The organism is Psychrobacter immobilis, from assembly GCF_904846175.1.
Lineage (GTDB): Bacteria > Pseudomonadota > Gammaproteobacteria > Pseudomonadales > Moraxellaceae > Psychrobacter > Psychrobacter immobilis_E.
This window is the reverse complement of sequence record NZ_CAJGZM010000002.1, coordinates 57,672-115,342: the sequence shown is the minus strand read 5'-3', so window position 1 is coordinate 115,342 and position 57,671 is coordinate 57,672. Positions and strand designations below refer to the sequence as shown.

Sequence of the window (57,671 nt, the reverse complement as noted above, 5' to 3'; positions counted from 1 at the left end):
CATTACAACGATATAAAAAATTGAAAGACCAAAGGAAAATAAATGCTAAATAAGCAATACAGCACAACCATTAACTTACCACGTGGCACCCTTGATCTAACCTATCAAACTAATGTGGCTACAGACAACAATAACGTAGAAAAGTCTGACAGCTATCAACTAGAAGACTTGCTCGATTTCGCTCAGCGTATTAACCCAAAACGCGCGTTTTTGTTTGTGTCAAAAGTTTTAGGTCGTCATATTCCAGTCGCGCCTAGCACCATGCGTCATGCTTTTACTGATTTATCAAGCCTAGTACCAGATGATTTGCCTGAGCCAATCTTGGTCATCGGCATGGCAGAGACGGCCGTTGGCTTATCTGCAGGTGTGCATCAAGCGCTACAAACTCGCTATCCCAATGCGCTGCTATTAAACTCTACGCGTCATGCGCAACATGGCAGCGATAATAATCATGCTTTGCTAACCACATTTAGCGAAGACCACAGTCATGCTAGCCAGCATTTGATTTATCAAAGTGCAGACAACAGCACTCAAGCGCAACTACTTGCCAGCAAAACGTTGATTATGGTCGATGACGAAGCGTCAACGGGCAACACTTGCGTCAATGTCGTTACAGCCTTACGCAATGCGAGGCTTGACCAGTTACAGCAAGTACATCTGACCACTTTGGTAGATTGGTCCCTAAATCAGCATCAGGGTGCAGCTGACTCGGATGACGTTGTGTCTGACCAAATCGCTAAACGCCTCCCTAATATTGAGTTTCAACGTCATCACTTGTTATCTGGTGCATGGACATGGACAGATGCGCCTAATCCTGAACCGATAACGATGCCATCGGTCGATACCACTGAGGCTGGCAGTCATACGTTAGGTGATACTGGCAACTGGGGACGCTTCCCAACCCTAGACAGCACCGATGGCTTTGCTAATTACCTTTTGAAGTTTCAAACCGCATTCAAGGTATTTAATAAGCAAGAGCAGTTTGAGAAAGAGCAGTTTGATAAAAAGCATTTACCACAGCGGATTTTAGTATTGGGCAGTAATGAGTTTGTCTGGTTACCGTTTTTATTGGCGGAATGGCTGGAGACGCAAACTCAAAACTCTACGGTTAACTTTAGTGCGTTAACGCGCTCGCCGATTGCCCTTGGTGGTGCGATTACCACGATGCTAAGTTTTAGCGATAACTATGGGCTTGGTATGGCCAACTTTGCTTATAATGTTGAGCCTAGCGATTGGGATTTGATTGTATTATGTGTAGAGACATCAGCGGATAGCGTTGATGACATGTGGAAAGATTTGGATAATGTCTTGGTGGTGAGTCCGACGCTTTAAGCTGTTTTACAAAAGTTAGCTTACAAAGGCTATCTTATAAAAGCTGTCCTATTAAGACTATCCTTTAAATCCTACTTTTATTTTCACATTTAACCCTTACGCACGCTTTTATGGCAAATAATATGACTACCCTATTTTTTCAAACCAACCCCGATATCGTTAAACCCTACGCGCTGATGGATTTGGACGATACGCTTTTTCAAACCCAACGTAAAATCGATGCATGGAATTTGCCGACGGCTGAACCAGAAAACTTAGTTTGCGCGACCGTTAATAAACAAGGTAAGCCACTAAGTTTTATGAGTCAGCGCCAAGCTGCGTTCTTTAATTGGCTGCTGCTTAGTACAGAGCTGATAGTGGTCACCGCACGCGACCGCAGTGAAATCAAACGCGTTAAGCTGCCTTTTGACAGTTGGCAAGTCTTAACTCATGGTGCCATTATTCTTGATAAAGACGGTACGTTACAAGCGCAGTGGCAACAGCGTATGCATAGTCAGCTTGCACCACTGCAAGATAAATTGCAGCAGCTAAGCCAATTATTTGCCAGTCATAGTAAAAATGACAGCAGCCAGCTGGTTTTTACACCGCATATTGATCACTTTAATAATGGTACTGTGAATGAAGAATTGACCATTTATTTGGCTATTAAGCATGCGCAAAAGGACCATCAAGCGTTAGTAGATCTAGCTAAAAAGTTGCCAACGTTAATACGTGACTTTGAGCAAGATTTTTATGTGCACGTGAATGCGAATAATCTGGCGATATTGCCACACGCGGTTCATAAGCGTCATGCAGTACAGTTTTTATTAGATAATCATTTAGACAATCAGCGTCCAAGCTTTGGCTTTGGTGATAGCTTGGCCGATTTACCATTTTTGCAATTGCTTGATTGGTATGGCATGCCCAATCATGGTCAGTTGCACGATAGCTTTATCTCTCAGTAATTCTAAACACTCAATAACTTTTAATCCTCAATTATTCTCAGCTTTTAATCGCTTTAAAATCTAAATAACTATAATAATAACCACTATTTATAGAAGTAGAAAACATCTTATGACCAATCATATGACGGACCCTAATATTCAAAAACTGGAGACATATGGCTCAGGCAGCTATCTTGCCAGCGATGTGACCGTACTGCTCGATATCGTCGATAAAGCGTCAGTTGCCGATGTACCGGTTAGCCAAAAAGAAGCGCTGATTCAAAGCGGTCAGCGTCATTATTCAGACATGTTGACGTTAGAGCAAGCACCAACTGCCATACACGAGCAATTGTATCAGCAAGCATTAGAGCAAGGTACAACGAGAACCGCGACTGATATTACTAACTTGGCTTATACGCTGCATCATACTTTTCAGCAAACTATGGTTACTGGACGTCCATTAGTATTAATCAGCTTAGTACGTGCAGGTTTGCCCATTGGCGTATTATTGCAGCGCGCTCTAGCAGATGCCAACAGCAGCTATGCGTTGCCAAGCGTGCATTATGGTATCAGTATCATTCGCGATCGCGGCCTTGATGCAGTCGCTTTACAGATGATATTAGACACTCATCCAAACAGTGACATCGTATTTGTCGATGGCTGGACGGGCAAAGGAGCCATTTATCAAGAGCTGGCTCGTAGCTTAGAAGTCTTTAGTAACCCTAATCATCCAAATTTTGCCAATATTTTTCATCAAGGTGAAAATGTTATTCCCTTATTAACCCTTGCTGATCCGGCTGGCGTTGCTTGGCTAGCAGCTAGTGAGGATGACTGGCTGATTCCTTCAGGTTTATTGAACAGCACCATATCGGGACTGATATCACGCAGTTTATATACTGAGCCACAATCGGGGCTACATCGTAGTGTCTTTTATGATAGCTTGGTTGAGGTAGATCATAGCCTAGCCTTTGTTGATCATATTGATACTGCACGGCGGGCATTGTCTACGCCTCTCCAATACTTGCAAACGTTTAAGCAACCACGTTATCAGACCGCGGATTTAATCGATATGCTGGCAGCAGAATATGATATTAGCAATCGCAACCGCATTAAGCCGACCATTGCAGAGGCGACACGGGCGATATTACGCCGTGATCCTGAACGCATCTTGCTTGCCACCGCCGATCACCCTGATACGGTATTATTGCGGCATTTATGTAGCGAGCGTGATATCAATATCACGGTATTAGGTGCTAAAATACTCCCCTATCAAGCGATTACGTTGATCAAGCAGCGCGCAACAGATCGTTCATGATTTATTGATGCCTTGATGTATTGATGTATTGCGAAAGAAATATATCCGTATTGCACTAGCAGCGCTGTTTTTATCATACGTCCTTATGCTATGACCTTCCCTCTATAAACCATTCATTTATCACTATTTACGATGCCAACTATGTCCGATATACCGCACAACGAGTCCAACCTTTATAATAACGATCAGTCTTACGCCCACCTGATTACTGAGCGTCATGCGATGCTTAAGCCGCATACTCATCACCCGTATCAATTGGGTGCCAGCCTTTACATGCCTGCGACGCGGCAAGATATTTGGCAAGTCATTACGCGCGAAAAATTATCGACGATTAACAGTATTATTATCTGCTTAGAAGATGCGGTCAGCCATAGCGATGTTGAGCTAGCGCTCATACGACTGCAAACGCTGCTACATACGTGGGCAGCGCATGTCGATAGTATCAATGACCCAGCAAAAAAACATGGCATTCAATCAAAAGAGCAAACCGATCAGCCAACCAGACCTTTAGTATTTATACGTCCGCGTCATCCAGCGATGTTAGAGCAGCTGGCAGATTTTGCTCATATTGATTTGGTCGACGGTTTTGTGATGCCAAAAGTCGATATGTATAGCTTGTCTAATTGGCGTATGGCGTCTCAGAATTTAAGCACTGAGCATTTATTGATGCCGACGCTTGAGACGGCAGCGCTGTTTAACCCGCATCACAATCAAGAATTGGCGATTGCATTTAAAGAAGCTTTTAGCCAGCCCGTTTTTGCCTTGCGTATCGGTGGTAACGACTTATTTGCAGCGCTACGTTTGCGCCGTCCTAAAAATAGCATCGTCTATGATACCCCGATTGGTACGCTCGCCTATCAGCTGCTTGGCTGCTTTGTACCGCATGGTTTTTATCTTACAGCTCCGGTATTTGAATACTTAGAGCAGCCAACGCTGTTTATGAAAGAGCTAATGCGTGATGTAAACTTGGGACTGGTCGGCAAAACAGTCATTCATCCCAGTCAGATTGCTTTGGTACAGCAAGCGTATTGCGTGCCGCTAAGTACCTTGGATGAAGCGCAGGCAATCTTACATAGCGAGGCAAAAGCGGTATTTAAATATAACGATACGATGCTCGAGCCTGCCACACACCGTGCATGGGCAACAGAAATCGTCAATCGCGCTGAGGTCTTTGGCACCCTTGATGATATTAATACTGACTATACGACCCGGTTATAAATAAAGACATCAACCTTATTGCTTTAGAGTATGTTTTTTAAAACTGCCGCTTTAAAGTTAATCTGTTCATCTAAGTTTCAATAAAAAAGCCGTTATCCTATTTAAGATAACGGCTTTTTTTCGTTTAAATACTTTATTAATTGCTATGTCTGATTCAAGACTGGTTCCAGTTTAGCTCAAAGTTAGACACAGTTTGCTAAAAAGGTATTAATCACCTTATTCACTTGCTCAGGTTCTTCTACCGTCGCCGTATGCCCAGCGCCTTTGATAACCGCAAGCTTCGAGCCTTTAATCGCAAAATGCATCCGCTCAGCTTTTGCATAAGGTGTTGCCGTATCTTCATCGCCAACGATAATCAGTGTCGGCGTGGTAATTTCCCCTAGCTGATCATAAGTGGCTGAGCGCTCAATAACGCCTGTAGTTGCCTTAACCACTCCGCCCTTACGATTACTTTGTAGCATCGCTAGCCACTCTCTACGGTCAGCCTTACGCGACTTATCTGTCAAAAAGCTGCTGCCAAACATAATAGGCATTACCTTTTGACTGACCCGCTTCATACCCAACCAACGAATGGCTTTCATCAGCTTACGATATTGTGGCACGTTTTTAGGATCTTCAGGATCGGCTGATGTTTCAAGTAGCGTCAGCGATAGCAGTAGCTCTGGACGTTTTAGCGCGATACGCTGAGCGACAAAACCACCCATGGATAACCCTAAAAAATGGCATTTATCAATATCCAGCGCTTCCAATAATGCTAGCGTGTCTTCGGTCAGTGTCTCCATATCATAGCCAGATTTGGTGATTTCAGACTGACCTTGTCCCCGAAAATCAAATGCAATACAGCGGCAGCCAGATTTGAAATATTCCACCTGCTTGTCGAACATGCGCGTATTCCATAGCAAACCATGGGCGAATACCATGACAGGTTTTTGCTTATCCTCGGGCGCACTGTCTTCATAATAAATATCGACATTATTGACATGAATAATTGGCATAACCACTTCCTTGTTGGTGTAATAAAAAATCAAACCTTTTAAAATCTGTCTTCTAGCATAATGCACCAAGCAAATACTTCATAGCGTTATTTTGGTACGGCAGATAGTATATATTCGATTATATAAATATAATAAAATAAGGAAAAATAAAATATTTTTGTCTGTGTCTTAAGCGCCTACAAAACTCGCTTCTATAATCATAGCAAGCTGCTATAGTAATCAGCTTGAATGACTTGTTACACCTAAGCACCCTATCCATCATAACGTCCATTGTTATCAGCAATGCTTATCTAACATTCTTACTAAGGAAACCAAATATGTCACAACCTCTGGTCGAATATCATAGCGAAAACCATATTGCCACTATTACCATGAATGACCCTAAGACGCTAAATGCGTTTAGCACACCATTAAAAGGCGCAATGATGGACGCGCTTGATCAGGCGGATCAAGATGCTGACGTCCGTGTGATTGTATTACAAGGGTCGAATAATAATTTCTCTAGTGGCGGTCATATTGGTGAAATGTTAGAGAACGGTATGGAATCAGAAGCATTGGTGGCAAAGCTTGATTTTATGCTCAGAGAAGTGGCAGAAGTAAGCCTAAAGTTGCGTAATATTCATAAGCCAATTATTGCTAAATTAGAAGGTGCAGTGGCTGGTGCTGGGATGAACTTGGCATTAACGTGTGATTTCCGTATTGCCGCTGATAATGCCAAATTTGTGCAAGCCTTTGTCAATATCGGTTTGATTCCAGATGCGGGTGGCATTTACTTATTGAATCAATTGATTGGTGCGGCGAAAACGACTGAGCTTGTGATGCTGGGCGATAAGCTCACTAGCGCTGATGTCGCGCGTCTAAACTTAGTCAATAGCGTCGTGAGCAAAGATGAGCTTGACGCCAGCGTACTGGCATTGGCAACGCGCTTAAGCAACTTGCCGGGAAAAGCCTTGGCATCAATGAAGCATATGATTAATGTTCATGCTTTTACGGGCTTAAATGAAGCGCTCGATATGGAAGTGGATCAACAAACCATGATGGCCAAAACCGCTGACTTTGCTGAAGGTATTACCGCCTTTATGGAAAAACGTAAGCCCGTTTATCAAGGTAAATAAAAACCTAATAATGCTATCGTCTGTACTACTAAAAAAAGGCTGCCTAATAGCAGCCTTTTTTTTGGGTCATTTAATACGATTAATCTATTTACTTATGAAGAAGCAGATGGAGTTTTATAATGATGCGGTAAGGTAAATATCTTGTCAAAACCCAAAGTAAATACAAAGGTATAAACCAAGAAAAATAGCAATAACGCTGCCTCCATCATAAAGGCTTTGATTAAACCAACATCGTACCAAATCATATATAGCGGCAAGCAAATCAATACCAAGCCGCCTTCAAACCCTAAAGCGTGAGCACTACGGATTAATAACGTGCGCTTGGTTACTTGCTTGCGCCGCTCCCACGCTTCAAAAGCCGTATTATATAAAAAGTTCCAGATAACCGCAGCCAATGACACCATCACAGCAACGGGTAACGACTCTGCTGCATCGCCGCCGCTTAGTTTCATTAATACAAAGGTAGAAGCAATGACAGCGATAAGCTCAAAGATGGTCACATAAACGATACGACGTTTGAGTGGGGATAAAGTAATCAACCAAAACTCCAAAGCACTTGGCACTTTAGTATAAACAAAAAATTGCCTAGAAAAGTATCGGTCCGTCCCGAGATAGAAAAAAGATGAATGAATTGCAGAGCCACGGTTTCCGCCTGCCCTTATATTATACATAAGATAATGAGAGAAACCAGTTAGTCTATTTGCAAAAACACTCTTCATCATGATGCGAAACTTTTTGTAAGTTACTAAAATACAATTAATCTACGCTATCCTTAGCATGACTTTCATAATGAGCTTGAGTTAATTCAGATGTAAGATTATCATCCAAAAATACTTTTAAGATTAGATCTTTAGAGACTCTAGTAGTTAAGAGTATTTTAGTTTCATCAGCATTAAATATTATTCGACCTACTAATGAAGGATATGTTTTACAAAAATTTATAATAGCTGAGTGTGGTACGTTTTTTTGAATCACAGGTGAATTAGCAGAGATTTTACTTAGTTTTCTAGCGAAAGAAATATCAGTTTCTATAAGCTCTTCATAACACTCAATATTTTCGATACATCCAAAATCTCTCAGTGTAGTACATGAAAGCATGGCTTTTTCTTTAACGACACGATGATACCCTGCATGCTTTTCAATAAACTTCATATTAGTTATAACTATACTTCCATTAACTTGTATAGCCTGAAAACTACTGTTAATCAAAAGTAAAGGACTATCAACTTTGGTAAGTCTGTTATCAAACAACCTAAAAATAAATTTATTTTTACCTAGAATCTCCATCGGATAAATGTGATTATAAATTTGTATTTGGTTTGTAGAATTACCGATATCTATGACCAAAGCGCATAGCTTACTCAAATCATCATCTAAATCAAACTTATCGTATGGATCTCCATGATTATCGTTCAATTCAACAAATGAACCTAACTCTCCACCGATTTCCATATCAAGCTTACAAACAATATCTCTTCTAGCATCACATTCAGAAAGATTCATTAAAGTAGTCTCTCTTCCATACAGGCTACTATTCTTTAATGATTGCTCCATATAGGTTTTAAGTTGTTCAGTAAGTTCACCATCAAAACTAACTCTTTTAATCTCAAAAACTTCTTCCGATTTTATAATAGCGTATATATTTAACACACAAGTTGTATCAGAGAAAATATCATTAATTTTTTCCTGTAAATCATTCAAATTATAGTTATTTTCCATTTAATATATCACCTTGCCAATATATACGTGATTGCTAATTTTAATATAAGATACCTCATCCCCATTAATTATACTATCTTTAGATAGTACAGTGATCAACTTAGTTTCGTTACCTCTGAATCCAGCTTCTACTTTATAGATAGAATAACCCAGTATAGCTAGTGAAGGATTAGAGAAATACATATCGGTCTTAGCATACATATAACCTATTACTAAAATTAAAGTTACAAAGAGCATTTGATATCTATAATTATCAAAATCAAATGCCACTAATGGCACTATATAAGTAACTAAAAAAACCAAATGCTCATAGCTATCGTTTTTAACTGACTTGACATTAAATGGAGTATGATTATTAGCCTTTAGTTTGTTATTTAACTTTAATACTAGAAGCACAGAATATAGGAACAATATTAAGTTAACTAACCAGAAAATATAGACAGGAAATAAATCCTTTAATCCGATCAATTGACAGTTTGCACCCCAACAAGATGGGAATGTTAAGAAAAGTACAAACAAAAATAGCATCGATAATGATATCAAATATAATTCATATTTTTTCATTACGTTCTCCTATGCTGAGATATTAAGTCTATTGTATAGAAAAGAAAATTATAAAGTTGATCATTAACAAGATATAGCGACATACAGCGTCGTGTTATTAGCAAACTTGTTAATTGATATATTTTTGTTTTGAAAGTAAAAAACCCCGCATCATAATGATACGGGGTTTCTATTTAAATAAGATTATTAAAACTTAAAAATTTTACATTAAGCTTTAACCAAAATTAGGTCAACTGAGCAACGTTAATTTTATCCGCTTCTTCAGTATAGGTTTCCATACGGTCGAAGTTCATATATTGATAAACCTCTTCGCCCATGCTATCAAGCATACCAGCATACTGCTGATACTCTTCGTTAGTTGGTAGTTTACCAAGTACCGCAGCAACAGAAGCCAGTTCAGCAGATGCTAGATAAACGTTAGCACCTTGACCGAGACGGTTCGGGAAGTTACGAGTAGACGTCGAAACGGCCGTAGAGTTCGGCGCGATACGCGCTTGGTTACCCATGCATAATGAACAACCTGGCATTTCAGTACGAGCGCCGGCTTGTGCATAGATGTTGTAGTAACCTTCTTCCATCAACTGACGCGCATCCATTTTAGTTGGTGGCGCAATCCATAGACGAGTTTTCAAGCTACCCGCTGGTACGTCTTGTAGCAGTTTACCGGCTGCACGGAAATGACCAATATTAGTCATACATGAACCAATGAATACTTCATCAATGGTGTCGCCAGCCACGTCAGCTAGCGTTTTAGCATCGTCTGGATCGTTCGGACAGCAAAGAATCGGCTCTTTGATATCAGACATATTGATGGTCATGTCAATAGCATATTCTGCATCTTCGTCAGCACGCATCAGGCTTGGATTAGCAAGCCACTCTTGCATTTGCTCAATACGGCGACTAATGGTACGTGCATCGCCATAACCTTCTGAAATCATCCACTTAAGCAAGGTGATGTTTGACGTTAGATACTCAGTCACTGACGCTTCAGATAGCGTGATGGTACAACCAGCAGCACTACGCTCAGCTGAGGCATCAGACAATTCAAACGCTTGTTCAGCGGTTAAATCTTCTAGACCTTCGATTTCAAGAATACGACCGTTAAACTCGTTGATTTTACCTTTCTTGTCAACGGTTAACAGACCTTCTTTAATCGCTTGGTAAGGAATTGCATGCACTAGGTCACGTAGCGTGATACCAGGTTGACGTTCGCCAACGAAGCGTACACGAACCGATTCAGGCATATCAAGTGGCATAACACCAGTCGCAGCAGCAAAAGCGACTAGACCAGAACCCGCTGGGAATGAGATACCAATTGGGAAACGGGTATGCGAGTCACCACCAGTACCAACGGTATCTGGAAGGAGCATGCGGTTTAACCATGAGTGAATAATACCATCGCCTGGACGTAAGCTGACGCCGCCACGGTTCATGATAAAGTCAGGAAGTGTATGCTGAGTTTCGATATCAACTGGCTTTGGGTAAGCAGCCGTATGACAGAATGACTGCATCACTAAGTCTGCTTGGAAACCTAAGCAAGCCAAGTCTTTTAGCTCATCACGGGTCATTGGACCAGTGGTATCTTGACTACCGACCGTAGTGATTTTTGGTTCGCAGTACATACCAGGGCGCACGCCTGCTAGACCACACGCTTTACCAACCATTTTTTGCGCTAGTGTAAAGCCTTTACCAGTATCAGCTGGCTCTTCTGGCTTAGCAAATACGTCTGAATGACCAAGACCCATATATTCACGGGCACGGTTAGTCAAACCACGACCAACGATTAATGGAATACGGCCACCAGCACGAACTTCGTCAAGCAATGTTGGCGAGTTTAGCTTAAAGGTTGATAGTACTTCATCAGAGTCATGCTTGGTGATTTTGCCATCATACGGATAGATATCAAACACATCACCCATATTTAGGTTATCAACCGCTACTTTTTCGATTGGTAATGCGCCAGAATCTTCCATAGTATTAAAGAAGATAGGAGCGATATTGTTACCAAGTACTAGACCGCCACCACGTTTGTTCGGCACGTTAGGAATATCATCGCCCATCAACCACAGTACTGAGTTGGTCGCAGATTTACGGCTAGAACCAGTTCCTACCACGTCGCCAACATAGGCTAATGGATGACCTTTTTGTTTTAGTGCTTCGATTTGTTTCATTGGACCAATTTCACCCTCAACGTCAGCAGTAATGCCGTCGCGAGAGTTTTTATGCATGGCTAATGAATGTAATGGGATATCAGGACGGCTCCACGCATCTTGCGCAGGAGACAAATCATCGGTATTGGTTTCGCCAGTGATCTTAAACGTCGTATAAGTGGTCTTTGCTGGTACAGCATCACGGCTCAAGAACCACTCTGCATCTGCCCAAGACTGAACCACTTCTTTAGCGATGGTATTGCCCGCTTCCGCTTTTTCAGTCACGTCATTGAACGCGTCAAATACGAGTAAGGTTTTTTTCAACGCATCAGCAGCTTCTTGCGCGACTTCCGCGTCGTCTAATGCTGCAACTAATGGCTGAACGTTATAACCACCTTGCATAGTGCCTAAAATTTCAACGGCTTTTTTCTTGCTGATAAGTGCTGAAGTCGCTTCGCCTTTAACGATAGCGGCTAAAAATGCTGCTTTAACATAAGCGGCTTGGTCAACACCGGCAGGAATACGGTTTTCAAGCAAGTCCATTAAGAACGCATCTTCGCCCGCTGGTGGGTTTTTCAGTAGCTCCACCAATTCTGCTACCTGCTTCTCATTTAGTGGAAGTGGTACAGTCCCTAGCTCAGCACGTTCTGCGACATGTTTACGATAAGCTTCTAACACAATAGTCGTCCTCGTCGGTTGGTGACCAGTACATCACGTGAGTAGTCAGGATGACAGCCTACATCGATGTACTGCATTGAATAATTATCCGTGCAATCATAGCTCAAAACGCTCAAAATGTTAATGGCTGAGCCGCGAAAAGGCGCAGAATAAGGCCATATTGGACATTTATTATAAAAATAGTGCCATAACCAATATGATTGACGCGGTTAAATAAAAACCGCGTGCCTGCTATACTCTTATCCTATAAGAAATTATCAGATGGATTTCATCAGCAAGTTTTTGTATATATGACTTGATAAAATAGAATTTACCCGTAAATATTAAGGATAATAAGATGGACGATAATGCCAATTATAAAAACGGTCTAAAAGTTCGTACCGAAGTGATGGGCGAGGCGCATGTCAAACGCTCGCTTGACTCAGCGACGCCATTCACTCAACCTTTGCAAGACTGGATTATCGAACACGCTTGGGGCAGCACATGGCAAGATGACGCCATACTGCCACGCAAATATCGCTCATTGATTACCATGGCTTTTTTAATTGCACAAAAAAGTCCGGGTGAGCTAAAAGGTCATATCCGTGGGGCAATTAATAATGGTGCCAGCGTCGCTGAAATCCAAGAAGTATTGATGCATAGCCTGCCTTATTGCGGCGCACCTGCCACCCAAGAAGCGTTTCGCGCTGCCATAGACGTACTAAATGACATGGATATTGATATCAATAAATAAAACTAGGGTAAAGGTGAGCTTCGTAGTAGTCTTATTATTTATAAAAACCTTATTTATTCCTAGTAGCTTTCTTAGTTATCTTAACAAGATTGCCTAAAAAACCTTGACTCATTATCTGCTATAATAGTTTCATTCATAAAACATTCTAATAATGCCATAAACCCTTATACTATCAAGGGTTAAGAGAACATTTGATTATGACAAACGCCGTACAAACCCACGTCCCCGCTGCCCGTGCAAAGCCAAAAAAAGCCATCCAAGGCGAAAAGCTACGTGGCTACGACAAGGTCGCGCGCATCCCAATTAAAGTGATTCCGACGGTCGAGGCAAAGAAAAAGCCTGATTGGATTCGGGTCAAAATGTCGTCACCTGCTGAAGTGGCGCGTATCAAAGCCACGCTGCGTGAGCAAAAGCTTTATACCGTCTGTGAAGAAGCTGCCTGCCCTAACCTGCCGCAGTGCTTTGCCGATGGTACGGCGACCTTTATGATTATGGGTGATATCTGTACCCGTCGCTGCCCGTTCTGCGATGTTGGTCATGGTCGTCCGAATGAATTAGATAAAGACGAACCACGCCATACCGCTGAGACCATTCAAGGCTTGGGTCTGAAGTATGCTGTCATTACATCAGTAGACCGCGATGATTTAAAAGATGGTGGAGCCGCTCATTTCGTTGAAGTCTTGAACGAATCTCGCGCGCTAAGCCCAAATTGCTTAATCGAGATTTTGGTGCCAGATTTCCGTGGTCGTATGGAAGTTGCCTTAGACTTGCTAACGGAAACGCCGCCCGATGTGTTCAACCATAACATTGAGACGGTGCCGCGTTTATATAAAGCTTTCCGTCCAGGTTCTGACTATCAGCATTCACTAGACTTGCTCAAGCTCTATAAAGAGCGTCGCCCTGATATCGCTACCAAGTGCGGTTTTATGGTTGGATTGGGTGAAACTGAAGAAGAAATCTATGCGCTGCTTGATGATTTAAAAGCACATAATGTTGATATGATTACGGTTGGACAGTATCTACAACCTAGTAAAGATCATGCGCCAGTCGATCGTTATGTGCATCCAGATGAGTTTCAGCGTTATATGGACTATGGCAAAAAAATTGGTTTCTTTAGCATCTGGGCAGGACCGATGGTACGCTCAAGCTACTTTGCTGACCGCCAATACTATGGTGAAGATTGCCCAGCACCAATTCGTAGCAAAAAGGCGTTAGAAGCGGAAGGTAAGCTTGGCTGCTAGATTTTAAAACCTTTATTAATATAAAAAAGAGACCTATCATGGTCTCTTTTTTTGTGTTGATTTTTTACCTTTGCAGTTATAGTCTTAAAAATCTGTAAAATAAAACCGCCACTGATACCAATAACGATACTCAAACTAATACTGATAAACAGTAAGGAAAACTTATGAACAAACTATTTGCTTCAACCATCATGCTTGCTACATTTGCGCTGGCTGGCTGTGCCACCAATGATATCAATACCAATGCTGGCACGGCAATTGGTTCGGCAAACGAGATTGGAATGAATATCTTTAAAGCTGCGATTGATAACCAATGCCGCAGTCAGATCGAAAAACAAAACGCGTGGCGTATTGCCAGTGTCGCGATGACGGATGCCCAAGAGGAAGAAGTAAAAGGGAGAGTTTGTGGCTGCGTCAGTGAGCAAGCGCCGCAGCAAGTAACTATCGTCGAGCTCGGCAATGCGGCGATAGACGCCAGCTATCGTACACAGCTCGTTACTAGAGTTGTGGCAAAAACCCTACAAAGCTGTTACGGCAGTATCGTTAAATAGGCTGCTTATTAAGCTCGCTATTAAAGATTTTCATGTTTACGAAATAGGCTGGGTTGGCGATTGCTAAACCCAGCCTATTCATATAGATTACTTAATATTACGAATGATAAATGGAATTTATCTTTAACTCATATCAAGGATGACTGATGAAAAGACGTGCATTTATAAAACTGGGGGGTCAGGTAACGGTAGCTGGTACTCTACTCACGCAGCTCAGCGCTTGTTCGTCAGATGACGATAACGTTAAACTGCCAAATAGCCTCGATGATTTAGATGACTTGGGTTATCAAGGTGCAGCACCTTTCGTACATGGTATTGCCAGTGGTGATCCGCTGCATGATCGCGTGATACTATGGACACGGATTACCAACGACGGTAGTATCGAGGCCTCTAGCATCCCTGTTGCTTATACGGTGGCAACAGACCAAGCGCTTAAAAATATCGTCGCTCAAGGTCGCGCAATATCGACAGCGCAATCTGACTTTACCGTAAAAGTCGACCCTAAAAACCTGCAACCCAATACCACGTATTATTATGCTTTTGAAGCATTGGGCTATCTCTCTCCTATCGGTCGCACACGAACTATACCGCATCAAGACCTGCCAGCAAACGAAGTCGATCGCGTGCGCTTAGCAGTAGTTTCCTGCTCGAACTATGGTTTTGGTTACTTTAACGGCTATGCCAATATCGCCAAGCAAGCTGATATCTCTGCCGTCATACATTTAGGCGATTATATCTATGAGTACCCAGAAGGCTTTTATCGCGATAACGATTTAAAAGAAGAGCGCCCTTTAGAACCCAAAAATGAAATCATTAGCTTAGACGATTATCGTCGCCGTTATGCTTGCTACCGTATCGATATCGACTTACAAGAATGCCATCGCCAGCATCCGTTTATCGCCGTTTGGGATGATCACGAAATAGCGGATAATTCATGGAAAGGTGGCGCAGGTTTTCATACTGAGAGTAAAGGTAGCTATATAGAACGCAAAATGTCCGCCGTGCGCGCCTATCATGAATGGATGCCTATCCGCGACGACAGCAGTAACGAGCTAGACAGTCAATTACGTATTTATCGACGTTTTGAATTTGGTAAATTGTTTGATTTAAACATGTTAGACACCCGGATATTTGGTCGCGAAAAGCTTGATGCCAAAGCCAGTAATGAGCCTGAACGCCAATTATTAGGTCTTGAACAAGAAAACTGGCTTTATTTAAAGATGATGGAGGGTAAACGTCGTCAGGCAACGTGGCAAATACTCGGGCAACAAGTTATTTTAGCGCCATTTAAAGGGTCTTCTGCAACCAATTCTGGGGATATTTGGAATGGTTATGCCAGTGCGCGTACACGTTTATTAGATTTCATCGAAGAAAATAGTATCGATAATACGGTGGTCTTAACCGGCGACTATCATGCCTCATTTGCTTTTGATGTTTGTCAAAATCCTTTTGATACCAATAGCTACAATCCAGCGACTGGCAAAGGCTCATTAGCAGTAGAATTTGTCTGTCCTGCCCTAACTTCTCTAGCCTTTCCAGAAAGTGGCGCAGGAGTAGAAGAAAATCCACATCAAAAATTCAATAACCAAACCGATCACGGTTATATGTTATTGGACATTAACGAACAGGCTTTACAATGTGAGTGGTATTATACCGAGACCTTAAAAAAGCGTAATGATAGCGTTAGATTTGCAAAAAGTTTAGTTACTCAAACACAGACTAACCACTTGATTGACGGTAGTCAATCTCGCCCGCTTACCAATGTCGCTGCCCTATCTGCTGCTGATAAATCTATGGCAGTGAAAAAGTCTGACGTTTTAAGTGGCGCTTAACACCATATTTTACACACTCAATGTGAAAAAAATATAAGCCAATAAAAAAGGGTAAATCATATATGATTTACCCTTTTTTATTGCTCATTTTATTATTAATAGTCTCTATAAAATGCTGACGCCTTATGACGAGTCAACTTATAATTTACTATTAGGCGATGGACTAATAGGTAAAGAAGCGGTCGTTGGCAATATTTTACTACGATGAAAATACTTGGAAGAGCCGTCAATTATCTTATCTACTTCTTTAACCAAGGCATGGATAACATCATCATAAACGCCATGATATAACTCGGTCTCAAACGCTGTAAAAGGATGCTTACGCGATGCTGAGCTCACTTCTGTCACGCCTTGCTTAGTATAAAAAATATCGACACGACCGTCACTGTTGAGTACACAGTTTAATAGACCGCCTTCTAACTCCATCTCTACACGCTCAGGCATAAAGATATAATCATCCACATCCATGAGCTTTTTTTCTACCTCTCTCTTAAAAAAAGATTTGATATCAAACATATATACACCCTTTGTCTTAAAATTTTAAAAACCTTTAGCACGCCTATTTTTATGATCTTGGTCTAGCACTTATTTTTAAGATTAATAGATCGTGCTTTATTAACCTATTCTATAAGCTGGGCGGCTGATTTTTAAGACAGAATATGTAAAACTGCGTTTGATGTTGGTAAAAATTGCGTGCTCGTTCTATCTATAGGCTATAAAAATGATTGGAAAAATAAAAAAGGAAAGATGCCATCTAAGCCATTCATCTTTGAATTAATTAAACCATACGATTAAGCTTATTCACACCCAGCCTTTCTCACGAAATAACTGCAACGTATCGATAACCACCATCATCTCTTCGGGTGTACCGAGGGTAATACGATTGAAACCTGGGATAGAAGGAAACTCACGACCGACCGCGATGCCATGCTCCTTCATTCTATCTATGTATATTTGCACATCGCCATTTACTTCATAAAAAATAAAATTGGTCTGCGAGGGCAAATAACGCAGTCCTAGCTTATCGAGCGCCGTCTCCATCATGTGCCTTGCTTGATTGGTGGTTTGTAAACTGTGCGCTAAAAAAGTTTCATCTTCGAGCGTTGCGATTGCAGCGACGGCACCTGAGATGTTGATATTATCCGTAGACATTAAATGCCCAATTTCTGCAATAAGCTGCGGACTTGCAATCGCATAGCCAACGCGTAGACCTGCAAGTCCAAATAGTTTTGAGAAAGTACGAACGACAATCAGGTTATCAGATAGCCCCTGCTTTACCCAATCAACGCCACTCTCAAAACTTGGGTCTATGACATACCCAAAGTAGGCTTCATCCAATAAGAAATAATGGTTCTTTGGGGCATTTTTTATCCAAGCTTTGAGCGTATCCGTCGCAGTAATAATTGCCGTGGGATTGTTAGGGTTGCACAGATAAAATAAGCTAATACCGTCAAACGCAGCGGCAGCTTTTTGTAGATTGTCAAAGTCTAAATCATAGTCATCGAGAGTTAATGGTACTTTGACCACTGGTACGCCAAGAGAGATTGCATACAGCTCTGCACAGCCAAAGGTTGGGTCTGGAATGACTAACTGAAACCCTACGTCTGTCTTCAAGGCTTTATCATGCAGCATTTGTACGACAGCTCTGATACTCTCAATTGAGCCATTACCCAACAAGACCTGTTTTTCAGGTACACCATTAAGAGCTGCTACTTTGGTCATTAATTTAGCGCGCTGCTTATCTGGATAACGAGAAGCGCCATCTAAAGCAGTAAGGATAGCTTCTTTGGCAGAAGCTGACATGCCTAAGGAGTTTTCATTGAAGTCTAATCTTAGTAATTCATTGGTTTTATTATGGGTAATGGTATTTATATGCATGATAGATAATCCGCCTAAGTCGTCCGTGAGTAATAAAGCGTATGCAGCTGCTTGATATTATCTTAAGTGGCATTTGGTATAATTACAAGTTATCTAACGGCAAATTATTAGTTATCAATTCTAATGGGTAAAGCTCTACCTTTTACTCCTAACATATACCTCTAAAATATAAGACTTAAGTTACAAGACAATGCTCTCAATCTATGATCATTCAGCTTTTTTATTCTCTGCATAAATATCGGGTGCGGCTTCAAATACTAGACAGCCTTTATTAATCTATGCTATATAAAAGAGCTTTTTTTGATTATGAGTCGAAGTAAAGGTTAGCAATAGCATAATCAACTCAAATCAATAACGATCATCATATGTTATCTATAACTTATTATACATACACGAATTCTCTGAAATATATGAGTACTTAAAGGAGCATATGAAATGATGAGTGAAGAAGCGTCTTACTTGCAAGAAATACGCATTGCACAAGAACGAAAGTCTTTTTTCTTGCACCATAATTTAGGCGTTGAAGTACACTGGTTATTTACCCAAGCACTTTCAGCATTGGATGCTGAGCTTTATTTACCAGCTTGCACAAGCTTTATAAATGGCATTGAAGCTTCCCTCAGAATTACTATGGCCCAAATTGAAAAACCCTGTACAGTGACTAATCTTGATAACATACCTACTTTAAGCAATAATTTGTTACTAGCAGCTCAAAATAATGGGCTGCCTATAGAAGCACTAGCCTTCCCAGAAGAAAGTCTATTTTTGGACAATTTAAACTCTAAAAAACCAAATAAAACCGATGTGGAAATAGTGCGGATAAGACACAATCTTTGTCATGGTAATTTTTTGGAATATACAAATCCTGAATTCTTTACTCCTGAATGTTGTCGTCCATTAGCGCACCAACTTCATAACTTGTGCTGTGAATGGACAATACAGCTAGGTAAGTTCAGAGAAGAACTAATTAAAAACTCTACTCAGATTTAATATAATTATTAAGTAAAAAAGGCGAGCTAACTAATCGTTAACCCGCCTTACTGTTTTTACATTCTACATCTTAATTTCTAAATCAAATGCGCTTTTAACTCCAACACTTTATCACGCGTTTTCGCTGCATCTTCAAACTTTAAGTCGCGCGACATCTGCTTCATAAGTTTCTCAAGACGATTGATTTCTTTAGCGAGCAAATCAGGACTGCGTAAGATACTAATATCGACATCAGGTAGATTACTCTTGATAGGAATCACTTGATTGTCATTGGCATTATGGTCATCGCCCGTATCGATTTTATCGGTGATACTACGGCGCGCGCCTGTTGGCGTGATGTTATGCTCAAGGTTAAAGGCCACTTGCTTTTCACGGCGACGATCGGTCTCATCAATCGCTTTTTGCATACTGTTGGTAATACGGTCGGCATAAAGGATCGCTTTACCATTAATATGACGCGCAGCACGACCAATAGTCTGAATCAAGGCACGTTCCGAACGCAAAAAGCCCTCTTTATCGGCATCAAATATCGCGACCAATGATACTTCGGGCATATCAAGACCTTCACGTAGCAAGTTAATACCAACCAGCACATCATGTACGCCCGTACGTAGCTCATGGATAATCTGCATACGCTCAAGGGTATCAATATCCGAGTGTAGGTAAGCGACTTTGACATCGTATTCTTTGAGATAACTGGTTAAATCCTCTGACATCCGCTTGGTCAAGGTAGTGATTAGCACCCGCTCATCTTTTTCACGGCGTTTAGTAATCTCAGACAGCACATCATCGACTTGCGTTAATACTGGACGAATCTCAATCTCAGGATCAATCAGACCCGTTGGACGCACGACTTGCTCGACCACTTGCTCGCTATGCTCAAGTTCATACAACGCTGGCGTTGCGCTCACATAAATGGTCTTAGGCTTGATACGCTCCCACTCTTCAAACTTCATTGGGCGGTTATTCATCGCACTTGGTAAACGAAAACCATAATTAACCAAATTTTCTTTACGCGATCTATCACCTTTATACATCGCGCCAATCTGCGATACCGTCACGTGTGATTCATCAATGAATAGCAGCGCATCTTCTGGAATATAATCAAACAGCGTCGGAGGCGCCTCGCCTGACGGACGACCAGACAGATGCTGCGAGTAGTTTTCGATACCGTTACAGTAACCTAGCTGTTGAATCATCTCTAGATCATACTGGGTACGCTCTTTAAGACGCTGAGCTTCAACCAACTTATTATTGTCGCGGAAATACTCAAGACGTGGCTCAAGCTCCGCACGAATCGTATGACTGGCCGCCTCTAACTTATTACGCGGCGTCACATAATGTGATTTTGGATAAATAGTAATACGCGGCACCGTACGCACCGTTTTGCCCGTTAAAGGGTCAAACCATGTAATTTTTTCGACTTCATCATCAAACAAATGCACACGTACCGCCAGCTGCTCAGACTCAGCAGGATAAATATCCAACAGCTCACCGCGCAGACGATACGTACCACGCCCAAAGTCGAGCTCGTTACGCATATATTGCATTTCAACCAAGCGCTTAATCGTCGCAGTGCGGTCTATTTTGTCACCAACGACGACATGCAGCAGCATTTTGAGATAACTTTCTGGATCACCCAAGCCATAGATGCACGATACCGACGCGACGATGATCGCATCTCGACGCTCTAATAAAGCACGCGTGGCTGAAAGACGCATTTGGTCAATATGATCATTAATGGCACTGTCTTTTTCGATAAAGGTATCGCTCGCTGCGACATATGCTTCCGGCTGATAATAGTCGTAATAACTGACGAAATACTCAACCGCGTTATTGGGAAAAAACGATTTAAACTCCCCATATAACTGCGCGGCAAGCGTCTTATTATGCGCCATGATAATGGTAGGACGTTGAGTCTCAGAGATAACCTTTGCCATGGTATAGGTCTTACCAGAGCCCGTCACACCCAGTAGTAGCTGCTCATCCATGCCAGAATTAATACCGTTAACCAGTTTTTTAATGGCTTGCGGCTGATCGCCTGCGGGCTCAAATTCGGTGACCATTTCAAAGGCGCGACTTGATATTTGCGTACCAGACGCATTGACACCACTAATTTCAGCTTCACCTTGTAGCTGAGTGGCCAATTGGTTTAACTGACGCGACGAGCGCGGTTCAGGCATTCGCATAATGGCTTTCTTCTTTTGAAGGTTTATAACAATGTGGGGGCTAAGCTAGGGTTTTTAAAGGTAATTAAGGGTTTTATCTTACCATCTTCTCTTGCAATACGAGCGCCTAGACATGAGGTCACAGGCCCTATTTCTAACGAATAAATAGTACCTTCGTTATAAAAAACGCACACAGCATCCGCTAAATTTACAAAGCTTTTCATGATTAACAAACTTATTACACGACCACCTAATAAAGCCTAACGCTTGAGGGTTCCAACCTTCATTTAAGCTGCTATTATTCATAACGAATCAACAAGTAGCTCATCAGCAAAATACCAATAACAACAAATGAAATTTTCATTAAAATAATACACATAACGGAGTAGAACATGAGAGAACGTTACGCAAGTGGAATAGATGACGCAACTGCGAAGAAAATGATCGACTTATTGAATGCTAACTTAGCGAATCTGATTGATTTAAGTATGGACAGCAAGCAGTGCCATTGGAACTTGCAAGGTACTGGCTTTATTGGGGTGCATCAGCTATTAGATGACACTTATGGGCGTTTAACGGAGGCTTATGATACGGTTGCTGAACGTATCGTTATCCTTGGTGGTAAGGCCAATGGTATCTCTAAGCGTGTCGTTGAGGACTCTATCTTAGAGACTTACCCGACTGATATCACTGATGTTGACCAGCATGTTCGTGAGCTGACCAATCGTTATAAAACCATTGCTGCGTCTTTGCGTGAAGGGATTGATGCTGCTGGTGATGCCGGCGATGAAGATACCGCTGACCTGTTAACGGAAGTCAGCCGCACCATCGATAAAGATGCTTGGTTTATCGGTGCCAATGCGCCTAAAAAAGATACGTCTAAAAAATAAGTCTATATTAGAAAATCTTAACTTATTTGCTAAATAGAAAAAGGTCACCTAGATGGTGACCTTTTTTATGCGTTCTATTTTCTAGACTGACTTTAAAAATATCTCAGTTAAAATCTAGGGTAGAATAGCTAACTTAAAAAATACCTTTCACGATTTGCTTCATCTGCGGTAGCAGTTCGCCTAGTTGCGCTTCGGTTTCACTGGTATCTTCAGGTAGGGATTGCTGTAAAAAAGCAGCCGTAATTTGCGGCTGTTTTGCGAGAATACTTTGACCCGTTTCCGTATCATAAAATTTGATTTGGGCATCAACTTCCGATTGCGTATAGTAAGTATTAGCCGCACTGATATAAGCTTGCGTCAAAGTTTGCGCGTCTGTTGCATTGCCTATCCCATTGCTCATAATCTTAGCATACTCGCCTAAGACACTTTGAATTTGCTCCTGCAGCTGACGTTGACGCTTATTTAGTGGCTTATCATTTACTTGCTGACTGGCGTTTTGAGCCTGATTTTGCGTTTGCATATTGATGGCATCGATAGCTGCCTGTTGACCATTGACGATAGATTGGATTTGCTCGTCAATATGCATCACTTGCATAAGCTTGATAATAGAAACATCAGTCAGTGCTTGTTTATTATTTTTCTGATTGGCAATATTATTGGCGTTGTTATTAACCGTATTGGGCTCACTATGGACAATTAATTCTGCGTTAGCATTGACGATAGGCGCTGATAAAAGCGTCGTTACTACTAAGGTGAGCAATGGGTTTATGGCACTGGTATGCTTTCGCGACTTTTTTATAGTGGGCTTATTAAAACGTTTCATATTAGGCTCTCATTATTATAGTTTTTAGTATGATGGATAGCAGTTGGTAGTGATTAAGCACTGTCCTTAAGAAGTATCAGCTATCTGGTAGGCGTAAAATCTCAGCATTAGGGACTGACAACGTTAGGATGGCTTCTTGAAATAGCGGATTGGCACGAAACTGATTTTCAATATCTTCAAATTTTTGCGCGATTTGCTGTTCTTTCTGGTTACCAGCGATGTCTACTGCGGCCACCATAAATACTTTTTTGGGTCCGACCCATTCCAAATGTAAATAAGAGACGCTATCGATATCCGGATGATTTAATAACTCAGTTAATATGTAGCAATGCATTTTTTCTGAGACTTTATAGCCAACCAAAAAGTCGCGATTGCGGCTGATTAAAAAGATAGCGACCATACCCAACAGTATACCGACAACAATTGACCCAAGCGCATCCCAAAAAGGTTGTCCGGTATAAGCATGCATGCCCATCGCCGCTGCGGCAATGACCAAGCCAATGACTGCTGCTAAATCCTCAAAGAAGACGCCGCGCAAGGTTGGGTTTGAGGTATCAATAACATAACCAAGGGCGCTAAGGTTGATAGCCTCGCCATGTTTTTTACTTTGCAAATAAGCTTGCAACAGGGAAAAACCTTCAAGTACAAAGGCCACTGCTAAGACAATAAAGCCGATGGTATAGTTGGTGTCAGTTTCGGACGCATTCCATTCGGTAATACCGGTATAAATAGAAACAATGGAGCCCGCCATAAAGACGCCAAAGGCAGCAATCATCGACCACACGTATGATTCTTTACCATAGCCTAATGGATGGCTTTTATCAGCAGGTTTGATCGATTTTTTTTCTGCAACGATTAATAAAGTACCATTGCCCGCATCTGCCCAAGAGTGCGCAGATTCCGCTATCATAGAAGCAGAACCGGTCATAAAGGCCGCAATTGTTTTGGCAATCGCAATAATAAGATTTGCCCCAACCGCAATCAGCACAGTGATCAATGATGAAGATTTATGATCATCTTTTTTGTCATTATTATTGGGTGCAGGGTGAGAGAAAGTATTCGTGACATCAAGACACGTACTATTACCACCGCGAGTGCGACTGGCCTGCAGTATTGACTGCTCTGTAGAGTAGGATTCTGATAATCCTGAGGGTTTTGAACTCATATGAGTCTCTGTTTTATATAATGGGTTAAGGCAGCCAAATAAAACAGTCGAGCTATCAATGTTAGCCGTTTTACCTGTTTTGTTATCTGCCTTATTTACCATTAAATTTAACCAAAAACCGAGCGCTAGTCAGTAAGGTTTTCGTGAGACTTTGTTTAAGTATTGATAGCTTTAATAGACGAGATAGTTTGAGAGCGCCCTAGCCCTACTTCGCATTGCTACGCTGAGAAAGCTCGCCAACCATGCCTTTATCCGCTTTGTTTTCAGCGCCTATATTTGCAGCGCCTAAACTTTCACCAATCATTTGATTAATATCACAACTGGGACGATGCGAGCCTTCCATACGCAGGTTTTTACGCGCTAAGCCTGCATCAAAACGGCATTGTTGCATCTCATTTTTAATCTCAAGCTCAGGAACAGGCGTGGGCTTGCCATTGTCATCAATTGCCACCATGGTAAAGTAGCAGCTATTGGTGTGGCGAATCGTACGGGCGCGAACATCTTCGGCTTCCACACGAATTCCCACTTCCATAGACGTTCTGCCGACGTAGTTGATACTGGCTGCAAAGGTAACCAACTCGCCGACATAGATAGGCTCACGGAACATTACCTGATCGACCGATAGCGTCACGACGTAACTACCACTATAGCGACTGGCGCAAGCATAAGCGACTTGATCAAGCATCTTGAGCAAATCACCGCCGTGCACATTGCCTATGAAGTTTGCCATATCTGGCGTCATTAACACCGACATATATAACTCATGGTTTAAAGGTGCACTTTTGGCAGTAGAGCTGGTATTGTATTGCGACATAATATTCCTTACCGTTATCAGAAGCCTATCTATTTTGAATGTCCGTTATACAGTAGCATCTGATAAATCGCAAATAAATGCCCGCTAAAGTACAGTCTTACGGGTATAAATGCCAAATTTTATGTCATGATAATAAATAGCAATTAACCAAAGTATCTTTGATTAACTCGTAAATGCGCTCACTGAATCGGCTCATTAGCTCAACCAATGAAAACGATACGCAAGCCAAGCGACAATCGCGCTAACCGTGCCTGTTAACAGTCCGCCCCAGACAAAGTCTACCAATGCAGTATCTAAGGTATAGCCTTTATAAAGTGCCAAGCTGGTAAAGTCATAAGTACCGTAAGCCATCAACCCTATCAAAGCACCCATTAAAAAAATATGGCCCAGCGAAGCCTGTGCTTTGATTTGTGGGTATAAGATAATGATGCACAGCGCCAATAGATAAAATAGATAAAACACGCCCGCGGCAATCATATTGGGCTCATCGGCAAGCAGATGTCCGATACGCTTTTCATAAAAAAGACCAGTCATCGTCTTTAGCCAGACCGAATCGATGCCTAAAAATATAGCCACGGCAGCAAGATAGATATATACATAACCCATAATAATATCCTTTTATACTAGGGACTAAAAATGCAGCCTATTAATGCCATGCATCAATATTGTTTGGCTTGACCGCGGTGACTTGTACTACTCCAATCGTCCGCTCCAAAAATCCGCCTTCGCAGTAGCAGAAGTAAAACTCCCATAGACGAATAAACGCTTCATCATAACCGAGCGCTTTAATCTCTTCACGCTGTGCCATAAACGCAGTACGCCAATCGCGCAGTGTGTAAGCATAATCAAAGCCGTAGTCATGCAACTGCTTAATGACCATATCTGTCTGTTCGGTAAACTGCGTAGTCAATTCTTGATTGGATAATAGACAACCACCGGGGAAAATGTGGGTCTGAATAAAATCGACTGACTGTATATAGCTATTATAATTTTGGTCGTTAAAGGTAATGGCTTGCAATACCATCAAGCCCGTTGGTTTAAGCAAGCTATTACATTTGGCAAAAAACGTTGGTAGATATTCGTGTCCGACTGCCTCAATCATCTCGATACTGACCAATTTATCATACTGTCCGGTCAGCTCACGATAGTCTTGTTTGAGTAGGGTAATTTTATCCGACAGACCAGCCGCTTCGACGCGGCGCTGCGCCTCTTCATACTGGGCGTCCGAAATAGTAGTGGTGGTGATTTGGCAGCCATAATGCTTGGCGGCATAAATCGCAAAACCGCCCCAGCCCGTCCCAATTTCGAGCACATGGTCGTCAGCGCTGAGTTGTAGACGCTGACAAATCAAGGCCAGTTTATGTTGCTGCGCCTCTTCTAATGTTGTATCTATATTTTTATAGACTGCTGATGAATACATCATCGTATTGTCTAAAAAACGCTGGTACATCTCATTGCCCAAATCATAATGCGCTAAGATATTAGATTTCGCGCCAGATTTATCATTGCTGCGCAGCTTGTGATTTGCCCGCTCAAAGGTTTTACTAATACTTGCAAAGCGGCTTTCTAACTGGTTAAGTAGCGCTAAATTACGTGCCGCCAGTCGAATTAAACCTGTCAAATCATTCGTATCCCATTCGCCATTTATATAGCTGTCCGCTAGCGCAATAGAACCGCCAAATAACAACTGACGATAAACGCTGCTATCATGAATCATAAGTGTGATGTCTAACGGATGACGACCGATAGCTGAGCTGCCCATGTTGTCAGAAGATGGTTTGCCAAAAAGATGCGGCTTAGCATCTTGTCCAACAAAATCCTCAATAATAGTAATACTGCCAAATTGAATATGAGTGAGAGCACGAAATATGGCTTGTTTTGCCACATAATTCACGCTGCTATTGATAGGTTGTAAAATAGCGCTTTCATTAATCGTTCGGCTCATACGGGCGCTAATTCTTCCTAATTTTGAGGCGGGTGCTCTGTCGGTTGGTCGTGCTGACATTCTGTAATCATCCTTGTTTAAATGCATCATGCTGAATATTAGACTTCTAAAGTCGTGGGGCTTATTTTTTCAGTTTATTTCTCATACCCGGTTTTTTACCCGTCTTCGATTGCTGCTGTTGGCTATCGGCTAACTTTTCATCATAGTTAATATAAGGCACTTTTTTAATGGCATAAAGTTTGAAAGCATGCCAATAGATACGGGTCAAAGACGTCACATTCATCAATGGGTTTTTGCGCAAACTTTCGCGAATGGTGATTGCTGTCATTGGTGTACCAGACATTTTTATACCTGTTTTTAAAACCTCACCGCGCGCGTCACTGATATTAATAGCAATCCGAACTTGTAAACCGTTTTGCGACTGTTTTTTTGTCTCAGTTTTTACTGTACTTTTTATCGCAACTTGCCAGCAATATTGCTGATCAACGGGATTAAACGGCGACACATGAAAGTCTTTATCATGACAAAACTCTGTATTTGCGCCTTCTAATAGAAACCCATAATAATGGCGTTTGTCCCATGGCGTGTTTGACACCTCTGCTAGCAGATGAGTAGGATTTTGCTCGCTATCAAAACCTAGATAGAAATTCACTGGGCTAAAATAAATACCAGCATTGCGGCAAACAAGCATGCCAAGCATATCGCCTGTTGGCGCACTACCCGTCTGTTTAGTAAATGCCTGTATTAAACGCTGCTCTAGCGCTTGGTCAGCGCTTAATGCCTTTCTTGTATTTGATCCTGTATTCTTATTTTTACTTAGGCTATTTTTTTCTAAACCTAACCCTTGTAAATAATCATTGGGGTGGAATTGCTGCAAGGCCTTTTTGGCACCAGAGAATAAGAGCAGTTTTTTTAAAATCTTACTTTTGGAAAAAACTGGCGTATTAATATTAACTTCTGTGAGTGGTTGCCCTGCCGCTAATGCACTAATATTGACCCCCCAATAACGATAAGGATAAGCAAATTTATGCATACTGGGTAACAAGCGACTGTGCCATGTACTTCCATGAAAAATTTGGTGCGGCAATCTAGTATGAATATCATCTAAGTCTTCATTTGACTTAATATTAGACGGTTGTAACGCAGTATTCATCATGACCTCCTTGGCTAAGCCTACTAACTGTTTTTGGCTTTACGACAAGCGAAAAATCCCAGTTTTTTCTTACTATCTACTTTGGCAGATGGCTCTAGAGTTGCAATATATGCCACCAATTCTTGATTGGTCGTGGCAGTGACTATCTGACATTTTTTAAGTTTACGTAACTGTTTGTCTGCCTTTATTGGCAAATCTTTATATCGGAACGGCGTATGAGCACTCTCGGTATCAGGCAGATGATTTGGGTTAACGGTATCCTTAATATCGATGTCGCATCCTAATGCCTGACAGACGCGTAGTGCACTTCTTACGCCATCTTCATGAAAGCCATTGAACCAATAAGCACCGCAAAAATGGGTATGCAAATCAACACCAGAAATACGTGACCACTCATCTTGTGCAGCAATCATCTCGTTATTGAAAACTGGGTGGCTATAATCAATCTTTTTAATCACTTGGTGCGCATCTACTTCATGATTTAACGTCACTAGGTAGTTATGACGCTTGGTTAGGCGCTGCAAGATATTCATATGGTAGGTCAATACCGGTTTGGCAGTAGGTGGCGCCTGTCGATTATCACTCTGCTTGGCATTTTTATTATCAAGCAAATAGTTCCAACTTGCCCAAGCGAGCGACCTCTTTGGTAAGACGGATGTATCGGTATGCAAAACGGCAGTGTTATTGGTAAAGGTAAAATGACTTAATACTTCTAGCTCGATAGGATTGGCGTTCTTTAATATTTTAAGCACCGTATCTGCATGACAAGCAAAGATAACTTCATCAAAAACCAGTTCTTGGACGGCTGCATTGCCTTTATCTTTTATACTGCCTTTATTTTTAATACTGCTCTTATCATTGGCGTCAGTTTTATCAGCAAGCGTCAACGTGACTTTATCAGCATGACGGATGACAGACTGCACCGGAGTATTGACCAAAATGCGACCGCCCATTTTTACAAAGCGTGTCACAAGTTTATTGACATACTGTTTAGAACCACCTTTGATAGTGAACCATTGCGGGCGATTGACCACATCAAGCAAACCATGATTGTCAAAGAATTGAGCAAAAAATATTAACGGAAATTCTTGCACGTCATTCAAGCTAGTTGACCAGATAGCAGATACCATCGGCAGTAGATAATTATCCTTAAACAACTCACCATATTTACTACTATTCAAATAATCGCCTAGCGTTTGCTTAGCAAACAAACTGATATCCTGCCCTTGTGTACGAGCTGCCTCATAATCTTGGCGCAGCTGGCGCACCTGCTTATTGAACTGCAAAATATCGGTGATAAATGCCCAAAACTTAGGACTAAGAATATTTTTGCGCTGCGATAACAAAGTATTGAGCGTATGACCGTTGTATTCAAAATTGCGTGCGGTATTCTTGACAGAAAAACTCATATCCGTTGATTGAAACGGCACTTGCAAATCATAGAGCAAGCGAAAAAAATTGGGATAGGTACGCTCATTAAAAACAATAAAGCCGGTATCTATGGCACTTTTTTCTACTTTGCTAGATTTCGCCTTTTTGCCCTCTTGTAGCGCCACATCGATGGTATTGACGTGTCCGCCGATATAATCATTGGCTTCAAATACCGTGACATCAAATTGCGCTGCTAGATAATGCGCACAAGTCAGTCCTGATACGCCCGAGCCGATGATAGCGACTCGTTTTTTCTTATGGATAGCGGCATGGCTAGAGTCTAGCGAAACACTGGGAGACTTTTTAGCCGTCTCTTCTATACTGCTACGTCTGCGGCGGATGAACGACATAAAAGATTTCCCTTGTTAGACATTTTACTCTGTTATTTTTTATTGATTTTTTCACTGACGTGTTGCCAAACCACATCAGGTAATGTCCCCAATACCTTTAATGGTAAAGTCAATTTTTTGGGAAATTCAATGACGTCATGACCGCTCTCAATACCAGTACGAATCGCTTTACTTGCCTGCTCAGGCGTTTGTAAAAACGGCATCGGAAAATCGTTTTGCTTGGTCATTGGCGTCTCAACAAAACCAGGTACGACCAAACTTACTGACACCTCATACGGTGCAAGGCTGATCTGCAAGGTTTTCATTAAATAATGGATTGCGGCTTTTGAGCTACCATAAGCTTCAGCGCGAGCAAAAGGCACATAAGCTGATGCTGAACCCATCCCAACCAAACGCCCGCGTGAAGCGATAAGCTTAGGTAACACACCCTCGATAGCATGAGACAGCGTACCCATATTGACCGACATGACTTTCATAAAAACACTACTATTGAAGTTTGGCATATCTAAATATTCACACATGCCCGCCCCACAAATCGCCACATCTATCTGGCTAACTTTGTCAAACGCTTCTATTACCTTCTCTCGATCCATCAAATCCAAATCAAGCGTTTCTGCTCCTAGTGACTTCAATTCAGCTAAGGCGTGCTCATCACGACCAACGGCATAGACATGATGTCCTGCTATTAGATAATCTTTTGCTAGCTGATTACCGATGCCTGAGGTCGCGCCAGTAATAAGAATATGCTGTTTTTTAGAAGAGTCTGTCATGGTGAACGTCCTTTTAGTAGTGTTAGTTTTTATCATCCGTGTAGTTTTATTTTGAGCGTGCCGTTTTATTTTAATAATGTTCTAACGCTCTCATTTTTATTATCACTCAGCTTATGCTACATGTAAAGTTTAAATTAACCACATGATTCGACTATTTATCAAATCTAAACAATTATAATGTAAAGTAGTGGCTTGATTTGTTGTTACTGCGCAATCATACCTATAACAGCTGACCTACAATAACGCTTATCTACTCAGTAAAAGCATAATATTTGCTAAATATGAAAAAAAAGCTTGACGTATTTTTTATCTTTGCTAGAATACGCCCCACTTAGCAAGAACTCGTTAGAGACTTTCTAAGCATGCTGTAAGCAATTAAACCCTTACCGCTTATTCTCCAATAGCTCAGTTGGTAGAGCAACGGACTGTTAATCCGTGTGTCCCTGGTTCGAGCCCAGGTTGGAGAGCCATATTTTAGTAGTACATTTTTTGAATCTTTTTTGATTCGATTATGGCATTTGCCAAGACCCTCATCACTTTGATGGGGGTTTTTTTATGGCTGTTGTTTTTATTTTATAACCCGACAAGCCCTAAAAAATAGTTTGTCGCCTGCTAACATTCATCATTAGATTATTCATTTTTTTATACAATAAAATCCGTAAATAAAACAAGCGCAATCATTAGTATGTCATCAAACTTCAATAAAAACTGGAATATAATTTAAACGGTATTGGAGGTTAATCAAGCTAAATGCTGACGATAAAATCATAAATAGCATTGACCCCTTAAAGCTTTGTCGTTAAATTGGTGATAGCAGTTATTTATCTAAAAACAATATTAAGGATAGCGCCATGACTATAAGCATCATTAAGCCGACGTTACTGAGTATTGGACTGATGAGCATGATTGGCTGTACTGCTATGCAAACCAACACAGAACGGGTAAATACGGAACAGGCAAATACAGGACATGCAAGTAACTCAGCAACTGTTTATTACAATGGCAATATCATCACTATGGAAGGTGAGCAGCCGCAGATGGTCGAAGCTTTAGTCACTCAGGCAGGCAAGATTGCTTACGTTGGTGATTTAAATACTGCCCAATCAAAATATAAAAACGCAGCACAAGTGAATTTAAACAGCAAAACTTTGTTGCCAGGTTTTATTGATCCGCACAGTCACTTTGACATGGTGTCAAACACCATGGGTCAGGTCAACTTAAACCCGCCGCCGGTTGGCGAGATTGATAGTATGGATAAATTGCTAGAAGCCTTAAAAGACTATAAAAAAGACAATAATATTGCTGATGGCGAATGGATATATGGTTGGGGTTATGATGAGAGTCAATTAGCGGAGGAGCGTCATCCAACCAAAGCAGACATCGATAAAGTATTACCTAATAACCCAGTATACTTGCAACATACCAGTGGTCATATGGGTGTAGCCAACAGCAAAGCCTTAGTAGCCCTGAACATTACCGCGGATACTAAAAACCCAGATGGTGGTAATATTGCACGAGTTAAAGGTTCTAACGAACCAAATGGCCTTGTCCAAGAAACGGCTATGTATCCCTTTGTGGGGCGGATGTTAGAGGTGTTAGAACCTAATCAAGCCAAGTTCTTTGAGCAGACCCAAGATTATTATGCCAAAAATGGTCTGACTACCGCGCACAATGGCTCAACGGCTCGTAATACCATTCAGTTTTTCCAAAAACAGGCCGATGCAGGCAAACTTAAAATCGACTTAATCGCACTTGCTGGCGCTAGTGACTTAGATGAAAACTTAGCGGACAAAGACTTTGTCTGGAAAACCTATCAAAACGGCTTTAAAGTACAAGGGACTAAAATCATTGCCGACGGCTCGCCTCAAGGTAAGACCGCTTACTTTAGTCAACCTTATTTGACGCCAGTACCAGACTGCGAAAAAGACTGTCGCGGACTCCCGAGCATTAGCCAAGATGAGCTTAATGAGATGTTTGTAAAGGCTTATCAGCGTGATAACCAATTGTTTATTCATAACAATGGTGATGGCGCAACAGATATGATTATCAAAGCACATGAATATGCGGTTAAGAAGACTGGACAAGCCGCTGATAAAGATCGCCGTACGGTGCCTATTCATGCGCAGTTTGCACGCCCTGACCAGCTAGAGTCCTTTAAAAAGTACAAGATGCTACCGTCATTTTTTACCAATCATGCCTATTTTTGGGGTGATGTGCATGTCAAGAATCTAGGTAAAAAACGCGCTGATTTTTCGAGCCCAATAGCGACTGCGGATAAAATGGGGTTAAAATATACCAACCATTCTGACGATACCGTGACCCCAGTCAATCCGCTATTTACCGTTTGGTCAGCGGTCAATCGCACCTCGCGCTCAGGCAAAACTATTGGTGTCGATGAGCGCGCTACGCCTTATCAAGCACTTAAAGCCATTACGACCAATGCTGCTTATGAGTATTATGAGGAAAATAGTAAGGGTACATTAACGAAGGGTAAGCTGGCTGATTTGGTTATATTAGATGCCAATCCGTTAACGATAAATACGGATAAGCTTAAAGATATTAATGTCGTAACAACTATTAAAGAAGGTAAAATAATCTATCAGCGACCAGCAAAATAAAACTATAATGACAGCATACTAAGACTGAACACTTTAATACTTTATAGTCAAATCTCTATAGGTTTGACTATAAAGTATTTTCTGTCTCTTTTATATCAACATCAGGATTCGTTTATGAGTAACACCGAACAAATTACCTCCTCTGACAACACCCATTATTTGCATCATACTTTTTTTGAGCCAAGTGATAATACGACGCCGATTATTGCTACCCTACTGATTGTGCATGGTATGGCAGAACACAGTGAGCGTTATGCAGAATTTGCGCAGTTTTTAGCAGATAACGGTATTGCGGTCGCCACTTATGATCAGCTTGGTCATGGACAGACGGTTAAATCAGCCAGTGATTTGGGATTCTTTGCTGAAGAACATCCGGTGCAGTCATTATTAAAAGACGTCATTATCATGGCAGATAGCCTAAAGGCACGCCATCCTAACGTGCCGCACTTTGTCATGGGGCATTCGATGGGCTCGTTTATCGTGCGCAACGTCCTCAAACATCATGCGCGTAACTTTAGCGGTGCAATTTTAATGGGCACCGCTGATGCCAATCCATTGACCAAAGTGCTACTACCGATTAATAAAGTACTGGCAAAAGTGGCGCCTAAAAAGCCAAACTCAGTTTTTGCCAATACGATGAATAAAGTGCTAAACAGCAAGCTTGATAATCGTATTTCTTCCTCAAAATTTGCCTGGTTAAACGAAGACCCTGCAGCTGTCGAAGCCTACGAAGCCGATCCATTAACTGGCTTTGAATTTACCAATAATGGTTTTCTAACCTTGTTTACCTTGATGGAAGCTGGTCTCAATAAAAACTGGGCGACAACGATTACCAAAGATTTCCCCATATTATTGGTCAGCGGCGAGAATGATCCTATTGGCGATATGGGCAAAGGCATCCGTAAAATTGCCAGCCGTTTAGAAAAACAGAACTTTAGCAATGTTGCGCTACAACTCTACCCGCATATGCGCCATGAGCCAATTCATGAACAGAATAAAGCGCTGGTTTATCAAGATATTTTAGAATGGATAAAAATTAACAGCGCTGATCATTAATATCAGCATTAGCAATAATAATAGCTCTGATAATGGACCTAACCTATTTGCTAAAACTCGCTAAATTATCGGCAATACCCAAAGCTTTTTATAACCGACCACACTTATTACCATCGTTTTATTTACCTTTACCAACTTTAGGAATATTTATGTCATTGCAACAAACCATTGAAAAAGCCTTTGAAAATCGTAACGACTATAGCCCAGCAACCATGCCACAAGACGTACGCGATGCTATCAATGAAGTGCTTGAGCAACTAGACAACGGTAGCTTGCGGGTGGCAGAGAAAAAAGATGGCGAATGGGTGGTCAATCAGTGGGCTAAAAAAGCGGTTTTATTATCGTTCCGTTTAAATGATAACTATGTCCAAGCTGCGGGCGAACACGTACAGTTCTATGACAAGGTACCAACGAAGTTTGCTAATTGGACAGAAGCGCAATTTAAAGCAGCTGGCGTGCGCGTGGTACCACCAGCAGTTGCTCGTAAAGGCTCATATATTGCAGCCGGTGCCGTATTGATGCCCTCGTACGTCAATATCGGTGCCTACGTCGACCAAGGCGCGATGGTAGATACGTGGGCGACGGTTGGTTCATGTGCCCAAATCGGTAAAAATGTGCATTTATCAGGCGGCGTTGGTATCGGCGGTGTCTTAGAGCCGCTGCAAGCCAATCCAACCATCATTGAAGACAATTGCTTTATCGGTGCGCGCTCTGAAATCGTTGAAGGCGTTATTGTAGAAGAAGGCTCAGTGATTTCTATGGGGGTGTTTATCGGTCAATCGACGCGTATTTATGACCGCGAAACGGGTGAGATTCATCGCGGCCGTGTACCAGCAGGCTCAGTCGTTGTACCGGGTAGCTTGCCATCAGAAGACGGTACGCACAGTTTATACGCCGCTATCATCGTGAAAAAAGTCGATGCGCAAACCCGTGCTAAAACATCAGTCAATGAGTTATTACGTTTGGCCTAGCTTTTTAGTTATCACGTTTTAATTATTACATTAATTGTTTTTATCATAAAAGATGCTAGGGCTGACTCGAGCATCTTTTTTAATGCTTTATGGCAGGTTAATAACAGCTTAATAGTAAGTTTAATGGCAGTTTGATGTAAGAGATTACGTTATAATCTTTGCCTCGTTTGTACGCTGAAAATCCTAGCGTTAGACAAATTATTAAACCTTTTTTATTTGATAAATGCTTACGGTATTATCAATCTCTACCTGTGTTTGAAATATTATGAGTGAGTTATCTTTACGTACCTCGGCGATTCCTGCCACCGATCCTGAAGCAGGGTTACGTTTGACGGAGATTTTTTATTCATTGCAAGGTGAAGCAATGACCTCAGGCTTGCCGACGATATTTATGCGTTTGACCGGTTGCCCACTGCGCTGCGTCTATTGTGATACCGAATACGCCTTTAATGGCGGTGAACGTCACTCGCTAGAAGCTATTATCACGATTATCAAAAGCTATCCTTGTAAACGTATCTGCTTGACCGGCGGCGAGCCATTAGCACAGCCAAATACCATTGAACTAATGCAGCGTTTGTTAAATGACGGTTATGAGATATCGCTTGAAACCGCTGGGGCATTAGCGGTAGAAAATGTACCCCCTGCGGTCAGTAAAGTAATGGATCTTAAAACGCCAAGCTCAGGCGAAGTTGATAAAAATCTTTGGTCAAATCTTAGCTACCTTACTCAACATGACCAAATCAAATTTGTCATTATGAACCGCACTGATTATGAGTGGGCGAAAGAAAAACTGCTTGCGCATCAGCTGGATAAATTGGTTGGTACGGTTTGGTTTTCACCGATGTTTAATGTCGCAGAAGAGTTACCTGATAGTGAAGCAATGAGCAGACCTGAAGTGCCAGTATTGGCACGTGAGTTAGCTGAATGGATGCTGGTAGATGCTTTACCGGTACGTTTTCAATTACAATTGCATAAGATTATTTGGGCCGATACCAAAGGTAAGTAACTAAATGACTTTTACGCAAGTTATATAAGTCAACAGTTCAGATAAGCAAATATCCAAAACAACAAACTAAATATACTCTAAATAGCTAACAAGCCGACTGCAAGGACGCATGCATGGTCAAACTGATTTTATTGGGCTTATTGGCGGGGGCGTTCTTTAGCTCGACATTTATTTTAAATGAGCTGATGAGTAATGCTGGCGGTCATTGGTTTTGGTCAGCGAGCCTACGCTATGTCTTTATGTGGCTGATTATCACCGCCATTATTATCCTGCAACACGGCTTTGGTCGCATCAGAGAGCTTGCGAGCATTTTTCGTCAGCATTGGCGCTTTTGGTGTCTTACCGGCAGTATTGGCTTTGGGGTATTTTATACAGGCATTTGCTATGCGGGCGACCACGTCGCTGGCTGGGTCGTTGCTGCTACCTTTATGTTTACTGTCGTCACTAGCCTATTGGTACTACTGGCTTTTGGGCAACGTTTTGATAAAAAGTTTCTCATTTACGCCTTTTTGGTGTTTATCGGAGTGGTATTGGTCAACGTCAGCGAAGGCTTGCGCGCCTCTGCCCTCGCCGATATTGATAGCGCGCCGATGGCAGAAATGCTGCTTTACGGTGCCCTACCTGCACTCATCGCGGCTTTTAGTTACCCAATCGGCAATCAGCTGGTTTGGCAAGTCTCACACAACTCACGCAAACGCAATTCTCGTAAACACAGCGAGAAGCTGCAACAAGCGCGAGAAGCCGATATTAAACTCAATAATAATAAAAATCATAACGTCGATGCTAACCAAGTACTTGTCGCAGAAGCTTTCGATTTATCTACAGTCATATCTAGTACTTCGGATAACAATGTTACTTTAAAAACAACCTCTAGAATCGAAGCTAAACACTCCTCTCCCCTACAAAACCTCATCGCCCGTATTCCTGCTATCGAAACGACACTATTACAAAATGCCTTTAATAAGGTTTGGCTCATGACATTGGGTAGTTTTCCATTTTGGCTAATTTTAGGCGTTTTTATACAACCTGAACCTCCTGCAACCACCCAGTTATTTAATATCTTGCTAGTGGCATTGCTGGCTGGCGTTGCAGCGACGAGCATATTTTTTTATGCGCGTGAACAAGCAGTGACCTCAAGTGAAGTCGCAGGCGTTGACTCGACCCAAGCCAGCGAGGTAATCTTTGCTTTGATTGGCGGTATACTATTGTTGAATAACGCGCTACCTTCAACATTGGGATTGGTCGGTATTGGGCTGATTATGCTAGGCCTAATATTATTTGCAAAAGACGGTTGAGGCTTAAATAAATCATGATAAGTAACTTTATTTTTCCCGATATTCTGCTGTATTTATTAGATATGGTGGGCGTCATTGCTTGTGCCATTGCCGGCACCTTGCTGGCGCAACATAAAGGCTTTGATATTGCTGGCTGTATTTTGGTTTCTATGGTCAATGCCATTGGCGGCGGTACATTACGTGATATGGCGCTCGATCGTCATCCGCTATTTTGGATGACTGACCTCAACTATGTCATCGTCATTACCCTCACCTCTCTTATTCTACAAATTTTCTTTCATCTGTATCATAAGATTGATAAAGCGCTTAAGCTGTTTGATGCGATTGGTCTGGCGGCTTTCAGTGTGATTGGTTTTAAAGTGGCTTTGGCGCAAGATATGTCGCCGGTTATTGCGGTTATGATGGGAGTTTGGACAGCCATTATCGGTGGCTTATTGCGTGATATTATCTGTAATGAGATACCGCTAGTGTTGCAGCGCGAGATTTATATCACCGCCAGTATTGCAGGGTCTTTGAGCTATTTGGCGCTTGATTACTGGGGTGTTGACGCGGTTATCAATGAGTTTATGATGTTATTTATCATCTTTGCCGTGCGTATGTTGGCACTTAAATTCGACTGGCATTTGCCTTCTATTCGCTTGGTTGATTAACTAATTAGCCGATTTTCATGATTAGCAAAAAAATAGCACTGTTTTAATAGCCATGCTTTAATATCAGTGCTTTAGTGAGAAAAACGCATGCTCACCATTGCTTTAGATTCTGAATTGATTACTACTTTTGACCCGCGCTCGCTTATTTATCTATTTGATATGATTGGGATTGTCGCTTGTAGTATTTCAGGAACGATATTGGCCAAGCATAAGAACTTTGATGTCTTTGGCTGCTTACTGGTATCGATTGTGACTGCCATCGGCGGTGGTACGGTGCGCGATGTCATTCTGGATCGTCATCCGCTGTTTTGGATGGTGGACATGAGTTATCTGACAGTTATTACTATCTCATCGCTAATGATGCAAATATTCTTTCACCCTAACTCTAGGCGCGTTGATAAATTTCTCAAGCTCTCAGACACTATTGGTCTGTCGGCCTTTACCTTAATCGGTATCAAGGTTGCTGATAGTATGGGCACCAATGTGCCAGTGGCATTACTACTGGGAGTGATTACGATTATTGTCGGCGGTATCATCCGCGATATGATTTGTAATGAAATTCCGCTGGTGCTACAGCAAGAAATTTATATCAGTGCTGCTTTAACAGGCGGTATCCTTTACTTTGCGCTGCACAATCTTGGCGTGACCGCTTGGATTGCCGATATCTCGGCGATGGCGACGATTTTTACTTTGCGTATGCTTGCCATTCGTTATGACTGGCAATTTCCGACTATTGAATGGAAGTATTAAAGCCATAGAGTTATTAAAGCATGGAAGCATTAAAGTCTAACAGCTATTAATAAAATCACTGCCAGTCCCATCAAATCGCTAGCTTTCTGCTACCGTCTCTTTTACCAGCGCCAAATCTTTGACCATCAACTGTAAGCTTTGTTTACCATTCCACTCGTTAATGTCTAGCTGAAATAATAAATGCACTTTGTCGGCGCGGTAATCCCAAGCATCGCTATCAAAATTAAATTGGATTGCCTCAATCGGGTATTGCACATCGGGATAACGTAAGGACAGTTTAAGATGCTTATCCTTTAATACTTTAAAACTTAGCACCTCAAACACGCCATCAAATATCGGTGGCGCAAAGCCATGACCCCAAATACTGGCATTGGCTAGATGCTCTGCAAACCATAAGCTAAAGTCACCCGCTTGCAATGGTCCATCGGTAAATTTCTGCTCAGCAAAGACTTCATCATCCATCTGCGCCATTACTTCGTTAAACGCTGTCACAAAGCCATCAAAGTTGCGACGTTTGATGGTCAAACCTGCCGCCATGGCATGACCACCAAAATGGCTGATTAAATCAGGATATCGTTCGGCAACTTGCTCAATCGCATCACGAATATGTACGCCAGCGATAGAGCGTGCCGAGCCCTTGATGTCATCGTCGTCCCCCGTACGCTCTGTATCGGCTGGCGCAAAGACAATACTGGGCAGATAACGACCTTCTTTTAGACGACCAGCGACGATACCGATAACGCCTTGATGCCAATCATCTTGATATAAAATAATGCTGCGATTTTGATTATTAACAACCTGTTGCTCAGGCTTATGCTGAATAATAGTAGCATCGCTCTCATCAGAACTATTATTAGAATCAGTAGCAGCTAATGCTTGCACAATACTATCCGCTCGTGCGCGCATCTCACCTTCCACATGGCGGCGGGTACGATTCAGCTGTTCAAGCTCTTGTGCCAAACGCTGTGCGGTGCTCCAGTCATCGGTTAGTAAGCACTCGATACCGATGCGCATATTATCCATACGCCCAGCAGCATTGATACGTGGACCTAAGACAAAACCAAAGTCCTGCGCCTGTAATTGCTTAGGGTCACGACCCGCTTGTTCAAGCAGTGCCAATATACCGAGCGAACAGCGACCTTGACGAATGGCGTTCAGTCCATGATGGACTAAAATGCGATTGTTTTTATCAAGTACGCCCACATCAGCAATCGTTCCAAGCGCGACCAAATCCAAATACTGGCTGACTTGCACGCTAGACTTGCCTGCTTCACGGCGCAGTTTTGCTAAGCGTCCGAGCACATAAAACGCCACGCCAACCCCTACCAATGCCTTACTGCTAAAGTTACAGTCGAGCTGATTGGGATTGACAACGGCTTCTGCAGGCGGCGTCTCTTTGGTAGTCAGATGATGGTCGGTAATAATCACCGTAATGCCATCAGCCTGCGCACGCGCCACGCCTTCATGGCTTGAGATACCATTGTCTACCGTGACGATGACTTGCGGTTGATAGGTCTTAATTCCCAAGTCAACAATCTCTGGCGTCAGACCATAGCCGTATTTAAAACGGTCAGGGACTAAAAAATCAACCACTGCCCCCATTTTTTTCAGGGCGCGCATCATAAGCGCCGTACTGGTTGCTCCATCGCAATCAAAATCACCGACAATTAAGATACGCTGCCCTTCATCAATAGCAATATCTAATAGACGCACTGCTTCGGTGACGCCATGCAGCATCTCAGCAGGCAGTAAACCAGATAATCCAGTCTCTAGCTCATCAGGCGCAGTGATACCGCGACCGGCATAAAGCCTAGCAAGGGTGAATGATTGAGCGGCAAGCGGTTGCAACGCGGCGGGCAACTCGTCGATGCGAGTGCTGGTATAACGGGGGGTTAAATTTAGCATGTTGGTATTCTACTGGCTTTGACAGATAGCCACAATGGGAATTTTTAGCGCTATCGTCTAGGTTTAGCGATTGCGTCGCTGCGTCTGATAGCGTAATTTATATTCCATGCATGGCACACAAAGTTTAAAAACGGCTTATTTCTAAACGCCTTCTTGCTAAGCCGTTACTTATTTACAAAAACGGTGCAGAGTGACTGTAATTTTCTGCATTTTGCTACAAAGCAATGATTGTACAAGGCTTATAAATCCATAAAATGGTAAACATCTAAGAACTTATAAGATATTTATTAGAAATTCATAAGATACTTATCATTTTGCCATTTTTGCTTTTACTATATTAACTATTTTCTGTTTTTAAACATTTTAAGGACGCTTTATGAAAACCACACCAACTGCTGAAAAACTGCCTAATACTATTGATCCTAATTTAGATCTTGAGCAAGTGAAAAAAGAATGTCTTGCTATGGTCAAAAGACGCGCTAGAGTCTCTGCTGGTGTTGCTATCGTTCCTGTGCCGTTTTTTGATGTGGCAGTCGATGCTAGCATGCTGACGATGTTATTGCCTGAGATCAGTGAGCGCTTCGGGCTTTTAAAAGATCGTCAAGGCGCTGTTGATTTAGAATCACGTGCAGTACATTGGAAAGAGTTAAAAAATCGTACAATTGATTTTGCCGGTTTAATGGCAACTCGTGGTATCGTCAAAAAGACGGTTCAAGGCTTTGGTGGTCGTATCGCAGCCAAGCAAGTGACCAAGTTTATCCCATTAGGTGGTCAACTGGTCGCAGGTACAATGGGCTATATGATTTTCAAAAAAATTGCCACCGACCATATCAATGAATGCTATAACTTGGCAAAAGATATTCAGCAAAAGCAACATGGTAAAAATGTCTAAAAATATAACGAATTAAAAGCTTAATAACTGATTAACATTTGAATAACAATAAACCCAGCTAAGAAGCTCTTAGCTGGGTTTTCTATTTATATTTAATTAAGCAAAATATTACGCCAAACTTCTAGCTACCTTGCTTCTAACTAACTTGTTTGCCAATCCAGTTTTTCATCTGCTCAATCTCAGACTGCTGAGCGTCGATGACAGCTTGCGCTAGCTTACGCATTTCGGCATCTTTACCATATTTTAGCTGAACCTTTGCCATATCAACCGCGCCAACATGATGCGGCAACATGCCACGTGCAAATGCCATATCAGGATTAGGATCAGCAATACCCGCCATCATCTCATCATGCATGGCGTCCATACCATCGGCATAGGCTTGTTGCATGGCTTTGGTATCCGGTGTGGCTTCAGATGTATCAGGATGACTGGCTAGCCACGCTTGCATTTGCTCAATTTCTGCTTGTTGAGCCTCGATGATCTCTTGTGCCAGTTGACGCATCTCTTTATCAGTACCGTATTTCAGCTGAATCTCTGCCATATCAACCGCGCCAATATGATGACCTAGCATCCCTTTTGCAAAGGCAGCATCTGGATCGTTATATTCCATCCCGACCATCATCTCGTCATGCATCTTTACCATAGAGTTATTGTACGCTCGATGCATTGGCGTCATATGTTCAGCATCTGCCATTGTGCCCGCAGACATATCGTGACTGGCGTGCGGACCCGTAGCCTCGGCTGCATCGTTAACATTATTAGTATCATTAACTACCGTTGTGTTTTCTGTAGCAGGTGCAGTCGCAGCCTTTTCATTAGCAGGCTGACAGGCACTGATTAGTAATGCCGCACTGATGCTAGCGGTTAGCACGGCAAGACGTGAATAATGAGTGATTTTCATGGTATATCCTTTATGTAAGTAGAAAATAAAAAATGGTAAATCAGTTAAGATTTACCAATAAAAAAAATATTAAAATAATGGGCTAAATAAATGGGTTAAATGCCGTTAGTTCAAAATAATTACTTATGAAACGATCTATTTAAGCGCTTCAATAAGCGCCTGCATCTCAGCGATTTCACGCTTTTGCGCCTCGATAATATCATCGGCAAGTTTCTGTACTTTTGGGTCTTCGATATCAGCGCGACTACTGGTCAAAATAGCAATCGAGTGGTGTGGTATCATCGCTTGCATCCAGTCAACTTGATCGACGGTTGCTTGAGATCTGACGCCCCAAATACCCACGGCAAACATCAAAACACTAAGACCGTAAACCATAAGATTGAGCTTGGTTTTTTTATACATATTACCCATAAATGCCAGCATAATGACCGCCATGCCAGCGCCCATATACAGTGCCATATATGCTCTGGTCTCGCTAAAATACACGTGCTCCCATTGATAGGTATTGAAGTACATCATGATATACATGACTATCGTCGATGTTAAAATCATCAATGAGAATTTTACATACGGGTTCATTTTTTCTTGTTCTGAATGCTGCATACTCTAGCGTCCTTCTACATTACTTAAATTATTTTTCTTATTTAGATAGTACTTAGGCTATTTAAAAGTTAATTTATTGTTAAAGGTGTTTACTCAAAGACGTTTCTTCCTTTATTAGTTCCTTTCTTTACTAGTTAGTTCCTTCCTTTATTCGTTTCTTATGCTATTAGCTTATAACTGCTGCTCAGCAGACTCAATATCTGCATATACTTGGTTGGTACCATCTTTGTTTATTTGCATAATCTGATAAGGCGCAAACTGCCCTTGATACTCCATACCCGGACTGCCCATTGGCATACCAGGCACGGCAAGACCGATTGCTTGTGCCGGTGGATTGGCTAAAAACTGAGCAACATATTTAGCGGGTACATGACCCTCAAACACATAACCATCAGTCGTCACCGCAGTATGGCATGAGCGCATTTCAGTCGGCACGCCATAGCGGTCTTTGAATAATGACAAGTCTTTTGGATGCTGGCTCGTCGCTGTCAGACCATTATTTTGCGCATGTTCTATCCAGTCTTTACAGCAGCCGCAATTGACATCTTTATAAATGGTCGCTGAGACGTTTTTGAGTAAATCAGAATGCTGGGCTTTAGTATTTATCGTAGCAGATTGGTTGGTGTTTTCTACATTATCCGTCGACGTATCTACATTAGCATTTGCCTTAATATCGGCTTGATTACAGGCAAAAAGTGTCGACACTGCTACTATCATCAAGCTGCCGCGTAGAGCTTTCTTTACGAGCTGGTTAGGTTTTAGCTGACCGGACTTAGATTGACGACCAAATTTAGTGGCAAGGATAACCATAGTAAATGTCTCATTAATGGTAAAAATAGCAGGTATTTTTAGAAATGCATGGCATTGGTAGTTGTAGTAACAGTAATAAGGTCTAGGGTTAAAATATTATATAAAAATTATAACAACATCAGCCTGACAAGCAGATGACGCTAAGATGACAATTTTGTCATCTTGCCAGCTTAGCATAGGAATAGCGCTGCCATTGCTCTATGATTGATGGCAGAAAATCTAGCAATATCGCAACTGCACTAGCATAAAAATATCATAAATAATGAGCATGAATAATGAGCATAGATACGCTATGAAAATACTATTGGTCGAAGATGAAATATCGCTTGGTGACTATATTAAAAAGGGCTTAAGTGAAGCAGGTTTTATCGTTGAGCATCATACGACTGGGTTGGACGGTTATCATGCTTTGATGACCGAGGATTTTAATGTGGTCATTATGGATGTGATGTTGCCCGATGTGAGTGGCTTTGAGTTGGTGCGCAATTATCGGGCAGCGGGCAAACTGACGCCAGTACTATTTCTAACGGCAAAAGATGATTTAAGCGACCGCGTAAAGGGCATAGAGATCGGTGGTGATGATTATCTGACCAAGCCTTTTGCCTTTGCTGAGCTACTGGTCAGAATCAAAAACCTATTGCGCCGCGTCAATCAAACCGATTATGCCAGCACAGTGCTACAGATTGCCGATTTAAAAATGGATATTGCTAAACGCACAGTATCGCGTGGTGGGCAGATTATTAAATTAACCGCCAAAGAGTTTGCGCTATTGCAGTTTTTCCTTGAGCGACAGGGTGAGGTGCTGCCGCGTTCTGTGATTGCCTCGCAAGTATGGGATATCAATTTCGATAGCGACACCAATGTGATTGACGTGGCGATACGGCGTTTGCGGATTAGAATCGATGATGATTTCGATATTAAGCTGATTCATACGGTGCGCGGCATGGGTTATCGGCTCGACCATATTGATAATAGCGACATCACAGCGATGAGTCAGTAATATGACACCGATTGCGACAGATGGTCGCTTATCCCTATTGTGGCGCACTATCCTGTTATTAAGCCTGTGCGTTATCGTCACCCAGATATTTCTATATATTTGGATACAGCGCTCGGTTAATGACCATTTTGAGCAAATGGATGCAGAGATTTTGACCCATGCGGCGTTTAATTTACGCCAATATATGGACAGCAATCACATCGGCGACACTATGAATACTGGTAACACTGGTGACATTGCCAACATTAATAATATTGCTACTACCGATGCTGACTCTAAAAAGGAAAAACTACTTTCTCAGCAGACGCTCGCTTTACAGAACGCTAGCATTGACTATGAAGTCAAAACCGTCATTACCGACAATAACGGGCAAGTCCTTATTAGTGTGCCCGCAGGTTTTATCAATCAATCGAGTAATGATGGTGCCGTTAAAAATCTGTGGCAAAAACATCATGAGCAGCCGTTTGATTTAACCATCAATGACCGTCACTATCGCGCTATTGTCATTCAGCATGCCAATCGCTTAGCACTCATCGCCCTACCCATCGATGTTCATCATCAGTATCTAGCGCAATTTAACCGTCAACTGATTATGATTTTAATCGCTATTACCTTTATTTTAGTATCTATCGCCGCTTTTAGTGTGCATTTGGGCTTTACGCCGCTGGCAACCATCAGGCAAAAAATGAGCGGCATCAATGCCGAACAGCTCGACGATAGAATTGTGATAGCTGATATGCCCAGTGAATTACGCCCGCTTGCTGAGACGTATAATGCGATGATGGATAAGCTGGCGCACAATTTTGCATCGCTTTCGCGCTTCTCAGACGATATCGCCCACGAGCTGCGCACACCGCTTGCTACCCTTAGCACCCAAACCCAAGTGATGCTTAGTAAACCGCGAGATAGCCAAGAATATATCGAGCAGCTGCATCATCAGCATGAGACCTTAGCGCAGTTATCCAATCTCATTAACAATATGCTGCTACTGGCAAAAACCCAAAAAGGGTTGATTCATTCGCAATTTCATCGCGTGAATAGCAATCTATTGCTGACTAAGATGATTGATTATTATGAATGGATAGCGGAAGACCGTGCTATCTCTTTTGAGAAAACAGGTGAGTTTAAAGCTGTGCTTGGTGATGAAAGCTTATTGCAAAGGCTGTTTGCCAACTTACTTGCTAACGCGGTCTATTATGCCGCCAGTGATAGTATTATTTATATTAGCGCCGCAACTGTAACGGATAACGTTGCAGATAATAGGCAGGTTTTATCTTCATCAGGCATGCCTATCTCGTACCTGCAAATTACTTTTACCAATCGTCTTACCGCACCAATGACGCAAGCAGAAGTAGATAAATTATCAGAGCGCTTTTATCGCCATCATAAAACGATAAATATGCACTCTGGCACCGGTCTAGGTTTATCCATTGTGCATGCGATTGTCAACGCTCATAACGGTAAAATAGCCATCACCGTAAAAGATGAGTATCATTTTGAAGTGAGCATCAAGCTTATTATCGCATCATAAGAATAGGTAAAAACCTTCAAGAAAACTGATTATTTTTAGAGCTGGTTCTCATTAAAAAGACATTTAATAAGGCACTAAAAAAGCCCTGCCATTGCAGAGCTTTTTCATTCTTTAACCTTGTTAATGACTTAGATATTAATCATTTACAGGGTTTTCAGGTTGGTAGTTTGAATGTGATGGTTTTGCAAAGGCAAACTTAACGACCTGCAATGCCACACAAACAGCACCAGTAATTAAGACCACGTCACCAAAGGTACGAATCCAACGTAATGTCTGTAAGAAATCTTGTTGTAAGAAACCTTCACTACGAGCGTACCAGAGACCTTCGGTCATTGATGCGTGCGCTTGGAAAATACCAATCGGTAATAAGCTGGTGACAATCATCAATACCAAGCCTGCATTTAGTGCCCAAAAACCGGTTTTGATGAGGTTTTCACTAAATACATAATCTGGGCGGATATAACGCATGACCAGTAAGACAAACCCGATTGCTAAGAATCCATAAACTCCAAATAAAGCGGCATGTGAGTGAACGGCAGTGGTATTTAACCCTTGTAAATAGAACAGCGACACAGGTGGGTTAATCATAAAGCCAAACACCCCTGCACCCAACATATTCCAGAAGGCGACCGCAACGAAACACATGATAGGCCATTTAAGTTTATTCATCCATGGTGCTTGACGCTGCATAGACCAATGCTCATAACCTTCGTAACCTAGTACAACCAAAGGTACAACTTCCAAGGCACTAAATGAAGCACCGATTGCCATCACTGGCGTGGTCGTGCCTGAGAAATATAAATGGTGGAAGGTACCTGGTACACCGCCGAGCATAAATAGTGCGGCTGAAGCGATGGCAGAACCTGTCGCGATTTTTTTGTTGACCAAGCCTAAGTTATAGAAAATGAAAGCCAATGAGACGGTGGCGAATACTTCAAAGAAGCCTTCTACCCATAAATGCACCACCCACCAGCGCCAGTATTCCATGATGGTTAAGTGTGTACGCTCGCCGTAGAACAAGCCGGCACCGTAGAATAAACCCACGCAAACGACTGAGGCAAAGAAGATGGCTAATAAGTTTTTATCGCCTGGCTCTTTAAATGCTGGTAAGCAACCACGGGTCATTAATACCAACCAGAACAACACACCTACCCATTTTAAAATCTGCCAGAAGCGACCAAGATCAATGAACTCATAGCCTTGATGACCAAACCAGAAGTTGTATTTTGCAGGCATAATGCCGGCAATCGCAAAGTATTGACTAATAAATGAACCGACGACGACAATAATTAACGCCACCCAAAGGATATCAACGCCCAATTTTTGGTATTTAGGATCTTTACCACCATTGATAAGCGGCGTTAAGTACAAGCCTGCCATTAAGAAAGCGGTAGCAATCCAAAACAAGGCTGCCTGAACATGCCACGTACGTACTAACGAGTATGGGAAGTAATTGGAGACGGCAATACCGTAAAACTCTTGTCCTTCAACGGTATAATGCGCGACGAAACCGCCAATAAATACCTGAAAGACAAACAGCCCCATGACTAAAACACCGTATTTTGCCAACGCTTTTTGCGAAGGTGTTAACGCTATTTTGGTTAATGGGTCAGCATCTGGTGTGATTTCTTTGACATCTTCTTCTTTACGTAAGAACGACCAACCCCAAATGAGGAAACCAACCCCAGCAATTAAGAACACCACACTGGCGATAGACCACATGATATTTTCTGACGTTGGTACGTTATCAATTAGCGGCTCATGCGGCCAGTTATTGGTATAAGTTGCATCAGTACCAGGACGGTTGGTAGACGCAATCCAAGTGGTCCAAAAGAAAAAGTTAGTCAGTTTTTGTCTGTCTTCAAGATCTGCCAAAGTATTGTTTTTCATGGCAAAGTTTTCACGCGACTTTTGCAATGAAGGCTCATTACCGTATAGACCGATATAGTAAGGCGCGACTTCATTGATGGCGGCGATACGCGTATCTGACAACACCACTTGATTTTTATCATTGGTATTGCTACCACGGTATTCTTTTTTCAACTGCGCATTGAGCACCGCTTTTTGATCGTCTGTTGCAGTGGCAAAATCATGCCCATATAATTCTTGTGCTCTGATATCTAACCAAGCCACAAGCTCTCTGTGTAACCAATCTGCCGTCCAATCAGGCGCTTGATATGCCCCATGCCCGAGTACGGAGCCTAGCTGCTGTCCACCGGTACGCTGCCAAGCAGATTGACCGTCTAAAATATCTTCTTCTGTGATTAAAACCTTCCCATTGCTGTCAATATACTGATCAGGGATAGGAGGTGCGGTACGATAAACTTCCACGCCGCCCCAGCCTAAAAAGGTAAAGGTGACCACGAGGACGGCGATTAAGCCCCACCAATACTTCTTATATTCGCCCATATCTTGCTCCTAATGGCTAGATAGATAATTTGAACACTTAAACATACATTTAAAATGAATTTTTATAAGTGTAATAATGTTTCCAAAAGTAAAAAACTAATGTTGCCTATTGCGATAAATCTATGAATAATCATGTATGATATTGAGCCTAATATAGATTGAGAATTGAAAGTAAAGGCTCAAATTCAAGATGATGTCATTGCCAAATGGATAGATTTTATCGCTTCATTGGCTAAAATTATTTGATGATTATTTACATCTAGCATCAAATTGGAAACATCTTAACATTCATTTAATATGAATGTTAAGAGTTATTTCTATTTATTCTCATTTTTATCATAAATTGCACCGTTCACTCTTTATAAAACCACCAGTGACTTCCTTTACTCATAACCAAATTTAGATAAAAAAACTCAGGATAACAAAAACTTGTGCTTAATTAATGTGCTTAATGAAGAGGCATAAAAAAACCAGACAACGCTACGTTGTCTGGTTTTTTAAGTTTACTTTATCTATTACTATATTCTCGAATGTTTGTTAAATAGATTACGCCGCATTCAATTTTCTACTTACTCGGCAAGATATAGCAGCTGATAACTGCGCTCAATGACCGGCGCATCGACCATATTACCCTCTACTTTAAAAACTGCTTGCCCACTGCGCTCGTATTCTTCGATTACCCGCTGCGCAAATTCAAGCTCACTATCTGTTGGTTGCAGTGCTTGCTTGACGATGTCTACTTGCTTAGGATGGATACAAAGCATGCCAGACATACCCATCTGTGACCATAGCTGCACGCGCTTGTGCAGACCTTTACTGTCATTAAAGTCTGCGTACACACTATCAATAGGCGCGAGCAATTGATGGACTTTTGAAGTCAAAATAAGCTGATAGCGAATTTGATTGGCGATGATATTCGCTGACGCGGTACCCACTTGCACCTGTAAATCATTGCACAAATCTAAAAATCCATAGCTAAATGCAAGCAGTCCTGAGGCTTTTGCCATCTCATCAATACGGTATAAGCCGATTGCATTCTCTATCAAGGCAATCACGGGCAGACCTGTCTGTTGGTAAAATTTTTCGATATCTGCTGCTTGTTCCGCTTTTGCTAATAGCACGCCTGCCAGCTTAGGCAACTGCTGACATAGCGCTAAATCTTTAGCAAATTCAGCGCTACCTGCTTGATTAATACGCAGCCAAATCGGGCGATAGCTTTTAGCCTCATGTTGAGCAGCATAATAATCTTTTAATGCCGCGCGAGTTTGGGCTTTGTCTACTTGTGCAACCGCATCTTCTAAATCAACAATCACCGCATCCGCACCACTGGCAAAAGCTTTTTCTACCCGATCTATTCGCGTTGCTGGCACAAATAACCATGTCTTGGTATCAGCAAGTGATTTAATCATCACTCGGACATTTTGCGATTCAGTATTGGTATCGATGCCCATATTTTTATTGGCAGGCTGATTGATAGAAGCTGACATGCTTGATTCCCTAGATGAATAGATAAATATCCATCTTATCAACATTCAGCATTATTGTGCCATGACAAAAGTACTTGTAATAGCACAATAACTTTATAGAAAAATATCTTTAATAATTAAGATTTTTCTGGTTTATCAAACAACTTTTCGATAGGTTTACTATGGATTTTGGAGCTATTAAACATTGATTTATTACCGGTGTCGCCTTCTGTCCAAAAGTTAATATTAAACTGGGCATCGTCACTTAACTCTACACGGTGCCAATATTGAGGCGGGCTGACCGCAAATTGACCGGCGTTAATAACGACTGTTTTTTCTGGCTCAGTGGCCGCTTCGTCTGCAAAACCGTAAAAGGTCACCGTACCTTGCATGACACAAATTTGTCCGTAGACGCCCTCAGCCGTGTTGTGATGGGTCAATAAGGCGTTAGGTACTTTATCTTTGGTGAAGAAGTGTGTTGAACGTTTTATTTTCCAATGGCTTGGAATGACGGGATTAGTGTTGGTGTTCGTGGTATTGGTATTGGTATTGGTATTGGTAGCGGAACTCATGATAACTCCTTGGCTAGTTTGCTTGATGTAGATTTTTATCTCAATCTACCTTAAAAATTCAATACTCAATTGAGAATAATTATCATTAATATAAAATAGCACCTTTTAAATGGTTTTACTACCCTCTTGTGTTTTTGACTATTAATAAAAATGTAACGCCTTAAATGCCTTTGCTGTCTTAATTAACCTTTGTCCTCCCCATTAAGTAGTATGGAAAGTAGACCCTATACTGCTTTCGCTCAATGGTTATGATTCTCCTTTATTGCTATTTTGTATCCATTATCAGCATCAGAATTTATAATGGGGACATTACCATGCATGCAAAAGAATTACTCGAGGTTGAACGTCGTGATATTAGGGCACTGCACTATACGTGGATTGCCTTTTTTCTCACCTTTTATGTCTGGTTTAATATGGCACCGCTTGCAACGTCGATGCTACAGACAGAAAGTTATTTAACCCCTGATCATATCAAATTATTTTTAATTGCTAACGTCGCGCTAACGATTCCGGGGCGCGTCCTCGTCGGCATGGCATTGGACCGTTTTGGTCCGCGGCGCGTGTTTTCTATACTCATGGTAGTGATGGCGATACCAACGTGGTTTTTCGCGTTTGGTAACTCTGCCTCGCAACTATTCGTCGCGCGGTTATTTATGTCTATCGTCGGTGCAGGTTTCGTCGTTGGTATTCATATGACGACCTTATGGTTTAAACCAAAAGACATCGGTTTTGCTGAAGGTTTTTATGCCGGTTGGGGCAATTTTGGTTCTGCGGCAGCGGCGATTACTATTCCAACCGTTGCCTTGCAGTTTTTTGGCGGTGATGATGGCTGGCGCTGGGCAATTGCTTTATCTGGCTTATTAATGGCGTTATATGGTGTGGCATATTGGTTTTTAATCACCGATGGACCAGAAGTTGGCACGCATAAAAAATCTCGTAAAGCGGGCGCGTTAGAAGTATCTACGTGGAAGGACTTGTGGTTATATTGCTTGTTTATCATTCCTTTATACGGCGTGTTGTCGTTGCTGGTATATCGCACACAAGCAATGGGCTTTTTGAGTGCAACAGGCGCTATCATTGCTTATAGCACGATTGTATTAATGGTTGTTTATCAAATTTATAAAGCCCTCAGTGTCAATCTACCGATGCTTAAAGCCGGTATTCCAGAAGATGATAAATACCCCTTTAAATCAGTGGCGGCGCTGAATGTCAGCTATTTTGCCAACTTTGGCGCAGAGCTGGCGGTAGTTTCTATGCTACCGATGTTCTTTGCCGCGACTTGGAAACTTGATCCAACGGCTGCGGGCTTGATTGCTTCTACCTTTGCCTTTGTCAACTTATGGGCGCGGCCACTCGGCGGTTATATCTCCGATAAAGTCGGTAATCGTCGTTTGGTCATGCTAATTTATATGTTTGGTATTGGCATTGGTTTTGTGCTGATGGGCGTGCTCAATGCCGAGTGGCCGTTATTTATCGCCGTGGTGTTTACCATTCTGTGTTCGGTATTTGTACAAGGGGCAGAAGGCGCGACGTTTGGGATTATTCCTTCGATTAAGCGTCGTCTAACTGGTCAGATATCAGGTATGGCAGGCGCTTATGGTAACGTTGGCGCAGTATTTTACTTATTCATTTACACCTTTGTAGAGCCCAACCAGTTCTTTTATATCATCGCGGTCGGCGCATTTATTGCATGGATTGTGTGTTATTTCTGGTTGGAAGAACCTGAAGATGCCTTTGGTGATGAATATAAAATGTCCTCTGTCGATCGGCAGATTGCGGCAGAACAAGGCTAGTTATTAATAATACCTTCGATAAAAAACAAAAACCCACTTAGCCAGAGTTAAGTGGGTTTTTAATGCGCGCTATACTTATCGCAATTTACTCTAGCCTAACACGACGGGCACATTGCTATAACCACCTAATGGCGGCTGCTCACGCTCCAAAGGTAAATCCGCGGCTAACTGTAAGTCTTTAAAATAGGTCAATAATGCTTGGGTGGCGATTCTAAGCTGCCAAGTAGCAAGCAAGCGCCCTGGGCAGACGTGCTTTCCGATACCATACACCAGATTAGCGCCGGCATGCGCTTCGGGGGCGAAACCGTTGTCGCCAAATACCACTTCATCGCGATTGGCTGACGTCCAGTTTAATTGTACTCGTGCTCCTTTAGGTAGCTTATACGCGCCAATGGCAACGGGACAAGTAGTAATACGGCGGTTTGAGACAAATGGATCATCGATACGTAATATCTCGTCGATGATGGCCTCGAGTTCGCTATCAGAAGCCTTTGTCCAAACGTTTACTTGCTCAGGATGCTGCGCAATATAAGCGATAATAACGCCCATACATAAAGCAATAGAACCCAAATCACCGCCAGTCCAATTACGTAATATAGAAACCAGCTCGGCTTCGCTTAGCTCACGCCCATTGATGCGCTCACAGCATAATTTAGCGGTGATGCTATTCATATCAATGCTATTTATATTAACGCTATTTACATCAATGCTGTTTTTAGCAATGCTAGCGTTAAACATGCCAGCCATTGCGTCAGCATTACGATACGGGCTTATCACCAAGCGAATAATATCATCGAAGTCTTGCGCGACTTGCGTCATTCTTGCGTTGTCTTTTGAACGGCTGGCGCTATGATTATCACGCATCCACTGTAAAAGTCTTGGCTCTAACTCAGCAGGCCAGCCAAGCCACGCGCATTGGGCGCGTACCGCAAATACCGCGCCGATATCATCGACTGCATTGAGCGTTTTACCTTTTGGTAGCTCACTCATTAATTCTGTTGCTACCTTTTTAAACACAGGGACATAAGGCATCAGCGCATCTTTACTAAGATAGCTATCAATCAGCGCCCTAAAATGCTCGTGCTCTGCGCCATCCAAACCATTGGGCACTTGCAAAAAACGCGACACCTGACTAGAAAATCGCTTGTCATCTAAAGCAGCCGCCACCACGTCAGCATGGCGTAGTAACACCCACTCACCTGCTTCATTTTTTATCACATCATGCTGCTGACGTAAGTCATTAGTCAAAGCCCGCAGGTCACTTTCTTTACTAATAATGACCTCAGCATTCAAATTAATGGTTTTTTGGTCAAGTAAGTTGGATGTCATAATAAATCCTTACAGCAGTGTATTGAGTCTTGTAGAGCCTCTCTATTTCTTAAAGATTTTATGGTGAATCTTATAAACATGATTCACCATCAAATGCTCAAATCTATAAAATTTTAACGGATAAAACAGTACGATTTAAGACCTTCTTTACTTAGATAAATGATTCACCGTCCACACCGCCGCTTCTACTCGTGTGCGCAGACCAGTTTTATTGAGGATATGCTTAACGTGTACTTTTACCGTTGATTCGGCAATATCTAGATTATTGGCAATCATTTTATTACTCAGCCCTTCAGCAATCATCTGAATGACTTGTAGCTCTCTACTGGTCAGATTACTGGCGATATCTTCAATACTGGGTGTGCGCAACGTTTGGGCAAGTATCGAAGCTAAGTTGGGACTAATAACCAACTCGCCACGCAGTATTTTTCTGATATCAATAATAATCAGCTCAGGCTCCATATCTTTTAACAGATAACCGTCGACGCCCAATTTTAACGCCTCTTGTACGTCCTCACCGCTATCTGAAACCGTAAACAATACGGTCTTAGTATTAATATTTCTGGCTTTGATTTCTCGTAAGGTTTCGATACCGGTGAGCACTGGCATTTTATGGTCTAGTATCACCAAATCGACGTCGTTATTTTCCAAAAATGCCAATGCCTCTTGACCATTGCTGGCTTCACCAACGACTTTGACATCGTCCTCAAGACTTAATAATTCAGAGATGCCGCGGCGTAACATGGGATGGTCATCGACCAATAATAGGCGCGCGGGCGACGTACTGGTATAAACTTTGGTGCTCATAACATACTCACAAATAAAAAAAATGGTACAAGGATTTTATTATTTAACACGTACTAACTAGGGCATGTCCTCAATTCAATCGATGAACATCTAAATGGGCTAAAAATTAAATGTCATAACGATAAGTTAAGCGCTTAACACTATCGTTCTATTAACTTATAAATAAGCGTCCTGATCGTTTTCTTCATCAAAGAACTTGGGCTCAAACCTAACCGTGACGATAGTACCGCGTGGCTGGTTATCGGTCACGATGAGATCGCCGCCGATATTATGAGCGCGCTCTTTCATAATCATCAGGCCATGATGCTGGGTTTGATCGACACTGCCTGACATGCCAACGCCATCATCGATGATACGCATGAGGATATGCTTATCACCTTCTTCATACTGCAGATGAATCTCGACATTTTGCGCTTGTGCATGCCGACTGATATTTGATAGCGCTTCTCTAGCAATTTGAATTAAATCTATTTGTTCATGAGCGCTCAAATTGAGCGTCATAATGTCATTGTTTACCTTTATGATAAACCCGCCTTTTAAAGCAAATTCACTAGCGGCTTCATGCAAGGCTTCATCAAAATTATTATTATCAATGGTTAAACGAAACGTTACCAATAAGTCTCTTAGCTGCCGATATGCCGAACCCAAACCTACTTTTATTTGTTCGATATTCTGATAGATAGCGGGTGCCTCTGGTTCGCTCATTTGGTTTTTGAGGTGGCGCTCTAAAACACTGACTTGGATTTTTAAATAAGACAACGACTGCGCCAACGAGTCATGCAATTCTCTGGCAATCGTCGAACGCTCTTCAAATAAAATCAGCTGATGCTCTTGTTGTCTTTGTTTACGTAGTGATAGCGCGGTACTGATTAAATTGGTCAGCGAGACGATGAGCTCGTTATTTTGTGCATCTAATTCAGGACTGCTAAACGGGAAAATACTCCCTGCCTCTGTCATTCTTATGCGCTGTTCAGGCGTTATATCATTACTTGTTTCATTATTATTAATGCCATTATCAGCGATAAAAGAGCGATTCATCACCAGTGCCGACTTTGGTCGTACGCGCAATTCTCCAAACGCTTCTTGTTGATGGACGATGGGATAGGTCTTGGTATGCTCGCCATTTTTAGTAATACAACTATCACAGCTAAGCTTTTTACACAGCTCTTTCATTTGGTCGCCATGCAGCACGATTGAGTTTTTATTGGTGATATATTTATTCTGGATACACAAGGTAAATTCTAAATGCGGCAAGGTTTTACTAAAATCTGCAATCAAAGCATCGAGGCGATATAAGCTCACTTGGCTGGTGGTCAGCGATTTTGAAAAGTCATAAAACAGTGACAGTACTTGGTTGGCTTTGACTAGATGCTGGGTTTTTATCTGCACTTCACTTTCAAGCGAGCGCTGATAGGTTTCAATCGTACTTGCCATGTCATTAAAAGAATTACCCAGCACTTCAAACTCTCGATAGCCCTTGATTGACACCCGAGTCTGGCTCTTACCTCTTTTAAATTCATTATTGGCTGTAATTAGTTGCTTAATGGGCATGAGTACCAATTTTTGCATTCGGCGCATACCGATTAATACCATAATAACGATGAGTATCAATGAAAGTATTTGCAGGTTTTGCTGCCAGGTCTGGCGCTGCTCGTTTCGGTACTGCAGCTCACCGACAAAGTGATTCACATCTTCGATATAGCGCGATGAAACGCTATAAAAACCTTGCTTGTCTTGCGATAATAACGCCGGCTTTAAATCTTGATACCATTGCTCTTTTATCTCATTAAGCTGCTCATTGATGCGCACATGTCTATTGGCGCTCGTCAGCTGATAAACCTGTAATTCTTCGAGTCGATTTTCCATGTCTCGACTGAGAATATCTATCTTTTCAGGGTTAGTTTTATTAGCGAAGTCTAATTTGTCTTGTTTGGCGCTCTGCTTATTCTCTTTATCGCTTACGTCGTTTTGGCGAATACTTAAACTTGGGCTAAAAGGATGGTCATCTGAAAAATCTGTCGCTATCTGAAAGTTGATACGATAGGTTGCCATGCGTATTGAGCCTGCCGTATTAATGGCTTCCGCATCAGATTTTGCGACCCACGCCAGTGCCCCACTACCTAGCGCCGACATCAAAGATAAGATAGCAATGATGATAATAGCGCCCCAAGCATGAAGGGCCAAAGACTGCCTGCGTTGATTAGAACTCATGAATAGCATTCACCCAGCAAAATTAGCGGAAAAAAGGGTTAAATATGGCCAGTGAAGCGCTCTGTTTAAAAGCTAGCGCACTTAAAGTAAGTTAAACGTAATTAGATTCAAAACTGCCGCACTTCAATACTTCAATACTTCAATACTTCAATACTTCAATACTTCAATACTTCAATACTTCAATACTTCAATACTTCAATACTTCAAAAGAGACCACTTTAAAAACAGGCCTTTAAAAACAAACATTTGAAATAACAAAAGCGCTTACTAATCAATAAAAAAGCAAACTTTTAGTAATAATTCTGCCCCTAATATACCCCTTTTAGCCATCAGTATACCACTATGTATGAATA

48 protein-coding genes and 1 tRNA gene are annotated in these 57,671 nt (G+C 41.9%); 23 read left to right on the top strand and 26 right to left on the bottom strand.

Annotated features, from left to right (window positions below; all coding sequences use genetic code 11):
• Positions 1-42: 42 nt before the first annotated feature.
• The 4 genes from JMW39_RS03045 (at position 43) to JMW39_RS03030 (ending at position 4,788) form a co-directional block, all read left to right on the top strand.
• On the top strand, positions 43-1,332 hold the full coding sequence (locus tag JMW39_RS03045; RefSeq protein WP_201543711.1) for a phosphoribosyltransferase domain-containing protein: 1,290 nt from the start codon (positions 43-45) through the stop codon (positions 1,330-1,332).
• Between the two features lie 122 nt (positions 1,333-1,454).
• A complete protein-coding gene (locus tag JMW39_RS03040; protein WP_201543710.1) occupies positions 1,455-2,276 on the top strand; it encodes an HAD hydrolase family protein in 822 nt (273 codons plus the stop codon).
• 121 nt (positions 2,277-2,397) lie between these two features.
• Positions 2,398-3,570: a cysteine protease StiP domain-containing protein gene (locus tag JMW39_RS03035; RefSeq protein ID WP_201543709.1), complete on the top strand. Its 1,173-nt coding sequence runs from the start codon at positions 2,398-2,400 to the stop codon at positions 3,568-3,570.
• Positions 3,571-3,711: 141 nt separating this feature from the next.
• Positions 3,712-4,788 carry an HpcH/HpaI aldolase/citrate lyase family protein gene (locus JMW39_RS03030; RefSeq protein ID WP_201543708.1) on the top strand — a complete coding sequence of 359 codons (1,077 nt, stop codon included), beginning with the start codon at positions 3,712-3,714 and terminating at the stop codon, positions 4,786-4,788.
• 182 nt (positions 4,789-4,970) lie between these two features.
• Here the strand turns inward: JMW39_RS03030 and JMW39_RS03025 are convergent, their stop codons facing one another.
• Positions 4,971-5,783, bottom strand: coding sequence for an alpha/beta fold hydrolase (locus tag JMW39_RS03025; RefSeq protein WP_201543707.1), 813 nt, complete (start codon positions 5,781-5,783; stop codon positions 4,971-4,973).
• A 317-nt stretch (positions 5,784-6,100) separates the two neighbouring features.
• Between JMW39_RS03025 and JMW39_RS03020 the strand changes: the two genes are divergently transcribed.
• Positions 6,101-6,898, top strand: a complete 798-nt coding sequence (locus JMW39_RS03020) for an enoyl-CoA hydratase/isomerase family protein (RefSeq protein ID WP_201543706.1) — start codon at positions 6,101-6,103, stop codon at positions 6,896-6,898.
• Between the two features lie 92 nt (positions 6,899-6,990).
• On the opposite strand, the gene JMW39_RS03015 is transcribed toward JMW39_RS03020, so the two are convergent.
• The 4 genes from JMW39_RS03015 to acnB all read right to left on the bottom strand — a co-directional run bounded on the left by JMW39_RS03015 (position 6,991) and on the right by acnB (position 12,009).
• The gene (locus JMW39_RS03015; RefSeq protein WP_227679209.1) at positions 6,991-7,437 is read right to left on the bottom strand and encodes a PACE efflux transporter; all 447 of its coding nucleotides are present in this window, start codon (positions 7,435-7,437) and stop codon (positions 6,991-6,993) included.
• A 217-nt stretch (positions 7,438-7,654) separates the two neighbouring features.
• The gene (kwaB, locus tag JMW39_RS03010) at positions 7,655-8,617 is read right to left on the bottom strand and encodes an anti-phage protein KwaB (RefSeq protein WP_201543700.1); all 963 of its coding nucleotides are present in this window, start codon (positions 8,615-8,617) and stop codon (positions 7,655-7,657) included.
• Complete coding sequence (gene kwaA / locus JMW39_RS03005) at positions 8,618-9,181, bottom strand: anti-phage protein KwaA (protein ID WP_201543699.1); 564 nt, start codon at positions 9,179-9,181, stop codon at positions 8,618-8,620. It abuts the gene before it with no gap.
• 224 nt (positions 9,182-9,405) lie between these two features.
• Positions 9,406-12,009 carry a bifunctional aconitate hydratase 2/2-methylisocitrate dehydratase gene (gene acnB / locus JMW39_RS03000; RefSeq protein ID WP_201543698.1) on the bottom strand — a complete coding sequence of 868 codons (2,604 nt, stop codon included), beginning with the start codon at positions 12,007-12,009 and terminating at the stop codon, positions 9,406-9,408.
• Between the two features lie 337 nt (positions 12,010-12,346).
• Here acnB and JMW39_RS02995 point away from each other — a divergent pair, with 337 nt between their 5' ends.
• From JMW39_RS02995 to JMW39_RS02980, 4 genes are all read left to right on the top strand, one after another.
• Positions 12,347-12,742 carry a carboxymuconolactone decarboxylase family protein gene (locus tag JMW39_RS02995; RefSeq protein ID WP_201543697.1) on the top strand — a complete coding sequence of 132 codons (396 nt, stop codon included), beginning with the start codon at positions 12,347-12,349 and terminating at the stop codon, positions 12,740-12,742.
• 197 nt (positions 12,743-12,939) lie between these two features.
• A complete protein-coding gene (lipA, locus tag JMW39_RS02990; protein ID WP_201543696.1) occupies positions 12,940-13,983 on the top strand; it encodes a lipoyl synthase in 1,044 nt (347 codons plus the stop codon).
• 164 nt (positions 13,984-14,147) lie between these two features.
• Positions 14,148-14,534: a hypothetical protein gene (locus JMW39_RS02985; protein WP_201543694.1), complete on the top strand. Its 387-nt coding sequence runs from the start codon at positions 14,148-14,150 to the stop codon at positions 14,532-14,534.
• A gap of 146 nt (positions 14,535-14,680) precedes the next feature.
• Positions 14,681-16,366 carry an alkaline phosphatase D family protein gene (locus tag JMW39_RS02980; protein WP_201543692.1) on the top strand — a complete coding sequence of 562 codons (1,686 nt, stop codon included), beginning with the start codon at positions 14,681-14,683 and terminating at the stop codon, positions 16,364-16,366.
• A 138-nt stretch (positions 16,367-16,504) separates the two neighbouring features.
• On the opposite strand, the gene JMW39_RS02975 is transcribed toward JMW39_RS02980, so the two are convergent.
• Both JMW39_RS02975 and JMW39_RS02970 read right to left on the bottom strand, forming a co-directional pair.
• Positions 16,505-16,882 carry a hypothetical protein gene (locus tag JMW39_RS02975; protein ID WP_201543690.1) on the bottom strand — a complete coding sequence of 126 codons (378 nt, stop codon included), beginning with the start codon at positions 16,880-16,882 and terminating at the stop codon, positions 16,505-16,507.
• Positions 16,883-17,167: 285 nt separating this feature from the next.
• Positions 17,168-18,244 (bottom strand): pyridoxal phosphate-dependent aminotransferase, encoded by a 1,077-nt coding sequence (locus JMW39_RS02970; protein ID WP_201543688.1) that lies wholly within the window; start codon positions 18,242-18,244, stop codon positions 17,168-17,170.
• 435 nt (positions 18,245-18,679) lie between these two features.
• Between JMW39_RS02970 and JMW39_RS02965 the strand changes: the two genes are divergently transcribed.
• Positions 18,680-19,234, top strand: coding sequence for a hypothetical protein (locus JMW39_RS02965; RefSeq protein ID WP_201543686.1), 555 nt, complete (start codon positions 18,680-18,682; stop codon positions 19,232-19,234).
• Positions 19,235-19,311: 77 nt separating this feature from the next.
• Here the strand turns inward: JMW39_RS02965 and uvrB are convergent, their stop codons facing one another.
• A complete protein-coding gene (gene uvrB, locus JMW39_RS02960) occupies positions 19,312-21,423 on the bottom strand; it encodes an excinuclease ABC subunit UvrB (protein WP_201543684.1) in 2,112 nt (703 codons plus the stop codon).
• Between the two features lie 371 nt (positions 21,424-21,794).
• Between uvrB and dps the strand changes: the two genes are divergently transcribed.
• Positions 21,795-22,292, top strand: coding sequence for a DNA starvation/stationary phase protection protein Dps (dps, locus tag JMW39_RS02955; RefSeq protein ID WP_201543682.1), 498 nt, complete (start codon positions 21,795-21,797; stop codon positions 22,290-22,292).
• Positions 22,293-22,425: 133 nt separating this feature from the next.
• On the opposite strand, the gene JMW39_RS02950 is transcribed toward dps, so the two are convergent.
• The 8 genes from JMW39_RS02950 to JMW39_RS02915 all read right to left on the bottom strand — a co-directional run bounded on the left by JMW39_RS02950 (position 22,426) and on the right by JMW39_RS02915 (position 30,743).
• Positions 22,426-23,115: a DUF2059 domain-containing protein gene (locus tag JMW39_RS02950; RefSeq protein WP_201543680.1), complete on the bottom strand. Its 690-nt coding sequence runs from the start codon at positions 23,113-23,115 to the stop codon at positions 22,426-22,428.
• Between the two features lie 76 nt (positions 23,116-23,191).
• A complete protein-coding gene (locus JMW39_RS02945) occupies positions 23,192-24,280 on the bottom strand; it encodes a cation diffusion facilitator family transporter (protein WP_201543672.1) in 1,089 nt (362 codons plus the stop codon).
• 205 nt (positions 24,281-24,485) lie between these two features.
• The gene (locus JMW39_RS02940) at positions 24,486-25,094 is read right to left on the bottom strand and encodes an acyl-CoA thioesterase (RefSeq protein ID WP_227679207.1); all 609 of its coding nucleotides are present in this window, start codon (positions 25,092-25,094) and stop codon (positions 24,486-24,488) included.
• 195 nt (positions 25,095-25,289) lie between these two features.
• The gene (locus JMW39_RS02935) at positions 25,290-25,700 is read right to left on the bottom strand and encodes a DUF2177 family protein (protein ID WP_201543670.1); all 411 of its coding nucleotides are present in this window, start codon (positions 25,698-25,700) and stop codon (positions 25,290-25,292) included.
• A 40-nt stretch (positions 25,701-25,740) separates the two neighbouring features.
• Positions 25,741-27,099, bottom strand: coding sequence for an SAM-dependent methyltransferase (locus JMW39_RS02930; protein WP_201543668.1), 1,359 nt, complete (start codon positions 27,097-27,099; stop codon positions 25,741-25,743).
• A 61-nt stretch (positions 27,100-27,160) separates the two neighbouring features.
• On the bottom strand, positions 27,161-28,192 hold the full coding sequence (locus JMW39_RS02925; RefSeq protein WP_201543667.1) for a DUF1365 domain-containing protein: 1,032 nt from the start codon (positions 28,190-28,192) through the stop codon (positions 27,161-27,163).
• A 23-nt stretch (positions 28,193-28,215) separates the two neighbouring features.
• Entirely contained in the window at positions 28,216-29,973 is a 1,758-nt protein-coding gene (locus JMW39_RS02920; RefSeq protein WP_201543665.1) for an NAD(P)/FAD-dependent oxidoreductase, read from the bottom strand.
• A gap of 32 nt (positions 29,974-30,005) precedes the next feature.
• Positions 30,006-30,743: an SDR family NAD(P)-dependent oxidoreductase gene (locus tag JMW39_RS02915; RefSeq protein ID WP_201543663.1), complete on the bottom strand. Its 738-nt coding sequence runs from the start codon at positions 30,741-30,743 to the stop codon at positions 30,006-30,008.
• A gap of 394 nt (positions 30,744-31,137) precedes the next feature.
• On the opposite strand from JMW39_RS02915, the gene JMW39_RS02910 reads away from it, so the two are divergent.
• The 8 genes from JMW39_RS02910 (at position 31,138) to JMW39_RS02875 (ending at position 39,089) form a co-directional block, all read left to right on the top strand.
• A tRNA-Asn gene (locus tag JMW39_RS02910) sits at positions 31,138-31,213 on the top strand.
• Between the two features lie 381 nt (positions 31,214-31,594).
• Positions 31,595-33,361 (top strand): amidohydrolase, encoded by a 1,767-nt coding sequence (locus tag JMW39_RS02905; protein ID WP_227679205.1) that lies wholly within the window; start codon positions 31,595-31,597, stop codon positions 33,359-33,361.
• Between the two features lie 114 nt (positions 33,362-33,475).
• Positions 33,476-34,417, top strand: a complete 942-nt coding sequence (locus JMW39_RS02900; RefSeq protein ID WP_201543661.1) for an alpha/beta fold hydrolase — start codon at positions 33,476-33,478, stop codon at positions 34,415-34,417.
• 149 nt (positions 34,418-34,566) lie between these two features.
• Positions 34,567-35,388: a 2,3,4,5-tetrahydropyridine-2,6-dicarboxylate N-succinyltransferase gene (dapD, locus tag JMW39_RS02895; RefSeq protein WP_201543659.1), complete on the top strand. Its 822-nt coding sequence runs from the start codon at positions 34,567-34,569 to the stop codon at positions 35,386-35,388.
• Positions 35,389-35,653: 265 nt separating this feature from the next.
• Positions 35,654-36,394 (top strand): radical SAM protein, encoded by a 741-nt coding sequence (locus tag JMW39_RS02890; RefSeq protein ID WP_201543657.1) that lies wholly within the window; start codon positions 35,654-35,656, stop codon positions 36,392-36,394.
• Between the two features lie 113 nt (positions 36,395-36,507).
• Positions 36,508-37,689: a multidrug resistance efflux transporter family protein gene (locus tag JMW39_RS02885; RefSeq protein WP_201543655.1), complete on the top strand. Its 1,182-nt coding sequence runs from the start codon at positions 36,508-36,510 to the stop codon at positions 37,687-37,689.
• Between the two features lie 14 nt (positions 37,690-37,703).
• On the top strand, positions 37,704-38,339 hold the full coding sequence (locus tag JMW39_RS02880; protein WP_201543653.1) for a trimeric intracellular cation channel family protein: 636 nt from the start codon (positions 37,704-37,706) through the stop codon (positions 38,337-38,339).
• A gap of 87 nt (positions 38,340-38,426) precedes the next feature.
• Complete coding sequence (locus tag JMW39_RS02875; RefSeq protein ID WP_201543650.1) at positions 38,427-39,089, top strand: trimeric intracellular cation channel family protein; 663 nt, start codon at positions 38,427-38,429, stop codon at positions 39,087-39,089.
• A 78-nt stretch (positions 39,090-39,167) separates the two neighbouring features.
• Here the strand turns inward: JMW39_RS02875 and recJ are convergent, their stop codons facing one another.
• The gene (gene recJ / locus JMW39_RS02870) at positions 39,168-40,994 is read right to left on the bottom strand and encodes a single-stranded-DNA-specific exonuclease RecJ (RefSeq protein WP_201543649.1); all 1,827 of its coding nucleotides are present in this window, start codon (positions 40,992-40,994) and stop codon (positions 39,168-39,170) included.
• Between the two features lie 376 nt (positions 40,995-41,370).
• On the opposite strand from recJ, the gene JMW39_RS02865 reads away from it, so the two are divergent.
• Positions 41,371-41,886 carry a hypothetical protein gene (locus tag JMW39_RS02865; protein WP_201543648.1) on the top strand — a complete coding sequence of 172 codons (516 nt, stop codon included), beginning with the start codon at positions 41,371-41,373 and terminating at the stop codon, positions 41,884-41,886.
• 136 nt (positions 41,887-42,022) lie between these two features.
• Here the strand turns inward: JMW39_RS02865 and JMW39_RS02860 are convergent, their stop codons facing one another.
• The 3 genes from JMW39_RS02860 to JMW39_RS02850 form a co-directional block, all read right to left on the bottom strand.
• On the bottom strand, positions 42,023-42,787 hold the full coding sequence (locus JMW39_RS02860) for a DUF305 domain-containing protein (protein ID WP_201543647.1): 765 nt from the start codon (positions 42,785-42,787) through the stop codon (positions 42,023-42,025).
• A gap of 135 nt (positions 42,788-42,922) precedes the next feature.
• Complete coding sequence (locus JMW39_RS02855) at positions 42,923-43,390, bottom strand: DUF305 domain-containing protein (RefSeq protein ID WP_227679203.1); 468 nt, start codon at positions 43,388-43,390, stop codon at positions 42,923-42,925.
• 171 nt (positions 43,391-43,561) lie between these two features.
• On the bottom strand, positions 43,562-44,200 hold the full coding sequence (locus tag JMW39_RS02850) for a DUF411 domain-containing protein (RefSeq protein ID WP_201543646.1): 639 nt from the start codon (positions 44,198-44,200) through the stop codon (positions 43,562-43,564).
• Positions 44,201-44,492: 292 nt separating this feature from the next.
• Here JMW39_RS02850 and JMW39_RS02845 point away from each other — a divergent pair, with 292 nt between their 5' ends.
• Positions 44,493-45,200, top strand: a complete 708-nt coding sequence (locus JMW39_RS02845) for a heavy metal response regulator transcription factor (protein WP_201543645.1) — start codon at positions 44,493-44,495, stop codon at positions 45,198-45,200.
• A gap of 1 nt (position 45,201) precedes the next feature.
• Complete coding sequence (locus tag JMW39_RS02840) at positions 45,202-46,731, top strand: ATP-binding protein (protein ID WP_201543644.1); 1,530 nt, start codon at positions 45,202-45,204, stop codon at positions 46,729-46,731.
• Between the two features lie 135 nt (positions 46,732-46,866).
• On the opposite strand, the gene JMW39_RS02835 is transcribed toward JMW39_RS02840, so the two are convergent.
• The 3 genes from JMW39_RS02835 to JMW39_RS02825 form a co-directional block, all read right to left on the bottom strand.
• Positions 46,867-49,140, bottom strand: a complete 2,274-nt coding sequence (locus JMW39_RS02835; RefSeq protein ID WP_201543643.1) for a nitric-oxide reductase large subunit — start codon at positions 49,138-49,140, stop codon at positions 46,867-46,869.
• Between the two features lie 569 nt (positions 49,141-49,709).
• Positions 49,710-50,627, bottom strand: a complete 918-nt coding sequence (locus JMW39_RS02830; protein ID WP_227679201.1) for an HpcH/HpaI aldolase/citrate lyase family protein — start codon at positions 50,625-50,627, stop codon at positions 49,710-49,712.
• Positions 50,628-50,743: 116 nt separating this feature from the next.
• Complete coding sequence (locus tag JMW39_RS02825) at positions 50,744-51,178, bottom strand: DUF1971 domain-containing protein (RefSeq protein WP_201543641.1); 435 nt, start codon at positions 51,176-51,178, stop codon at positions 50,744-50,746.
• Between the two features lie 314 nt (positions 51,179-51,492).
• On the opposite strand from JMW39_RS02825, the gene JMW39_RS02820 reads away from it, so the two are divergent.
• Positions 51,493-52,971, top strand: coding sequence for an MFS transporter (locus tag JMW39_RS02820; RefSeq protein ID WP_201543639.1), 1,479 nt, complete (start codon positions 51,493-51,495; stop codon positions 52,969-52,971).
• Between the two features lie 90 nt (positions 52,972-53,061).
• Here JMW39_RS02820 and JMW39_RS02815 read toward each other — a convergent pair whose 3' ends face one another.
• The 3 genes from JMW39_RS02815 to JMW39_RS02805 all read right to left on the bottom strand — a co-directional run bounded on the left by JMW39_RS02815 (position 53,062) and on the right by JMW39_RS02805 (position 57,318).
• Entirely contained in the window at positions 53,062-54,300 is a 1,239-nt protein-coding gene (locus JMW39_RS02815; RefSeq protein WP_227679200.1) for a cytochrome P450, read from the bottom strand.
• 147 nt (positions 54,301-54,447) lie between these two features.
• A complete protein-coding gene (narL, locus tag JMW39_RS02810) occupies positions 54,448-55,107 on the bottom strand; it encodes a two-component system response regulator NarL (protein WP_144297175.1) in 660 nt (219 codons plus the stop codon).
• 156 nt (positions 55,108-55,263) lie between these two features.
• Complete coding sequence (locus JMW39_RS02805) at positions 55,264-57,318, bottom strand: histidine kinase (RefSeq protein WP_227679186.1); 2,055 nt, start codon at positions 57,316-57,318, stop codon at positions 55,264-55,266.
• Between the last annotated feature and the right edge of the window lie 353 nt (positions 57,319-57,671).

What these genes read in the sequence shown, in the direction of transcription:
- JMW39_RS02820 (WP_201543639.1), top strand. Translation starts at nt 51,493, where the DNA reads ATGCATGCAAAAGAATTACTCGAGGTTGAACGTCGTGATATTAGGGCA.
- JMW39_RS02880 (WP_201543653.1), top strand. Translation starts at nt 37,704, where the DNA reads ATGATAAGTAACTTTATTTTTCCCGATATTCTGCTGTATTTATTAGAT.
- dapD (WP_201543659.1), top strand. Translation starts at nt 34,567, where the DNA reads ATGTCATTGCAACAAACCATTGAAAAAGCCTTTGAAAATCGTAACGAC.
- JMW39_RS02965 (WP_201543686.1), top strand. Translation starts at nt 18,680, where the DNA reads ATGATGAGTGAAGAAGCGTCTTACTTGCAAGAAATACGCATTGCACAA.
- JMW39_RS03030 (WP_201543708.1), top strand. Translation starts at nt 3,712, where the DNA reads ATGTCCGATATACCGCACAACGAGTCCAACCTTTATAATAACGATCAG.
- JMW39_RS02905 (WP_227679205.1), top strand. Translation starts at nt 31,595, where the DNA reads ATGACTATAAGCATCATTAAGCCGACGTTACTGAGTATTGGACTGATG.
- JMW39_RS02915 (WP_201543663.1), bottom strand. Translation starts at nt 30,743, where the DNA reads ATGACAGACTCTTCTAAAAAACAGCATATTCTTATTACTGGCGCGACC.
- JMW39_RS03035 (WP_201543709.1), top strand. Translation starts at nt 2,398, where the DNA reads ATGACGGACCCTAATATTCAAAAACTGGAGACATATGGCTCAGGCAGC.
- narL (WP_144297175.1), bottom strand. Translation starts at nt 55,107, where the DNA reads ATGAGCACCAAAGTTTATACCAGTACGTCGCCCGCGCGCCTATTATTG.
- kwaB (WP_201543700.1), bottom strand. Translation starts at nt 8,617, where the DNA reads ATGGAAAATAACTATAATTTGAATGATTTACAGGAAAAAATTAATGAT.
- JMW39_RS02935 (WP_201543670.1), bottom strand. Translation starts at nt 25,700, where the DNA reads ATGGGTTATGTATATATCTATCTTGCTGCCGTGGCTATATTTTTAGGC.
- JMW39_RS02920 (WP_201543665.1), bottom strand. Translation starts at nt 29,973, where the DNA reads ATGTCGTTCATCCGCCGCAGACGTAGCAGTATAGAAGAGACGGCTAAA.
- JMW39_RS02840 (WP_201543644.1), top strand. Translation starts at nt 45,202, where the DNA reads ATGACACCGATTGCGACAGATGGTCGCTTATCCCTATTGTGGCGCACT.
- uvrB (WP_201543684.1), bottom strand. Translation starts at nt 21,423, where the DNA reads ATGCGAATGCCTGAACCGCGCTCGTCGCGTCAGTTAAACCAATTGGCC.
- JMW39_RS03020 (WP_201543706.1), top strand. Translation starts at nt 6,101, where the DNA reads ATGTCACAACCTCTGGTCGAATATCATAGCGAAAACCATATTGCCACT.
- JMW39_RS03025 (WP_201543707.1), bottom strand. Translation starts at nt 5,783, where the DNA reads ATGCCAATTATTCATGTCAATAATGTCGATATTTATTATGAAGACAGT.
- JMW39_RS03040 (WP_201543710.1), top strand. Translation starts at nt 1,455, where the DNA reads ATGACTACCCTATTTTTTCAAACCAACCCCGATATCGTTAAACCCTAC.
- recJ (WP_201543649.1), bottom strand. Translation starts at nt 40,994, where the DNA reads ATGCTAAATTTAACCCCCCGTTATACCAGCACTCGCATCGACGAGTTG.
- JMW39_RS02940 (WP_227679207.1), bottom strand. Translation starts at nt 25,094, where the DNA reads ATGTCGCAATACAATACCAGCTCTACTGCCAAAAGTGCACCTTTAAAC.
- JMW39_RS02950 (WP_201543680.1), bottom strand. Translation starts at nt 23,115, where the DNA reads ATGAAACGTTTTAATAAGCCCACTATAAAAAAGTCGCGAAAGCATACC.
- JMW39_RS02975 (WP_201543690.1), bottom strand. Translation starts at nt 16,882, where the DNA reads ATGTTTGATATCAAATCTTTTTTTAAGAGAGAGGTAGAAAAAAAGCTC.
- JMW39_RS02845 (WP_201543645.1), top strand. Translation starts at nt 44,493, where the DNA reads ATGAAAATACTATTGGTCGAAGATGAAATATCGCTTGGTGACTATATT.
- JMW39_RS03045 (WP_201543711.1), top strand. Translation starts at nt 43, where the DNA reads ATGCTAAATAAGCAATACAGCACAACCATTAACTTACCACGTGGCACC.
- JMW39_RS02890 (WP_201543657.1), top strand. Translation starts at nt 35,654, where the DNA reads ATGAGTGAGTTATCTTTACGTACCTCGGCGATTCCTGCCACCGATCCT.
- JMW39_RS02945 (WP_201543672.1), bottom strand. Translation starts at nt 24,280, where the DNA reads ATGAGTTCAAAACCCTCAGGATTATCAGAATCCTACTCTACAGAGCAG.
- JMW39_RS02860 (WP_201543647.1), bottom strand. Translation starts at nt 42,787, where the DNA reads ATGAAAATCACTCATTATTCACGTCTTGCCGTGCTAACCGCTAGCATC.
- JMW39_RS02815 (WP_227679200.1), bottom strand. Translation starts at nt 54,300, where the DNA reads ATGACATCCAACTTACTTGACCAAAAAACCATTAATTTGAATGCTGAG.
- JMW39_RS02925 (WP_201543667.1), bottom strand. Translation starts at nt 28,192, where the DNA reads ATGAATACTGCGTTACAACCGTCTAATATTAAGTCAAATGAAGACTTA.
- JMW39_RS02885 (WP_201543655.1), top strand. Translation starts at nt 36,508, where the DNA reads ATGGTCAAACTGATTTTATTGGGCTTATTGGCGGGGGCGTTCTTTAGC.
- lipA (WP_201543696.1), top strand. Translation starts at nt 12,940, where the DNA reads ATGACAAACGCCGTACAAACCCACGTCCCCGCTGCCCGTGCAAAGCCA.
- JMW39_RS02865 (WP_201543648.1), top strand. Translation starts at nt 41,371, where the DNA reads ATGAAAACCACACCAACTGCTGAAAAACTGCCTAATACTATTGATCCT.
- JMW39_RS02985 (WP_201543694.1), top strand. Translation starts at nt 14,148, where the DNA reads ATGAACAAACTATTTGCTTCAACCATCATGCTTGCTACATTTGCGCTG.
- JMW39_RS02900 (WP_201543661.1), top strand. Translation starts at nt 33,476, where the DNA reads ATGAGTAACACCGAACAAATTACCTCCTCTGACAACACCCATTATTTG.
- JMW39_RS02995 (WP_201543697.1), top strand. Translation starts at nt 12,347, where the DNA reads ATGGACGATAATGCCAATTATAAAAACGGTCTAAAAGTTCGTACCGAA.
- JMW39_RS02970 (WP_201543688.1), bottom strand. Translation starts at nt 18,244, where the DNA reads ATGCATATAAATACCATTACCCATAATAAAACCAATGAATTACTAAGA.
- kwaA (WP_201543699.1), bottom strand. Translation starts at nt 9,181, where the DNA reads ATGAAAAAATATGAATTATATTTGATATCATTATCGATGCTATTTTTG.
- JMW39_RS02855 (WP_227679203.1), bottom strand. Translation starts at nt 43,390, where the DNA reads ATGCAGCATTCAGAACAAGAAAAAATGAACCCGTATGTAAAATTCTCA.
- JMW39_RS02835 (WP_201543643.1), bottom strand. Translation starts at nt 49,140, where the DNA reads ATGGGCGAATATAAGAAGTATTGGTGGGGCTTAATCGCCGTCCTCGTG.
- JMW39_RS02980 (WP_201543692.1), top strand. Translation starts at nt 14,681, where the DNA reads ATGAAAAGACGTGCATTTATAAAACTGGGGGGTCAGGTAACGGTAGCT.
- JMW39_RS02875 (WP_201543650.1), top strand. Translation starts at nt 38,427, where the DNA reads ATGCTCACCATTGCTTTAGATTCTGAATTGATTACTACTTTTGACCCG.
- JMW39_RS02825 (WP_201543641.1), bottom strand. Translation starts at nt 51,178, where the DNA reads ATGAGTTCCGCTACCAATACCAATACCAATACCAATACCACGAACACC.
- JMW39_RS02830 (WP_227679201.1), bottom strand. Translation starts at nt 50,627, where the DNA reads ATGTCAGCTTCTATCAATCAGCCTGCCAATAAAAATATGGGCATCGAT.
- JMW39_RS02930 (WP_201543668.1), bottom strand. Translation starts at nt 27,099, where the DNA reads ATGTCAGCACGACCAACCGACAGAGCACCCGCCTCAAAATTAGGAAGA.
- JMW39_RS02850 (WP_201543646.1), bottom strand. Translation starts at nt 44,200, where the DNA reads ATGGTTATCCTTGCCACTAAATTTGGTCGTCAATCTAAGTCCGGTCAG.
- JMW39_RS02805 (WP_227679186.1), bottom strand. Translation starts at nt 57,318, where the DNA reads ATGAGTTCTAATCAACGCAGGCAGTCTTTGGCCCTTCATGCTTGGGGC.
- dps (WP_201543682.1), top strand. Translation starts at nt 21,795, where the DNA reads ATGAGAGAACGTTACGCAAGTGGAATAGATGACGCAACTGCGAAGAAA.